At 64.1% G+C, this 55,513-nt stretch carries 55 protein-coding genes and 1 pseudogene (2 of these 56 only partly in view); 25 read left to right on the plus strand and 31 right to left on the minus strand.

The window, feature by feature from the left end; genetic code table 11:
* From BLQ85_RS24320 to BLQ85_RS15455, 10 genes are all read right to left on the minus strand, one after another.
* Window positions 1–85: the 5' portion of a hypothetical protein gene (locus BLQ85_RS24320; RefSeq protein ID WP_139201004.1), read on the minus strand. 212 nt of this gene lie to the left of the window's left edge; the window shows 85 of its 297 coding nt (coding positions 1–85); it begins with the start codon at window positions 83–85; the stop codon falls past the left edge of the window.
* Window positions 86–177: 92 nt separating this feature from the next.
* Window positions 178–678, minus strand: coding sequence for a DMP19 family protein (locus BLQ85_RS15420; protein ID WP_074578107.1), 501 nt, complete (start codon window positions 676–678; stop codon window positions 178–180).
* Between the two features lie 29 nt (window positions 679–707).
* Window positions 708–989: a hypothetical protein gene (locus BLQ85_RS15425; RefSeq protein ID WP_074578108.1), complete on the minus strand. Its 282-nt coding sequence runs from the start codon at window positions 987–989 to the stop codon at window positions 708–710.
* Window positions 990–1,060: 71 nt separating this feature from the next.
* Window positions 1,061–1,360, minus strand: coding sequence for a hypothetical protein (locus tag BLQ85_RS15430; protein ID WP_074578109.1), 300 nt, complete (start codon window positions 1,358–1,360; stop codon window positions 1,061–1,063).
* An 86-nt stretch (window positions 1,361–1,446) separates the two neighbouring features.
* Window positions 1,447–1,902: a GNAT family N-acetyltransferase gene (locus tag BLQ85_RS15435; protein WP_074578110.1), complete on the minus strand. Its 456-nt coding sequence runs from the start codon at window positions 1,900–1,902 to the stop codon at window positions 1,447–1,449.
* 9 nt (window positions 1,903–1,911) lie between these two features.
* Window positions 1,912–2,271, minus strand: coding sequence for a VOC family protein (locus tag BLQ85_RS15440; RefSeq protein ID WP_074578111.1), 360 nt, complete (start codon window positions 2,269–2,271; stop codon window positions 1,912–1,914).
* A 78-nt stretch (window positions 2,272–2,349) separates the two neighbouring features.
* On the minus strand, window positions 2,350–3,363 hold the full coding sequence (locus BLQ85_RS15445; protein WP_074578112.1) for a SecDF P1 head subdomain-containing protein: 1,014 nt from the start codon (window positions 3,361–3,363) through the stop codon (window positions 2,350–2,352).
* Between the two features lie 197 nt (window positions 3,364–3,560).
* Window positions 3,561–4,325: a hypothetical protein gene (locus tag BLQ85_RS15450; protein ID WP_139201005.1), complete on the minus strand. Its 765-nt coding sequence runs from the start codon at window positions 4,323–4,325 to the stop codon at window positions 3,561–3,563.
* Between the two features lie 28 nt (window positions 4,326–4,353).
* Window positions 4,354–4,581, minus strand: a complete 228-nt coding sequence (locus tag BLQ85_RS24325; RefSeq protein ID WP_139201006.1) for a hypothetical protein — start codon at window positions 4,579–4,581, stop codon at window positions 4,354–4,356.
* A gap of 335 nt (window positions 4,582–4,916) precedes the next feature.
* Entirely contained in the window at window positions 4,917–7,835 is a 2,919-nt protein-coding gene (locus tag BLQ85_RS15455) for an autotransporter outer membrane beta-barrel domain-containing protein (protein WP_074578114.1), read from the minus strand.
* A gap of 492 nt (window positions 7,836–8,327) precedes the next feature.
* On the opposite strand from BLQ85_RS15455, the gene BLQ85_RS15460 reads away from it, so the two are divergent.
* Complete coding sequence (locus tag BLQ85_RS15460) at window positions 8,328–8,549, plus strand: glycine zipper 2TM domain-containing protein (RefSeq protein ID WP_074578115.1); 222 nt, start codon at window positions 8,328–8,330, stop codon at window positions 8,547–8,549.
* Between the two features lie 63 nt (window positions 8,550–8,612).
* Here BLQ85_RS15460 and BLQ85_RS15465 read toward each other — a convergent pair whose 3' ends face one another.
* From BLQ85_RS15465 to BLQ85_RS15480, 4 genes are all read right to left on the minus strand, one after another.
* On the minus strand, window positions 8,613–9,317 hold the full coding sequence (locus tag BLQ85_RS15465; protein ID WP_074578116.1) for an SDR family oxidoreductase: 705 nt from the start codon (window positions 9,315–9,317) through the stop codon (window positions 8,613–8,615).
* A gap of 80 nt (window positions 9,318–9,397) precedes the next feature.
* A complete protein-coding gene (locus BLQ85_RS15470) occupies window positions 9,398–10,399 on the minus strand; it encodes an NADP-dependent oxidoreductase (protein ID WP_074578117.1) in 1,002 nt (333 codons plus the stop codon).
* 16 nt (window positions 10,400–10,415) lie between these two features.
* Window positions 10,416–11,273: an oxidoreductase gene (locus tag BLQ85_RS15475; RefSeq protein WP_074578118.1), complete on the minus strand. Its 858-nt coding sequence runs from the start codon at window positions 11,271–11,273 to the stop codon at window positions 10,416–10,418.
* Between the two features lie 90 nt (window positions 11,274–11,363).
* Window positions 11,364–11,978 (minus strand): TetR/AcrR family transcriptional regulator, encoded by a 615-nt coding sequence (locus BLQ85_RS15480; protein ID WP_074578119.1) that lies wholly within the window; start codon window positions 11,976–11,978, stop codon window positions 11,364–11,366.
* A 226-nt stretch (window positions 11,979–12,204) separates the two neighbouring features.
* Between BLQ85_RS15480 and BLQ85_RS15485 the strand changes: the two genes are divergently transcribed.
* Window positions 12,205–13,365: a serine hydrolase domain-containing protein gene (locus tag BLQ85_RS15485; RefSeq protein ID WP_074578120.1), complete on the plus strand. Its 1,161-nt coding sequence runs from the start codon at window positions 12,205–12,207 to the stop codon at window positions 13,363–13,365.
* Between the two features lie 165 nt (window positions 13,366–13,530).
* Here BLQ85_RS15485 and BLQ85_RS24330 read toward each other — a convergent pair.
* The 10 genes and pseudogenes from BLQ85_RS24330 to BLQ85_RS15525 form a co-directional block, all read right to left on the minus strand.
* Window positions 13,531–13,617 (minus strand): annotated as a pseudogene (locus BLQ85_RS24330) (XRE family transcriptional regulator); the annotation flags it as partial.
* A gap of 120 nt (window positions 13,618–13,737) precedes the next feature.
* Window positions 13,738–15,219 (minus strand): pentapeptide repeat-containing protein, encoded by a 1,482-nt coding sequence (locus BLQ85_RS24335; RefSeq protein WP_139201008.1) that lies wholly within the window; start codon window positions 15,217–15,219, stop codon window positions 13,738–13,740.
* Between the two features lie 243 nt (window positions 15,220–15,462).
* Window positions 15,463–16,566: a VWA domain-containing protein gene (locus BLQ85_RS15490; RefSeq protein ID WP_074578121.1), complete on the minus strand. Its 1,104-nt coding sequence runs from the start codon at window positions 16,564–16,566 to the stop codon at window positions 15,463–15,465.
* A 22-nt stretch (window positions 16,567–16,588) separates the two neighbouring features.
* A complete protein-coding gene (locus BLQ85_RS15495; protein ID WP_074578122.1) occupies window positions 16,589–17,563 on the minus strand; it encodes a DUF58 domain-containing protein in 975 nt (324 codons plus the stop codon).
* The gene (locus BLQ85_RS15500; RefSeq protein ID WP_074578123.1) at window positions 17,544–18,557 is read right to left on the minus strand and encodes an AAA family ATPase; all 1,014 of its coding nucleotides are present in this window, start codon (window positions 18,555–18,557) and stop codon (window positions 17,544–17,546) included. The genes BLQ85_RS15495 and BLQ85_RS15500 overlap by 20 nt, the downstream gene beginning before the upstream one ends.
* 33 nt (window positions 18,558–18,590) lie before the next feature.
* Complete coding sequence (locus tag BLQ85_RS15505) at window positions 18,591–19,532, minus strand: S1C family serine protease (protein WP_074578124.1); 942 nt, start codon at window positions 19,530–19,532, stop codon at window positions 18,591–18,593.
* 189 nt (window positions 19,533–19,721) lie between these two features.
* Window positions 19,722–20,582: an ABC transporter permease gene (locus tag BLQ85_RS15510; protein ID WP_074578125.1), complete on the minus strand. Its 861-nt coding sequence runs from the start codon at window positions 20,580–20,582 to the stop codon at window positions 19,722–19,724.
* 16 nt (window positions 20,583–20,598) lie between these two features.
* On the minus strand, window positions 20,599–21,504 hold the full coding sequence (locus BLQ85_RS15515) for an ABC transporter permease (protein ID WP_074578126.1): 906 nt from the start codon (window positions 21,502–21,504) through the stop codon (window positions 20,599–20,601).
* Window positions 21,505–21,511: 7 nt separating this feature from the next.
* Window positions 21,512–22,612 carry an ABC transporter ATP-binding protein gene (locus BLQ85_RS15520; protein ID WP_074578127.1) on the minus strand — a complete coding sequence of 367 codons (1,101 nt, stop codon included), beginning with the start codon at window positions 22,610–22,612 and terminating at the stop codon, window positions 21,512–21,514.
* A gap of 157 nt (window positions 22,613–22,769) precedes the next feature.
* Window positions 22,770–23,846: an extracellular solute-binding protein gene (locus tag BLQ85_RS15525; RefSeq protein WP_074578128.1), complete on the minus strand. Its 1,077-nt coding sequence runs from the start codon at window positions 23,844–23,846 to the stop codon at window positions 22,770–22,772.
* Between the two features lie 221 nt (window positions 23,847–24,067).
* On the opposite strand from BLQ85_RS15525, the gene BLQ85_RS15530 reads away from it, so the two are divergent.
* From BLQ85_RS15530 to BLQ85_RS15570, 9 genes are all read left to right on the plus strand, one after another.
* Window positions 24,068–24,913, plus strand: coding sequence for a TatD family hydrolase (locus BLQ85_RS15530; RefSeq protein WP_074578129.1), 846 nt, complete (start codon window positions 24,068–24,070; stop codon window positions 24,911–24,913).
* On the plus strand, window positions 24,910–25,419 hold the full coding sequence (locus BLQ85_RS15535; RefSeq protein WP_074578130.1) for a DNA-deoxyinosine glycosylase: 510 nt from the start codon (window positions 24,910–24,912) through the stop codon (window positions 25,417–25,419). The genes BLQ85_RS15530 and BLQ85_RS15535 overlap by 4 nt, the downstream gene beginning before the upstream one ends.
* On the plus strand, window positions 25,419–26,192 hold the full coding sequence (locus tag BLQ85_RS15540) for a class I SAM-dependent methyltransferase (protein WP_074578131.1): 774 nt from the start codon (window positions 25,419–25,421) through the stop codon (window positions 26,190–26,192). The genes BLQ85_RS15535 and BLQ85_RS15540 overlap by 1 nt, the downstream gene beginning before the upstream one ends.
* A gap of 43 nt (window positions 26,193–26,235) precedes the next feature.
* A complete protein-coding gene (locus BLQ85_RS15545; protein WP_074578132.1) occupies window positions 26,236–28,038 on the plus strand; it encodes a type IV pilus assembly ATPase TfpB in 1,803 nt (600 codons plus the stop codon).
* 230 nt (window positions 28,039–28,268) lie between these two features.
* Complete coding sequence (locus BLQ85_RS15550) at window positions 28,269–28,754, plus strand: tripartite tricarboxylate transporter TctB family protein (protein WP_074578133.1); 486 nt, start codon at window positions 28,269–28,271, stop codon at window positions 28,752–28,754.
* 13 nt (window positions 28,755–28,767) lie between these two features.
* The gene (locus BLQ85_RS15555) at window positions 28,768–30,282 is read left to right on the plus strand and encodes a tripartite tricarboxylate transporter permease (RefSeq protein ID WP_007863386.1); all 1,515 of its coding nucleotides are present in this window, start codon (window positions 28,768–28,770) and stop codon (window positions 30,280–30,282) included.
* Between the two features lie 112 nt (window positions 30,283–30,394).
* Entirely contained in the window at window positions 30,395–31,375 is a 981-nt protein-coding gene (locus BLQ85_RS15560) for a Bug family tripartite tricarboxylate transporter substrate binding protein (RefSeq protein WP_074578134.1), read from the plus strand.
* Between the two features lie 126 nt (window positions 31,376–31,501).
* Window positions 31,502–33,112, plus strand: a complete 1,611-nt coding sequence (locus BLQ85_RS15565; RefSeq protein WP_074578227.1) for a gamma-glutamyltransferase family protein — start codon at window positions 31,502–31,504, stop codon at window positions 33,110–33,112.
* A 9-nt stretch (window positions 33,113–33,121) separates the two neighbouring features.
* Window positions 33,122–34,039 (plus strand): DMT family transporter, encoded by a 918-nt coding sequence (locus tag BLQ85_RS15570; RefSeq protein ID WP_074578135.1) that lies wholly within the window; start codon window positions 33,122–33,124, stop codon window positions 34,037–34,039.
* A gap of 35 nt (window positions 34,040–34,074) precedes the next feature.
* Here BLQ85_RS15570 and BLQ85_RS15575 read toward each other — a convergent pair whose 3' ends face one another.
* Window positions 34,075–34,533 carry an Lrp/AsnC family transcriptional regulator gene (locus tag BLQ85_RS15575; protein WP_074578228.1) on the minus strand — a complete coding sequence of 153 codons (459 nt, stop codon included), beginning with the start codon at window positions 34,531–34,533 and terminating at the stop codon, window positions 34,075–34,077.
* A gap of 120 nt (window positions 34,534–34,653) precedes the next feature.
* Between BLQ85_RS15575 and BLQ85_RS15580 the strand changes: the two genes are divergently transcribed.
* Window positions 34,654–35,190 carry an RBBP9/YdeN family alpha/beta hydrolase gene (locus BLQ85_RS15580; RefSeq protein WP_074578136.1) on the plus strand — a complete coding sequence of 179 codons (537 nt, stop codon included), beginning with the start codon at window positions 34,654–34,656 and terminating at the stop codon, window positions 35,188–35,190.
* Window positions 35,191–35,256: 66 nt separating this feature from the next.
* Here the strand turns inward: BLQ85_RS15580 and BLQ85_RS15585 are convergent, their stop codons facing one another.
* Both BLQ85_RS15585 and BLQ85_RS15590 read right to left on the minus strand, forming a co-directional pair.
* A complete protein-coding gene (locus BLQ85_RS15585) occupies window positions 35,257–36,303 on the minus strand; it encodes a M48 family metalloprotease (protein WP_074578137.1) in 1,047 nt (348 codons plus the stop codon).
* Window positions 36,304–36,337: 34 nt separating this feature from the next.
* Window positions 36,338–36,919, minus strand: coding sequence for an SH3 domain-containing protein (locus BLQ85_RS15590; RefSeq protein WP_175456130.1), 582 nt, complete (start codon window positions 36,917–36,919; stop codon window positions 36,338–36,340).
* A gap of 70 nt (window positions 36,920–36,989) precedes the next feature.
* Here BLQ85_RS15590 and BLQ85_RS15595 point away from each other — a divergent pair, with 70 nt between their 5' ends.
* From BLQ85_RS15595 to BLQ85_RS15635, 9 genes are all read left to right on the plus strand, one after another.
* The gene (locus BLQ85_RS15595) at window positions 36,990–37,784 is read left to right on the plus strand and encodes an SDR family oxidoreductase (protein ID WP_074578139.1); all 795 of its coding nucleotides are present in this window, start codon (window positions 36,990–36,992) and stop codon (window positions 37,782–37,784) included.
* Between the two features lie 17 nt (window positions 37,785–37,801).
* Window positions 37,802–38,170 carry a hypothetical protein gene (locus tag BLQ85_RS15600; RefSeq protein ID WP_074578140.1) on the plus strand — a complete coding sequence of 123 codons (369 nt, stop codon included), beginning with the start codon at window positions 37,802–37,804 and terminating at the stop codon, window positions 38,168–38,170.
* Window positions 38,171–38,206: 36 nt separating this feature from the next.
* Complete coding sequence (locus BLQ85_RS15605) at window positions 38,207–39,250, plus strand: LacI family DNA-binding transcriptional regulator (protein WP_074578141.1); 1,044 nt, start codon at window positions 38,207–38,209, stop codon at window positions 39,248–39,250.
* A 127-nt stretch (window positions 39,251–39,377) separates the two neighbouring features.
* A complete protein-coding gene (locus BLQ85_RS15610) occupies window positions 39,378–40,391 on the plus strand; it encodes a Bug family tripartite tricarboxylate transporter substrate binding protein (protein WP_074578142.1) in 1,014 nt (337 codons plus the stop codon).
* Window positions 40,392–40,394: 3 nt separating this feature from the next.
* A complete protein-coding gene (locus BLQ85_RS15615; protein ID WP_074578143.1) occupies window positions 40,395–41,675 on the plus strand; it encodes a glucarate dehydratase family protein in 1,281 nt (426 codons plus the stop codon).
* A 78-nt stretch (window positions 41,676–41,753) separates the two neighbouring features.
* Window positions 41,754–42,905: an ABC transporter substrate-binding protein gene (locus tag BLQ85_RS15620; RefSeq protein ID WP_074578229.1), complete on the plus strand. Its 1,152-nt coding sequence runs from the start codon at window positions 41,754–41,756 to the stop codon at window positions 42,903–42,905.
* A gap of 155 nt (window positions 42,906–43,060) precedes the next feature.
* On the plus strand, window positions 43,061–44,158 hold the full coding sequence (locus BLQ85_RS15625) for an ABC transporter ATP-binding protein (RefSeq protein WP_083336874.1): 1,098 nt from the start codon (window positions 43,061–43,063) through the stop codon (window positions 44,156–44,158).
* Window position 44,159: 1 nt separating this feature from the next.
* Window positions 44,160–45,050, plus strand: coding sequence for an ABC transporter permease (locus BLQ85_RS15630; protein WP_074578144.1), 891 nt, complete (start codon window positions 44,160–44,162; stop codon window positions 45,048–45,050).
* On the plus strand, window positions 45,047–45,907 hold the full coding sequence (locus BLQ85_RS15635) for an ABC transporter permease (RefSeq protein WP_074578145.1): 861 nt from the start codon (window positions 45,047–45,049) through the stop codon (window positions 45,905–45,907). The genes BLQ85_RS15630 and BLQ85_RS15635 overlap by 4 nt, the downstream gene beginning before the upstream one ends.
* 87 nt (window positions 45,908–45,994) lie before the next feature.
* Here the strand turns inward: BLQ85_RS15635 and BLQ85_RS15640 are convergent, their stop codons facing one another.
* Window positions 45,995–46,894 (minus strand): DMT family transporter, encoded by a 900-nt coding sequence (locus BLQ85_RS15640; protein ID WP_074578146.1) that lies wholly within the window; start codon window positions 46,892–46,894, stop codon window positions 45,995–45,997.
* Between the two features lie 131 nt (window positions 46,895–47,025).
* Between BLQ85_RS15640 and BLQ85_RS15645 the strand changes: the two genes are divergently transcribed.
* The 4 genes from BLQ85_RS15645 to BLQ85_RS15660 all read left to right on the plus strand — a co-directional run bounded on the left by BLQ85_RS15645 (window position 47,026) and on the right by BLQ85_RS15660 (window position 52,434).
* Window positions 47,026–48,021, plus strand: a complete 996-nt coding sequence (locus tag BLQ85_RS15645; RefSeq protein WP_074578147.1) for a quinone oxidoreductase family protein — start codon at window positions 47,026–47,028, stop codon at window positions 48,019–48,021.
* 106 nt (window positions 48,022–48,127) lie between these two features.
* Window positions 48,128–49,570 carry a DUF1800 domain-containing protein gene (locus tag BLQ85_RS15650; RefSeq protein ID WP_074578148.1) on the plus strand — a complete coding sequence of 481 codons (1,443 nt, stop codon included), beginning with the start codon at window positions 48,128–48,130 and terminating at the stop codon, window positions 49,568–49,570.
* 19 nt (window positions 49,571–49,589) lie between these two features.
* Window positions 49,590–50,948, plus strand: a complete 1,359-nt coding sequence (locus BLQ85_RS15655) for a DUF1501 domain-containing protein (RefSeq protein WP_083336875.1) — start codon at window positions 49,590–49,592, stop codon at window positions 50,946–50,948.
* Window positions 50,949–51,615: 667 nt separating this feature from the next.
* On the plus strand, window positions 51,616–52,434 hold the full coding sequence (locus tag BLQ85_RS15660; RefSeq protein ID WP_074578149.1) for an NUDIX hydrolase: 819 nt from the start codon (window positions 51,616–51,618) through the stop codon (window positions 52,432–52,434).
* A gap of 16 nt (window positions 52,435–52,450) precedes the next feature.
* Here BLQ85_RS15660 and BLQ85_RS15665 read toward each other — a convergent pair whose 3' ends face one another.
* The 3 genes from BLQ85_RS15665 to lspA form a co-directional block, all read right to left on the minus strand.
* Window positions 52,451–54,109 (minus strand): Na/Pi cotransporter family protein, encoded by a 1,659-nt coding sequence (locus tag BLQ85_RS15665; RefSeq protein ID WP_074578150.1) that lies wholly within the window; start codon window positions 54,107–54,109, stop codon window positions 52,451–52,453.
* Window positions 54,106–55,314 carry an AGE family epimerase/isomerase gene (locus BLQ85_RS15670; RefSeq protein ID WP_074578151.1) on the minus strand — a complete coding sequence of 403 codons (1,209 nt, stop codon included), beginning with the start codon at window positions 55,312–55,314 and terminating at the stop codon, window positions 54,106–54,108. The genes BLQ85_RS15665 and BLQ85_RS15670 overlap by 4 nt, the downstream gene beginning before the upstream one ends.
* Window positions 55,315–55,471: 157 nt before the next feature.
* Window positions 55,472–55,513: the 3' portion of a signal peptidase II gene (lspA, locus tag BLQ85_RS15675; RefSeq protein ID WP_074578152.1), read on the minus strand. The gene runs 459 nt beyond the window's last position; only the last 42 of its 501 coding nucleotides appear in the window; its start codon lies beyond the right edge, outside the window; the stop codon is at window positions 55,472–55,474.

The following is a 55,513-nucleotide window of genomic DNA, read 5'->3' on the forward strand; positions in this document are numbered from 1 at the left end:
CAAGGTAGCAGGCAAGCAGCCTGGCACGCAATTTCTGAAAGCGGATGGCCCGCTTTTTGACGTAGTCGTTGCGTGAACGTGCCATAAGGTTTGATGCCGGGGGGTGTGTGAGTTTTCGAAAGGTTCGCTCAATGGAGGGGCTGGTATGAGGGGACTGTTCGTGACTCGAGCCTACAGTCAATCCTCAACATAAAAATACCGGTCCGCGTTCTCGCAAAGATGCCTGACCAATTTCGGAATCCGTTCCCAGTCATCCTGGTAGGGATTGTCCGCCGCCTCATACGCCGCCTCGATGCTGTCATAGTCCAGCGGTGTTTGAACATACTGCGCCAGCATGCGCTCCAGCGCCGCGGTTTCTTCCGGCATGCCCGCTTCGGCATAGGCTTTTGCCGCGGCCTGCACCAGTGCCGGCCCCGAGTTGTCGGTGCCCGTCTTGAATCCCTCGCCGGCGCGGCTGGCTTCCCACAGAAAAATTGAATACACCATCCTGTAGCCGGTTGGGAGCTGGGCCAGCAACTGGTCGGCGTTCTCGACGTCCAGTTCAGACGCCAGCTGGTACATGCCTTCTTCCGGCGTGCCCTCGTTGTCGGATTGCCAGAAGGGGGAAACGTCGGAGCCGGCGGAGCTTGAGGCTTCCTCGACCATCTCGAGGACCAGCGGGGGAATGATGCGTGCCATGTGTGGAGTCCCTTCGGGTGCAGCGCAGCTTATGCGCCGAGCATTCTGCTCACCGAGCCATAGCGGTAAAACGCAAAGCCGGCCATCAACAGCAGGAACAGCACAAAGACAATAAAGGTTTTCCGGTTCTCGCGGCGCGCATAGCGCAAGGCGTCGGCATTCGATGCCTGCAACTCGCTGGCCTGGTCCATGGCCAGCAGGGTCCGGCCCGCGTCTTCGGCGTTCATGGCCTTGATGTCCGCGATCAGCGTGTTCTGCTCTTTCAGCAGGTCACGGATCTCCGATAGCAGCGCTGTCTGGTTGTTGTCCATTTTGTTCTTCTCCTCTTTTTCGGTTTTTGTTGGCTAAGTAACGCGGCGGCAAGCGCGGATCCCATTGCGGCTTACCCAAAATACCGCCGCCATATCCCGATCAAAACAAAGCAGAGAACCGCCAGGCCAATGAGTTGAAGGATTCCTTTCGCGCTCACGGACATAGCGCTGGGCCTCTTTGCCGCGGCTTCTTTCTTGAAGTCCGTGAACGAAGCAATGAAATCTTCTTCAAACCTGATCTGGCTGCTGAACTGCTCGTATGCATCCGGCTGGCTTGCGGCATCCACCAAGGCCCGCTCCTGCAAGAGCCGGTCTTTGCGCTTGCGCGCATCCGATAGAGGGTCGGCCAACAACGAACGGAGCTTAGCCATGCACTGTCCTTTTAATTCGAGATGTCCCGCTAGTTGAGGAACGGCGCGGTGATCGAACACTGTAAAGGGTTCTGATGAGCATAAGCCTAGCCCTCGATGGACTTCTGCATAAACACACTGAGCGGATCGTCCGTGTAGTCCCCAAAAGGCCCCCGGCGCTCATAGCCGCAGCTCGCGTAGAGGCGCAGCGCTTCGGGCTGGCTGGGCCCGGTTTCGAGTTTGACCAGTTCGCAGCCGCGCGACTTTGCCGTGGATTCGAGCAAGGCCAGAATTTTCCGGGCGGCGCCGGCGCCCCGGCTTCGCGGGTCTACATACATGCGCTTGAGTTCGCCGTACGCCGGATAGATGACGATGGCGCCGCAGCCAATGGCCTGGCCCTCGGCATTTCGGGCGACGGCGAACACCACATGGGGCTGTTTCAGCGATGCCAGGTCCAGCGAGTGCCGGCTCTCGGGCGGGTACAGCGTGTCCTGGTAGGCGTCCAGCTCGGCAATCAGGCGGATGATTTCCGGCTGGTCTGGTGATTCGAGGGCGATGTGCATGGGATGGCCTTAGCGATACGCCCGGCTCGAAATACTCACTGAATTTTTATCCGGGTCCTTGGCATTGGCGAATGAATATCCATTGGCTTCATGGATGGCGCCGAACTTGAGGCCCCGCTCTGCTGCTTCAGCCACAAAGGCCGCAACGTCCTTTACATGAAACACCAGCTTCACGCCCACCTGCCCGAGCTTCACGGACTTTGCGGCCTGGTGGATCAGTATTCCGGCGCCGTTGTTCAGGGCGCGTAACTCGATAAGCCCTTCGCTCACTTCGCCGGTGGTATTGAAACCAAAATACCGGGCGTAGAACTCCGCGGACTTCCTCATGTCCCTTGTGTAGAGGATGATGTTGCCTAGCGGTGATTCCATATGCCGTGCGACTCCCAAAGCTGAAATACTCGGCTCACCAAACGCCTGCTTGTCATTGCGGTGGTTTGGCAGAATGCGTTACTTCCGCCATCCCATCAAGTTCTCAGATAGCGCGACAGCCTCTTCAAGAGTAGATTTTTCAAGGCACAACATCAACTGCTTTCCAAGGATGCCTTTGACAGTCGCGACGACCAATGCGTCGCCGTTGACGGCAACGGCCAGAACTTTCCCCATATTTTCCGACGACCATTGCTTCAATTGCTCAGCACCAGCGTCGGTGAAAAAGATATGGACCCCAGGCTGTTCAGGCTCCATCGCGGAGAAGTCGCATGAATAGCCTGCTTTTGCCCCATCGATATCTGCTTCCGTGAGGATGGGCGATTTTGCCAACCAAACCGTGCCGGAAGGGCCCGCAATACCGGGCCGCCTGGCTTGTACCATGTCTGGTCGCTCAACAAAACTCGCTGGTACAACCTGCAGAGAGGCTGTAGGCGGGCCCTTTCGGGTGAGGGGCATATCTGTTCGCGTGGCCTTAAGCGCCGTGCCGACTTCGTCCAGCCGAACCCATGCTTCAAGCGGCATGTCCACCCACCAGCAGTCGCCTTCTTTTCGTGTCGAAAGTATGCGTTGTTGCCGGCCGCGGGCCGCTCCAGCCTTTACTGTGTATCCCACAACAAGCTCGTCACCCCCCAAACTAGGGGAGGCATGGCTCAAGACTTGGACGTCGGATACAGAGCCACGAGAATCACCGGCTGCCATATAGCTTGCGACAAACTCGGAGTCGGTCATGAGACGCATTTTTTCGTTGGAGAAAGAGCTTCCCAATACTTTTTCGCGTCGAGCCTGTGACGCCGGAGCGTAGCGATCCTCCAGCATCCGCTGAGCGCGCAGGCGAAAGCTGTTCAGCGACCTCCGGGTTAAAAGGGATACGGCCTGGCTTGGTTTGGCGGCGGCAAGGATCACGAAGCGCCGGGCGGCCTCTTCCGCGCTTTTCATGCATATGGGAGCGCTCCCTTGGGCGTGAGCCATGCCCGCCATGAAGAGTGAGGCCAGGGCGCAGTTGACCAGGATTGGGAAGCGTCTGAAGTTCATGTGAATATCGTTTTTATGACGGGTGCCTGGCGATGGTTCCACATCCGATGTCGGCTCCCAATGCCTGGAGCTTAGCCATATGTTGCCTTTTTTTCGAGATACCTCAGACGGAGGAATGACGCGGTGGCCGGAAGCTGGAAAGGTTTTTTATGGGTGAAAGTTGGACGAGTGTGCAGGCATGGACGCCCTGGATCACATCAGGCGCAGTCATTTTTTTGCCCCTGATTTTCGTTCAAATCGCGAAATGCCCGTAGCCATCTCGAGGTGATCTCTTGTACCCTAAGCCCGGAATCCGCGCTGGTAGATTGATCCACCACGTTGAGCGTTAACAACTTCCCCGACAGGAAGATGATTGAAGCGGCGTTCACCTCCCAGAGATCTTTTTTCATGCCAGCTTCAACCACAGTGACGTTTCGCGTCGTGACATATGAGAAGCTGAAAGTTTCACCGGCAGGCTGAAAGAACCCTTGAAAGCTTTGATGGTAGTTTTTCCTCTCAATGGCCACGCCTCCACTCGCAAGCTTGCGGTCCTGTTCAGCGATTTGCCGTTGTATGTCCTGAGTATTGGTCAGAAGGTCGCCAAGCTGTTTGTGCGCAGCAGCGCGTACTTTCTCAAACTCTTGAGTTGTGTAATCTCCCCCGGGCGGTGTCACCTGAACCGCAATCGCGATAAACGGATACATGTCGCTGGGTTTGCCATCCTGGAAGGCGTGCCACTTTTTTGACTCGACAGAACAGGCGACGAAGACCGCAGTTTTGGGTGTCAGGCCTGCGGCGCGTTGTGCGATTTGCTTGTTCTCGTCGCAGGCGGGTGAAAAGTCGGCAAGCTTTGGGAGCTTGACGGTCGTTGTTCCCAGCGATTTCTCGACGTAGGGGGTGTCGTTACCGGCCTGCGAGATCCAGGGCATTGCGAGTAAAACCAATGCGACGGCTAGCCGTTTCGGGAGGACAAGATTGTTCATAAGGTGGGTGCGATGCAGGCCTCGTACGTCACTTTTCATTGTCTTTTTGTTGTTGTTTGTCTCGCGTACCCACCAGATAGAACCCTACGATGAGAAAGAGGGGGCCAACAACACCGAATACAAAGTTAACAGCTGCCGTTGCCAGGCTATTGCCGCGAGCAATCTGCAGTGCGGGCTGTGTTGCAAGTATCAGGAACGCGCCCGCAACAAGGTATTTCGCACCGCGGATGCCTCTTTCGGGCCAAGGTCGCTTCATCTCATCTCCCTGACGAACAGGTAATCGGTTGGGGCCGTGTGCGGGAAGCACTTCGAAACTGCATCCAAACCCCGTTACTTTGATTGTGAGTATGGGGTGACAGCGTTCGATCAAATCCTCCAGTCGATTTTAGGTGTGCCGTGCGGCGGTCGCCTTCTCAGAATAGACTAGCGAAAGCAAAACGACGGATCCGTTGTACTTAAGCGTCGCTACAGCTGACCCTGCCTGGCCTCACCCCTTGTTGCCGTTTCCTGGCTTGCGTGCAGGCTGTACCACCTCTGCCCACGATTGACAGTCAAAGCTGCCTCCTGAAGCCTGGGCCGTTTACCGGTCCCCTACCAGCGCGCAACCACCCCCAAAGACGCACTCACATCACTGCGCACCGCCACGTCCCCCCCGCCGTTGAACAGCCGGCCGACTTCGCCGTACACGCTCCAGGTTTTGTCGATGGCCAGGGTTGCGCCCACGGCTGTTTCGGCCCAGCTGCCGCCGCTGCGGGTGCTGACGTCCGTGGTCGCGGCGCCGCTGCCGAAGCGCGCGGTGTCCAGCCCGCTGGAGGCGCGGTAGAAGTTCAGCCGGCCATAAGGCTTGAGAACGCCCACGTCGGTGCTTGTTTCGGTCTTCACGCGCACGCCGATGCGTGTGGTCAGGCTGTCGGGGCTGTCCTGCTGCACACCCGCGTTGGAGAGGGCCAGGTCGTCCAGCTTGATGTGCTGGTGGACCAGCTGCAGCTGCGGCTCCACACTCCAGCCATTGCCCATGGCAAAGGACTGGCCGATTTCTATCGAGGCCAGCAGACTGCTGCTTCGGGCTGAAGACCAGGCGCTGCCCGTGGGCCGCAGCGTGTAGTCCTGGTAGCCGGCCTGCAGCACCGCGTCGGCGTAAAAGCCGCTGCCGTTTTCCCAGCTTGCGTAGCCGCCCAGGTAGCGGGCGCGCAGCTTGTTGTTGCCCACGGGGCCTTGCACGCCGCGGGCAAAACCGCTGACCTGCACGCTGCCGTCCAGCGCGCCCACATACACACCGGCGCGCCAGCGGGTGTTGGCAACAAGGTCGGTTCCGCTCTGGAAGCCGTTAAGCCGGCCCGCGCTGTTGGGGTTGGCAAAACCCGGCTGCGTCACGTCGATGTCGGTGGACACCAGGCGGCCCCAGGCATTGCGGCCTATGGCCGGTGTGTCGGTGGCGCCCACGGAGGCATCCCCGCCGCGCAGGTTGCGGTTGCCCAGCATCGCGGTATCGGCCAGGCGCACATGGGTGGGCAGGGCCGACACCAGCGGCACTTCGGCGCGGTAGGTGGGCACGGCGCCTTGGGCCGAGCGCAAATACCAGTTCTGGTCGGCAGTGCCCCGGTAAATGTTGTATTCATAAATGCCGGCGTCCACATGGCCGTTGCTCAGCGCAAAAGCGGTGGCCGTGGTGGTCGCGCCGCCCTGCGCGGTCACCACTTCAATGCCGTTGCCGCTGGTTTGCGCGCCCAGGCCGCCGAGGTTGACGACCTGGATCAAGGTGTTGCCGCTGGCGCTCGCGCCCGCGCCGTTCAAAACCAGCCGGTCGGTCAGGCTGTTGCTGGCGCCCAGCGCGGTGCCCAGGCGCAGGGTGCCGCCATTGCCCACATAGGCGCCGGTCACGGTCAGGTTGGTGCCGGGGGCTGCGCCGACGGTGGACACGGTGCCGCTGTTGTTCAGTGATGGCAGCGTGTGGCCAAAGCCGGCCAGGTCCAGCGTGCCGCCCGCACCCACGGTATAGGCCGAAGCCGCGGCCAGGCGGTTCAGGCCGCTGGCGCGCAAGGTGCCGGCGTTGATGGTGGTGCTGCCGGTATAGGTGTTGGCGCCGCCCAGGACGGTGGTACCAGGGCCGTTGTGCACCACCGAGCCGTTGCCGGCGATCACCGGGTTGAAGGTATAGCTCGCGTCGGTGTGGTTGAAGTTCACGATGCCGGTGCCCGCACCGAACTGCACCGTCGCCACGTTCAGCGTGCCCGCCGCCGTGGCGGCCTGGCCGCTGGCGCCGCCAATGTTGAGTGTGCCCCTGCCGGCCGCATTCAGCGCGACATTGAGTATGCCGGCGCCGCCGTTGCTGGTGACCTGGCCGCCGTTGGCAATCGTCAGCGTGCCGGTGCCGGAGCTTCCCAGCCCAATGTTGTTGGTGGAGACCAGTTGGGAGCCCGCGTCCGACACCAGCGTGCTGGAGGCGGATGTGGCCGCCGTCGCGATATTCAGGGTGCTGACGCTGACAACCCCGCCATCCAGAATGGACAAGCTACCGCCGTGCAAGACGAAGAGGCCTATGCTGTCCCAGCGCGAACCCGCACCCGAGACCAGTACCGTGGCTGTGCCACCCTGCGAAACCACCGGGGTACCGCCCAGGGTCGCGCTATCGCTTTGTATCCTGCCGCCGTTGGTGACGTTGATAAAGGCGGTCCCCCTGGCGACGTTGATGGGATTGCTGATGGCCAGCCGTGAATTGGCGCCCGTCACGTTGAGTGTGCCTGTGGTGCCTGCCACCCCCGCCATGACGAAGGTGCCGACGCTGTTGAAAAAGCCGCCGTTCTCGATGTTCAGGGTGCTGCCCGCCGTTGAACCAATCGTGGTCTGGCCTGCGACGACGTTCATCCGGGAGCCGGCGCCGGTGATGGTCGCACTGGTGTTGTTGCCGCTCAGGGTCAGCCCGCCGCTGCCGGCGCTGCCAAAGGCGATCTGGCCGCCGCCTTCCACACGCAAGGCCCCCGCCGTGACGTTGATGTTGTTGACGACCGTGCTGCCGGTGCCCGTCAGCACGGTGGTGCCCGCGCCGTCCTTGGTCAAGGCTCCGGTGCTGGTCACCCGGCCGCTGATCGTCAGCGGCGCCGAGGCATTGAAGTTGCCGGTGCCGGTGGTCGACAGCGTAAAAGCGCCGGGCGCAATGGTCAGCGCCTTGGTCACGGCCGGGATCAGCGCGGGCGTGGTGATCGTGAGGTTGGCCGTGAGGTTGATGGTGGATGAAGGATCACTATCCGCATTGGCCTGGTTGATGGCCGTGATCAGTTCGGCCTGCGTAGCGGCGGTGTAAGTGGCCGCTCGCGCTTCCTGCAGCGCGCCGCCGGCAAAAACAAACAACAGCGCCGCGGCCAGGGGTGAGAGCTGGGCTGCCAGGAATGAAGAGGGTGCTTGCTTGCCGGGACGCTTGACCGAGGTCTTGCCTTTGCCTGTCGCCGTTTCCGGCACCGCCACCCATGATTGATGTGCCAGGCTCCAGACCACCCGGTAAGAATTGTTCATGTTCACCCCCTGTGTTGTTGAAACCCGACGTCAACAACTACGTCAACATATGATTCACGGTTTTCAGCGCGCGGATCATCGCATGGGAGGCGAGGATTTATAAGAACAAAGTTCGGCCAGTCGGCAATTTCCAACACTGCAAAAACCATCAAAAAAGCGGCTTGCCTTCATGCCAAGGTGGCGCTAGGAATGTGGATATGAATGCGTCCGCAGATGACGCCGACGCACGCAGGTGAAAAGCATGGCACCAGTTGTGCGCGAAATCCCCCAGGCGGATCGGACTCGGTCCGCAGCGATACGGCATTTCGTCCTACACCCCTGAAAAGCCAGCGTCCTAGCATGAATAAACCAGCAATGAAAAGTTCATCGCCCTGGCTTGTTTGCAGGCACGAACGATGAATCGTTCATTCAGGTGAAGGCGGATTGATGGCGTAACCAGTCAAGCGGCATTTATCGCTCTTCAAATTTTCATCCACTTCAAGGAGATAAAAAATGATCAGCATCAAACACAGCGCAATTTGCGCGGCTGCGATTTCACTGGCCGCCCTGACGGGCTGCAGCGGCATGTCGACCCAGGACCGCAACACCATGATCGGCGCCGGTGTCGGCGGTGTGGCCGGCTCGGCCCTGACAGGCGGCAGCGCCTTGGGTACCGTGGGCGGCGCCGCCGTCGGCGGTGTGATCGGCCACGAAGTCAGCAAGCCGAAACGCTAAGCCGCGGCCGGCAAGCCGGGGCTGGCCGGTCCAGCCCCTCCCCATTTTTTTCACGCTCGGCGTTCAGCCCAGCTGCGGTAAATAGCTGGGCCGGGGCGCCGTCAGCCCGCGCTTGACCTGCTGGGTCATCTCATCGCCCAGCACTTCATCGGCGCCGGCCTCCAGGCCGTCCAGCGCGCGTTTGACGATGTCCTCGGGGCTGCTCTTGGGCACGTCGAAATCACGAATCAGATCGGTATCCACATAACCCATGTGCAAGCCCAGCACCTGGGTCTTTTGCGCGGCGAGTTCATGGCGCAGCGAATTGGTCAGCGACCAGGCCGCGGACTTGCTGGCCGCATAGGCCGCGAGTTCACCGCCGTTCACCCACGAGACGATGGACAGCACATTGAGCAAACCGCCGCCGCCATTGGCCTTGAGCACGGGCGCAAAAGCCTTGCTCATGCGCAGCACGCCAAAGAAGTTGGTCTCCAGCATGCGGTGCGAGGTCTCTTCGCTGTCGGCCGCGAGGAAACCGCCCGGCTTGCCCACGCCGGCATTGTTGATCACCAGCGTGACGTCCGAGGCCAGCGCCGCGGCGGCCGCCACCTCTTCAGGTTTGGTCACGTCAAGCTTCAGGGCCTGCACGCCGGGCAGGGTGATGGTGGCCGGGTCGCGCGCCGCCGCATACACCTTGCGCGCGCCGCGCGCCAGCAGCTCGCGCGCAAAAGCCAGGCCTATGCCGCGGTTGGCACCGGTGACGAGGACGACGGAATCTTTGATCTTCATAAACTTCTCCAGAAAAATAATAAGTGGGAAACACACAAATCCGGCTGCCGGCTTCCACCCGAACCGGCACGAACAAAAACTCAGCGAAGCTTGATGACCACCTTGCCCTTGGCGCGGCCCTGGGCCAGGTAGGCCAGGGCTTCCTTGGCCTGCTCGAAGGGAAACACCGTGTCGATCACCGGCCGGATGCGCTCCGTCTTGAGGAGTTCGCCGATCTGGGCAAGCTGGCCGCCATCGGGGTGCGCGAAGAGGAATGAATAGGTGACGTCCTGCTTTTTCGCAAGGCGCTTGATCTTGCGGCTCATCATCCCGAACACAAAGGCCAGGACAAAGTTCAGCCCCCGGGCGCGGGCAAATGCCGCGTCCAGCGGCCCGACCAGGGAGACCATGGTGCCCCGCGGCTTGAGGATGCCGACGGCTTTCTCCAGCGCATCACCCCTGACGGTGCCCAGCACCGCGTCGTAGCCGCGCAGCACGTTCTCGAATTCTTCTTTCTTGTAGTCGACCACCTCGTCCGCGCCCAGGCTGCGCACCAGGTCGACATTGCCCGTGCTGGTGGTCGTGCCCACCTTGGCGCCCATCTGCTTGGCCAGCTGGATCGCAAACGTGCCTATGCCGCCGGAGCCCGCGGGGATGAAGACTTTCTGGCCGGCGCGGAGATTCACGCGTTCCTTCAGCGCCTGCCACGAGGTGAGCCCGACCATCGGGATAGCCGCCGCCTGCACAAAGTCCAGGTTGTCCGGTTTCAGCGCGGCCGCGCTTTCCGGCACCACCGCGAACTCGGCAATCGCGCCTGTGCCCGTGTCGAAGATGCTCGCGAAAACGGCATCACCCGGCTTGAAGCGGGTCACGCGGCTGCCGACCTCCGTCACCACACCGGCCAGGTCGCTGCCCAGCGTGGCGGGCAGCTCAAACTTCACCACAGCTTTGAAGAGCCCGGTCGGGATCATGTTGTCGATCGGGTTGACGCCCGCGGCGTGGACCTGAACCAGCAGTTCGTCGGGTTTCAGCGTCGGGCGGGGAACTTCGGCGAAGCCGATATCGGGCGATTTGCCGTAGCGTTGGAAGGTCAGTGCTTTCATTTTTTTTCCTTGGTGATTACTTTTCAAGCACGGTGGTGCGAGACGGTGGCAGCGCCCGCGCATCCAGCTGCAGGTTTTTGCGTATGCCGGCATCGACCAGCCCGGCCGGCGCGAAGCGGCGCAGCCATTGCAGGCCGCCCGCGCGCGGGCCGGCGGTGTAGCGCAGCCTGGGTTTGGCCGCAAGGGCGGCTTTGAGCACGGTGTCGGCCACCACGGCGGGGCTGTCGCCTTGCTCGACAAATTCGCTCATCTTCTGCGTCACGGCCGCGCGGGCCTCGCGGTAGGCCTCGAGCTTCTCGTCGGGCTCCAGCAGGTTGGCGTCGAACTGCGTGTTGGTGTTCGCCGGCTCTATGACCGACACGCGTATGCCGCGTGTGCGCAGCTCATGGTCCAGCGACTCGGAATAGCCTTCCACCGCATGTTTGGTCGCGGCATACAGCGCCATATAGGGCATGGGCAAAAAGCCGAACACCGAGCCCATGTTGAGAATGCGCCCGCTGCCCTGGCGCCGCATATGCGGCAGCACAGCCCGCGTCATGCGCACCAGCCCGAAAAAATTGGTGTCAAAAATCGCCTGGGCCTGCGCGATGGAGCTTTCTTCTGCGCCGGCCGGCGCGACCCCAAACCCCGCGTTGTTGACCAGCAGGTCTATGCGGCCTTCGCGCGCGATCAGTGTCCGCACCGCGGCCTCAGCCGATTCATCCTGGGTCACGTCCAGGGCCAGCATCTCAAACGGTTTGGCCTGGCCTGCCTGCGCGCCGCGCCGGCTGGTGCCGTAGACCTTGTAGCCGGCTTGCACCAGCCGCAGCGCGGTCGCTTCGCCTATGCCCGAGGAGGCGCCCGTCACCAGGGCAATCTTGTTGTGCGTGTTCATGGGGTTCCTTGAGGGTCGTGAAGCGTGTTTGACATGATGTTCGTCATATATAAGGGTGAAGAAAAAAAGTGGGCCTACTTCAGGGGGAGATCAAACGGGGGCGGGTGTCAGCTGCTTGATCGCAGCCTCGCACAGGCTGCCCGCCAGCGCGGGTTCGTCGACCGCGCGCGCCAGCAGCAGGGTGCCGACCATGGTGGCCACTGTCACCAGTGCGCGTTCATGGGCGCCGGGCTGGCCCCAGTCGGGCGACTGGCGCGCGACCAGGTCAATCATTTCCTTGATGTGGCGTGTGGTGGCGCGGCGCACCTCGGGCGCCTGGCGCGGCGTCTCAGAGCCTAAGGCCGCCAGCGGGCAGCCCATTTCCACCTGGGCCACATGCTCCGGCGAAAGGTAAGCACTCACCATGGTCGCCAAAGCCTCATCAGGCGGCGTGGCGGCCACCACACCCGCCACCAGGGCGGCCGACTCGGCACAGGCCCGGGTCGCGGCTTCGGCCAGCATGGCCTCGCGCGAGGCGAAATGCGCATAAAACCCGCCATGGGTCAGGCCGGCTTCTTTCATGATGTCGGCCACGCCCGTGCCGCCATAACCGCTGCGGCGTATCGCCCGCGCGGCCACGGAGACGATGCGTTCGTGCGAGGCCTCCTTGGCGGCGGTCCTGGCATTGATTTTGGGGTGTTTTGCGTTTCGCATGATGCGCATCATACATTAATTCGAGTTAATCCGCAGATGACGCAGATTTCCGCAGATTGAAGAGAAGCAATTGGTATTTGGGACATCGTCCCGCCTCCATGCCAGACATGTTCGCCATGCCCAAGTCCAGCAGGGTAGGCTAGACTTCCCTCGCGGTAAGCAGCCGTACAGGGGGCCGGCCCAAGAGTCTGCGGCCATGGGCTGCGGTCAAGGCCGTTGCTCTGCAGGAGTCATTTGCATGCGCCACCTCGCTACCGCCGTCGTTTTGACCCTCCATGCGCTTGCCGCGTCCGCCGCGCAGGCGGGTGTACTTCCACCTCTGGACGAAGCAGCCGAGCGCCTGCAACGCCAAACACCGGCGCTGATGGCCAGCGCCGGGGTGCCGGGGCTATCCATGGCACTCGTCACCGACAAAGGATTAGCCTGGCACGGTACCTTCGGCCTGGCCAATGCGCGCACGCGGGAACCGGTGGTGGAAGACACCGTGTTCGAGGCCGCTTCACTGAGTAAAACGGTTTTCACCTATGCGGTGTTGCAACTCGTGGACGCCGGCCTGCTTGAGCTGGACGCTCCGCTCGTGCGCTACCTCCCGGGTGGCTATGAAGTGGGAGAAGATCCGCGCCTTGCGCAGATGACGGCGCGCCATGTGCTGAGCCATCGCACGGGCTTTCCGAATTGGAGGCCGGCGGGCGCACCTTTGACGATTCATTTCACGCCGGGTGATCGCTTCAGCTATTCAGGGGAAGGCTTTGTCTACCTTGCCCGTGTGGTGGAACGCATCACCGGGGAAAGCACCGAGCGCACGGTCAAGCGGCTGGTTTTTGAACCCCTGGGCATGCTGCACAGCAGCTTCCTCTGGCAAGACAGCCATGCGCAACACAAGGTTTTCGGCCATGACACTCGCGGCGAGCCGCAAGGGCAGCGGCGCTGGACGTCCGCGAACCCGGCCTCCAGCCTGAGCACCACGGCAGCTGATTTCGGGCGCTTCTTGGTCGCGGTTTTAAACGGTGAACGATTGAAACCGGACACCGCCGCGGAGATGCTGCGCAGCCAGGTTCGCGTGGGGCCATTTACCAGCAGCATCGGCCGGCCGGCAACACCGCTTTCGGACGAAGTCAGCTGGGGCCTCGGTTGGGGGCTGCAACAACGAAACGGGGACGAAGCGTTTTGGCACTGGGGCGACAACGGAAACACCAAGGCCTTCGCAGTGGTATCGCGCACGCATAGCCGTGGCCTCGTGTTCTTTGCAAACAGCGTGAACGGCCTGTCAATTGCAGCAGACCTCGTGGCCTTGGCCATGGGGGAGGGAGGGCAGCCGGGTCTGGAATGGCTAGCCTACCGGCGCTGGCAGAACCTGCCGCCCGGCAGTCGCCGCGATGCAGGTGTTGCGGGGCCTTGAGTGCTTTAGCAGGGGCGCGCTGCAATCTGCCAGTGATGCGGGATTGCTGCTGATGGTAGCTGGATAGTGCCAGGAGTCTGCCGAGGAGACTGCTGAGGCGAGAGCGATTGCTAACAGGACGACTAGCTTTGCGATTTGCAGCAGGATATCCATCGGGAATTCGGTTCCTGTACGCTTTGAAATTTCGCGAATGGACATCTGATTCCGCCACACCCAACGCCTGATGGAACTCAATGTCGCCACATCTATCACTCTCAATTTTTCCTGCTTTGACAGCCAGCAGGGTAGGGCTTATGTGGGCGACAAAGCGGCCAATCAATGATTGCCAAATATGCAGGCCGTGATCTTTACGAACATCTTGTGAGTTTTCGGCTAGCTCTCTGAGGAGGAGCCCTTTCTGAACTTGCCACGAATAGTCAGAATGATCAAAGCAACGATGCCAATTGATCCGAGTGCTTGGATCAACGATGCCGAATACATCCATAGGGAATGCAGCTCAACCAAACCCTTGTCGGAAAAAAGTGCAAGAGGATTAAATGCATTTTGCAAAGAAAGTGCCACACCAGGATAGTCTGCAATAGAACCTTGCGACTTGACGGATAAGAACGCGTTAGGAAGCATTTGAAATACGGCACCAAAAACTGCATTCCAAAGAATAAACACGAGTATCGCTCTAGATAACGTTTGTCCATATCCACAAACCGCGTCTTGAAACCACGACAAGGCGGTTTCTACTGGGTCACCCGTTGCGACAGATCGCTCTGATCTTTGCTCTAGCGCATAAAACACAATCTCTTGACGCGAGTCTTTCTGCTGACCGAAATGCGCCTTGAGTACTCGATAGGACGCCACATCTGCGGGCGTGCAACTGGATTTGAACAGAGACCCTGCCGCTGTAAAACGACAGGCCCTAAATCTTGTGTTTGGATGAAACTTAACGCCATGGAAATCAGGCGCTTTCTCGAAATTCGAGCTGGAAAAAATTAGGGGCTTTGAAAACGTTGAATTCAGAAAACGTATTGGCTCTTCTATGAACTCGCAATTTCCAAATGTCGCTAAGCCTTGAAAATGACAAGAGAGCAGATCGATACGGCGAAATTTCGTCTCAATCGCCCGAAATGCTCCCTCAAAAGTTCGCCGATCAAATGTCATTCTCTCAATCACGCAACCTGCAATACTGACATCTGCTGCGATACTTGAGGGGGTGCTAGCAGTCCAATCCAGGATGCATTTGTGCGACTCAGCTCGAGAATTTACCTGGATCCTAGAACCGTCAACTACTATTTCTTCTTGGTAGCTGTTTAAATGATCTGATAGGGTGAGCTTTCCGGCGTTCATCCAAGTAATAGTCAGTCCTCGCCGAAATTGCGTATTGCTGAATCTGATATTCGCATCGCTGTAAATCTCAACGCGCAAAGGCGACAAAAATTCCGTTAGGGTCGTGACAAGATAGTTGTCTTTGAGTCGGACAGTTACGGGACCGTCTACATGCACAGCGGTTAAATCAATAAAAATATTGGGCCGCTCTATCTTGTCCCAATCAAATTGGGTAACACCCTCCTTGAGTTCCCTCAAGAAATTAAGAAACTCTTGAACATACTCTGATTTGACGCTGATGATCTTGCTATTCCCAAAATCATCGCTGCGAAGACTAGGTACATTAGCGCTGGCAGAAATTTGATATGCGCAGTCTTCTAGACTTTGATGAGATTTCTTGAGTAAATGTGTGAAGGCTTCAGACAACTGCTTAAGCTGTTCCTCACTATGCCTCTGATCTCTTAGCAGTTGATCAAGACTCCGGAAAAGCCATTTCCACTGCGCTTGTCGGGCAATCTCTGCTTCGTCCTCCTTCATCCTAGCCTCCCGTTTCTTCTAAGTACGCGTGACCTCTCGTTCACGTTCTGGTACGTGTGACCTTAGCTCCTCTGAGCAGTTGGATTCGACCGAACACCGGTAGCGGCGCTTGGCTCCATTACTCAGTAACCAGAAACCCTGCCAGGCGTACAGCGTGCTTATAGGGATTTTTAGGTACGGTAAGGCCTGATCGAATAGGCTATATCTCCGCGATTCTGTCCCTCTATTCGGGGACATTCGCCATCAAAGAATCCGGTTAAACCAAAGCAACGACAAACTAGCCGACACCAAGGCCAGCGCAGCCGCCAGCAGCGCCAGCAGCCCGGAAATCTCGGTTTCTTTTTTCTCAATCGCGAGGCGCGAACTCAGCGTTTCATAGACCTTCTTCAAGTCCGCCGCGGTGCCCGCATAAAAGTACTCGGCCTGCGTGGTGCGGGCAATGCCTTTCAAGGTTTCTTCGTCGAGCTTGACGCGCATGGACCAGCCTTCAAACCCAATCGTTTCCCCATCCACCGTGCCCACGCCCACGGTGTAGACACGCACGCCGCGGTCGGCGGCGGCTTTGGCGGCGTCCAGCGAGTCCACGCCTGTGGTGCGCTGGCCGTCGGTCAGCAGGATGATGGCGCCCGAGGTGTAGGAGCCGGGGGCGACGGGGACAAACTCTTTTTTGGCGGCGGCGTTTTTGTCGGGGTTGAGGGCCTGGTCTATGGAGGTGCCGCGCGGTTTGTCGCGGCCATATTGCATGGAGGCCAAATCAATGCCGGCATCGGGGAACAGTTCGGCCAGCGAGACGACGATGCCGTTGCCGATGGCGGTGCCGCGCTGTAATTGGAATTTGTCGATGGCGACGACCAGGTCTTCGCGGCTCAGCGTGGGTTGCTGCACGACGGAGGCCGTGCCGGCGAATGCGACTATGCCCACGCGCACATTGCGCGGCAAATCGGCGAGGAAAGCCTTGGCGGCGTTTTGTGCGGCGACCAGGCGGTTCGGCAACACGTCGGCGGCGCGCATGCTGCCCGAGACGTCCATGGCCAGGATGATGGTTTCGCGCTGTGAGGGCAGGCTGATGACGGCAAAGGGCCGCGAGGCCGCGACCAGCATGGCGGCGATGGACAGCAAAAACAGCAGCGGCGGCACATGGCGCCTGAAGCCCTGGCCGCGGCCCATGGCTTCGCGCACGATGGAGAGGCTGGCATAGCGCAATGCCATCTTTTTCTTGCGGCGCAGCAGCCAGATATAGACCAGCACCAGCAGAGGAATGACAAGCAGCAGCCACAGAAATTCCGGCCACAAAAAGTTCGGCCAAGGCAGTTTGGCGATGAAGGAGGTGAACCCGCTGAAGTTCATGATGGGAGGTCCTTGGGTCGGCTCAGGCAGCGCGCTTGAGGTGGGCCGGCAATGCGGCGCCGCTGGCGCCGGTGCTGCGGCTGCGGCGCTTGCGCAGTTCGGTGAAGCGCATGATGGCGTCGACGAGATCGTCGTCGGTGGACAGCTCCAGCGCGTCGACGCCGGCGCGCGCCAGGGCTTGCCTTAACTCGGCCTCGCGCTGGGCCGCGATGCGCGCAAAGCGTTTTCGGAAACCCGCGTCATGGGTGTCGACCAGCAACTGCTCGCCGGTTTCGGCATCGCGTATCGGGATCAGGCCCAGGTCGGGCAGGTCCAGCTCCAGCGGGTCCAGCAGGCGCACGGCCACAACCTCGTGGCGGCGGGCCAGCTGGCCCAAAGGTTTTTCCCAGCCGGGTTCGCTGATGAAGTCGGACACCACAAACACGGTGGAGCGCCGGCGCAGCAGGTTGGCGGCGGATTCGAGCAGCTCGTGCAGGCGGGTGCTGCCCAGCTCGGTGATTTCAGGGCGGGTTTGCAGGGTGTGCAGCAAATGCAGCACATGGTGGCGGCCGCCGCGCGCGGGGAGCACGGCGTCGACGCCGGAGCCATAGAGCATGGCGCCCACGCGGTTGCCGTGGCGGGTCAGCATGCGGGCCAGCACGGCAACAAACTCGGCAGACACATTGCGCTTGCGCTGCTCGCTGGAGCCGAAGTCCATGGAGGGGCTCAAGTCCAGCAAAAACCAGGCGCTCATCTCGCGGTCTTCGGTGAAGACGCGCACATGGGGTTGCTCCAGCCGCGCGGTGACGTTCCAGTCGATATGGCGCACGTCGTCATGGTGCTGGTATTCACGCAGGTCGGCCAAATCCATGCCGGTGCCGCGCAGCAGGGTGCGGTAGTCGCCCTGCAGCAGGCCGTCGAGGCGGCGCAGCACCGTCCACTCGAGCCGGCGCAGCAGCTGGTCGGCTGTGGCGGCGGCTCTGGCGGGTTGGGCGGGTTCAGGCGGCGAGTTTTTCATGCTCGAGTGGTTTGGCTGGGGGCGGAATCTTTGCCATGATTTTTGCGATCAGGCCGTCTGCCGAGAGACCTTCAGAGAGCGCCTCATAAGACAGCACCAGCCGGTGCCTGAACACATCGGGCACCAGGTCCGTCATGTCCTCGGGCAGGGCATAGCTGCGGCCGCGCAGCAGGGCCAGGGCGCGTGCGCCTTCGGTCAGGTTGATGGTGGCGCGCGGGCTGGCGCCGAAGGTGATAAAGCGCTGCAAGTCTTTGAGCCCATGCTTGACGGGCGTGCGTGTGGCCGAGACCAGGCGCACCGCGTACTGCACCAGCGAAGGGTCGACATAAATGCGCCGGCATTCAGCCTGCAGGGCGGCGAGCTGCTCGGTGGTGGCGACGGCGCTCACGGCCACGGCCGGGCCGGTGACGCGCTGGACGATGACAAACTCTTCCTCGTCGGTCGGGTAGTCGATCAGCACCTTCATCATGAAGCGGTCCACCTGCGCCTCGGGCAGCGGGTAGGTGCCTTCGGTTTCTATCGGGTTTTGCGTGGCCATGACCAGGAAGGGCTCGGGCACCTTGTGGGTGGTGCCGGCTATCGTGACCTGGCGCTCCTGCATGACTTCCAGCAGCGCGCTTTGCACCTTGGCGGGCGCGCGGTTGATTTCATCGGCCAGCAGCAGGTTGGTGAAGACCGGGCCCAGCGAGGTGCTGAACTCGCCGGTTTTCTGGTTGTAGATGCGGGTGCCCACCAGGTCGGCCGGCACCAGGTCGGGCGTGAACTGGATGCGCTTGAACTGGCCCTGCACGGTGTTGGCCAGGGTCTTGATGGTCAGGGTCTTGGCCAGGCCCGGCACGCCTTCGACCAGCAGATGGCCCTGGGCCAGGATGGCGACCATGACACGCTCAAGGAAGCGGTCCTGGCCGACGACCACACGCTTGACCTCGTAAAGAATCTGCTCCATGAGCTGGGCGGTGTCGTGGTTGGCGTTTTCTGGGGTCGTGTGGTCCATGCGTCAGTCCTTGATGGGTGAGGTCGGGGATGTTCAGAACGGCGGCATGCCGGCCGCCGAGGCGGCGTTTTCAATCGGCACCGCAAAGCCTATGCCGACAAAGGTGCGCTGCTGGTTGGGATTGAAGATGGCGGTGACGATGCCGACCACCTCGCCGTCCATGGTGACCAGCGGGCCGCCGGAGTTGCCGGGGTTGGCCGCGGCATCGAACTGGATCAGGTTGCTCATCATCTGCTTGCCTTCGGGCGAGCGGAAGTTGCGCTTGAGGCCGGAAATGACGCCCTGCGAGGCCGAGGGGCCTATGCCGAAGGGGTAGCCCACGGCCATGACCTGGTCGCCGGGGGCCAGGTCGGCGGTGGAGCGCATGGTGGCGGCGATCAGGTCGTCGGGGATTTTGTGCGCCTGCAGCACGGCCAGGTCGTTCTCGGGCTGCACGCCGGTGATGCTGGCGGTGGACTCCAGCCCGTCGGCAAAGGTGACCTTGATGATCTGGGCGTTCTGCACCACATGCAGGTTGGTCAGGATGATGCCCTTGTCGACAATCACCACGCCGGTGCCCACGCTGCGCTGCTCGGTATCTTCCTTGCCGTCCTTGTCCTTGCCCAGGCCGGTGATGCGCACCACCGAGGGGATGATGGTGTCGTACGCCTTGGTGCCGGGCGAGGGCAGCACCGTGGTCTCCAGGGTCTTGAGCACGGCCGCGTTGATGTCTTCCTGGGTCAGCTTGCGGGCCGGGTGGCGCAGCGGCGAGGAAAAGCTGATCGCCAGCAGCAGGGCCAGCAGGCCGACCACGGACCACAGCAGGTAGAGCTGGTGGCGCGCCAGGTAGCCGGCCAGGCGGGCGGCGCGGGGGAAGCGGGAAGGTGGGGTGGGGGGGATGGCCTCGGCGCTGGTTTCGTCGGGTGCTTGCGCGCCCTCATCACCCGCGCCCTTGGCCGGACGGTTTGAACTGCTGTAAAGGGCTGGCCTGCGCATCCGTTCACCTCTGGGGTCAAAGTGTCAAAACCGGGCTGGTACGGGAGCGAGCGCCCCCCTGTTCACAGATGCACCGTATCACGATTTTCGCAACCATGCACGGGATTTGGCTATCCGCAGAAAGGGCTTTGTAAAGTGGCCACTTCTGCCCCTGCAAGAGGGGGGACCTGGAGGTTTTGTGAGCGGCTGTTAGCGCCCGGGGGAGTCCGGGGGACTGCGCAGCAGCGTCAGGGCCAGCGCGGCCGAGGCCAGCATCAGGAACAGGCTGACCGCATTGAGCGCCGGCGTCGCGCCTTCGCGCATGCGGCCGTACATCATGACGGTCAGGGGAGAGTCGGAGCCGACCAGCATCAGCGTGGTGTTGAAGTTCTCAAACGACATCAGGAAAGAGATAGCCGCAGCGCCGACCAGCGCGGGTTTCAGGTAGGGCAGGGTGATGGTGGTGAAGACGGCGGCGCGCGAGGCGCCCAGGTTGTAGGCGGCTTCTTCCAGGGTGATGTCAAAACGTTTCAGGCGCGCGGTGATGATGAGCGTGGCGATGGAGACGATGTAGGAAAACTGGCCTATCACCACCAGCGGCAGGCCGGGGCGCAAAAAGTCCAGTTCCAGGCCCCACCAGCTGTCGGCCAGCTGCGCCAGGCGGCTGGCAAAGGCCAGGATGGAGATGCCCAAAATCACGCCCGGGATCACCAGCGGCGCCAGCATCAGGAAGGACAAGGCCTGCTTGCCCGGGAAGCGGGCGCGTTCGATCAAAAAGGCATTGGTGGTGCCGACCAGCACGGCCAGCACGGTGACCCAGGCGGCCACCACCACGCTGGTCCAGAGGCTGGCCAGCAGCGGGCCGTCGGCAAACAGGCCGGTGCGGCCGGGCTTGCCGCCGAAAAACCAGTCCAGCGTGAAACCGCGCCAGGGCGGTGCCGGGTAGGGCGCGTCGTTAAAGGCGAATACCGCCACCACCCCCAGCGGCAAAAACAAAAAGGCAAAAAACGCCAGGGCATAAGCCACCGTGCCGGCGCGCAGCCAGGCGGGGCGGGGTAGGGAGGCGATCATGCGGTGTGCTCCATGGTCATGAACGCCGCATGACTTCGCCGAACTTCTGGCCCGTCAGTTTCAGGCCCAGCCAGACGATGGCGGTCGATAGCCCCAGCAGCAAAAAGCCAAAGGCCGCGCCCTGTTCCCAGTTAAAGCGCGTGATGAACTGGGTGTAGATCTGTTCGGTGAACCACAGCGAGTTTTTGCCGCCCAGCAGGGTGGGCGTGAGGTAGTTGCCCAGGGTCAGCATAAAGACCACGATGCAGCCGGCCAGTATGCCGGGTGCGGCATGCGGGATGACGATTTGCCACAGGATGGAAGGGCCGTTGCCGCCCAGGTCGTAGGCGGCTTCCACCAGCGAGTCGTCCAGGCTTTCGAGCGCGCTGATCAGCGGCACCACCATGAACAGCATGGAGGTGTAGACCAGGCCGACCAGGATGGTGGCGTCGCGGTAGAGCAGCTCCACCGGCGCATCGGTGATACCCAGTTGCACCAGCACGGCCGGCAGCACGCCGGATTCGCGCAGCAAAATCATCCAGCCCAGGGTGCGCACGGTTTCGCTGACCCAGAAGGGAATCAAACACATCACCAGCAGCAGCGACTTGGCGCGCCCGCGCACCAGCTTGGCAATGGTCCAGGCGATGGGGAAGGCCAGCAGCAGCGTGATGGCTGTGGCCAGGATGGACATCAGCGCCGTGCGCACAAAGGTGTGCCAGTACAGCGGCTCCTCGACAAAGGTGCGGTACTGCGCCAGGCTGGGCGCGTATTCGCGCGGGGCCACGCGCACGCGCAGCGAAAGCACGGCCAGGTCGATGTGCGGCAGCACGATCAGGCCCAGCAGCCAGACCAGGGCCGGCGCCAGCAGCAGGAACAGCACCAGCCTGGCCTGGGCCCGGCCGCCTGAACCAGGCGCTGAGGGCAGGACGGCCGCGGCTTGCATGGCGGCCTCAGGCGTTGCCGAAGCAGACGGCCTGCTCGGGGTCGAAGCTGAAGGCCACGGTCTCGCCTATGCGCAGGTCGGCGAAGCGCCCGGTCTGCGGCAGGGCGATGCGGAACTCGGTGCGGCTGGCGGTTTCGCGCAGCAGCACGGCCGAGTTGGCGCCGTCGAACAGCAGGCTTTCCACCTGGCCGGCGTACACCGTGTGGTTGGACGGCAGCTCGGTCGCGTCGCGCGCCAGGCTGATGGCCTCGGGCCGCACAAAGGCCTGCACTGCCTGGCCCGGCTGCAGCCGGCCGGCGGCGCGCGCGCGCAGGGCCAGGCCCTCGCCGCTGGTGAGCTTGACCACGCTGCCGGCTTCCGCGCCCGCGGCGCCGGTGCTGCCCGTGAGCTTGTTGTTGGCGCCCACAAAACCCGCCACAAACGGGGTTTGCGGCTGGTAATACAGCTGCTGCGGCGTGCCGAGTTGCTCAAAGCTGCCGGCGTTCATCACGGCCACGTGGTCGGACAGCACCAGGGCCTCGGACTGGTCGTGGGTGATGTAGACAAAGGTGGTGCCGAAGGCCGCCTGCAGCTGCTTGAGCTCGACCTTCATGTGCTCGCGCAGCTTCAGGTCCAGCGCGCCCAGCGGTTCGTCGAGCAGCAGCAGCGTGGGCTCCAGCACCAGGCTGCGCGCGATGGCCACGCGCTGTCGCTGCCCGCCCGAGAGCTGGTCCACACGCTTGTCCTGCATGCCGGGCAGGCTCACGCGCTCCAGCATGGCACCCACCTTGGCCGCGATGTCGATGCGCGACAGGCCGCGCCGCGCCAGGCCGTAGCCGACGTTCTCGCCGACCGACATCATGGGAAACAGCGCCAGGTGCTGGAACACCATGTTGACCGGCCGCTGGTTGGGCGGCACGCCGTTCATGGGCTTGCCGCCTATGTGGATCTGGCCCGCGTCGGGCGACAGAAAGCCCGCGATCATGCGCAGCAGCGTGGTCTTGCCGCAGCCCGAGGGGCCGAGGATGGAGAAAAAGCTGCCGCGCTCCACCGTGAAGGACAAATCCTTCACGGCGGGCTGGCCGGCGTAGGTTTTACCGACGTGCTCGGCTTGCAAATCCGCGTGCATGGGTGGACGTGCCTGCTTTAGTTATCTACCGCGCGCGCCAGCGGACGGGTGCTTGCACACAAAGAGCGAAAGGCCAGTGAAAGCGCGGAACCGGCTTTGCCGGGCCGCAGCTTTCGTCCCCCTGGGGGGAAGGCGCGAAGCGACTCAGGGGGGCTACTCAATTAGCTGCCTTGATGCGGTCCAGCACGCGGCCTTCGATGTCTTCGATGCCGGCTGGGACAGCGGGATACCACTTGACGTTTTTCAGCGCGGCTTCGGGGAAGCTGGCGGCGAACTGGGCCTTGAGCTTGGGGTCGGCCAGCTGGTCGGCACCCTTGGAGGCGGTGAAGTTGCCGGCCGAGCCCGCGACCTTGGCGGCGATTTCAGGGCGCATGTTGAAGTTGATCCAGGCGTAGGCGGCGGCATCGTTGCGGCCCTTGGCGGGGATGGCGAAGGTGTCTATCCAGCCCAGCGCGCCGGACTTGGGCGCGATGTACTGGATCTCGGGTTTCTCGGCGTTGAGCTTCCAGCCGCCGGTGTCCCACATCATGGCGCCCACGACCTCGCCGGCGCGCATGCCGTTGAGCAGCTGGTCCTTGTTGTCCCAGTAGAACTTGATGTTGCTCTTGCAGGCGACCATGGTCTTGCCGACTTCGTCCATCAGCGCACCGTAGGCTTTCGGGTCCTTGTAGAGCGCAAACGGGTCCTTGCCGGAAGCGAAGGCAAAGGCCAGCAGGGTGGGGCGTTTGAGGCGCATGGCGGTCTTGCCCTTGACGTCGGCCTTGCAGAGGTCGGGGTAGTCCGTCATCTTGGCCAGCTTGGTGTTGACGACCAGGCCGTCGGTGCCCCAGATGTGCGGCAGGCCGTAGACCTTGCCGTCCAGCGTGGTGTTCTTTTTGGTGGCCTCCAGCATGGAGGGGATAAAGAGCTCGGACTTGATCTTGCTGAGGTCCATGGGCTTGTAGATGCCGAATTCCTGCTGCGGGCCGGTGATGCGGTCCTGCGAGGGCTGGGCCAGGTCAAAGCCGGCGCCGCCGGTGGCGCGCAGCTTGGAGATCATCTCTTCGTTGTTCGAGAGGGTCAGCTCGACGTCGATGCCGGTTTCCTTCTTGAACTGCGCCACGACGTCGGCCGGCACATAGTCGGCCCAGGTGATCAAGCGCAGCTTCTGGTCTTGCGCCCAGGCGGCGCCACTGAGGCTGGAGGCGAGCAGGCCGGCGCCGAAAATCTGGCTCATCAGGCGGGATAATTTCATTTGGCTTTCCTTTGTTATGTCGAGTGGGACGGGTTGACGAAAGGGGATCAGCTGAAAAGAAACCGGGGCGAAAACCGGGGGCCCGTGAGGGGCTGTTCCGCCTGAAAAAAAGCATAGGGTGTCCCGATTTCATTTCTGTGTCAACATCTTCATCAGGGGCTTGGCTCTTTTTCCCCTGGCTTCCCTCTCTTGACCGCACCCCCTTTGCACCCCTTTAGCGCATGACTTTCTGGATAGACACGCATTGCCACCTGGACGCCGGGGAACTGGCTGCCGACGTGGACGCGGTGCGCGCGCGCGCCGCCGCGAACGGGGTGGCGCACTGCGTGATCCCGGCCGTCGGGGTGTTTAACTTCGAGGCGGTGCGGCTGCTGGCGCACCGGTTTGCGGACAGCTATGCGCTGGGCATACACCCGCTGTGCGTGCCGCAGGCGCGCGATGAAGACCTGCAGGCGCTGGACGCGGAGCTGGCCCTCAGGCGCGGCGACCCGCGGCTGGTGGCGGTCGGGGAAATCGGCCTCGATTATTTTGTGCCGGCGCTCACTGAAAGCCCTATGCGCGAGCGCCAGGAGTTTTTCTACCGCGAGCAGCTCAAGCTGGCGCGCAAGCACGGCCTGCCGGTGATCCTGCATGTGCGGCGCTCGGCCGACAAGCTGCTCAAGCATTTGCGCGAGCTGGCGCCCGAGGGCGGCTGGCAGGGCATAGGCCATGCCTTTAACGGCAGCGACCAGCAGGCGGGCGAGTTCCTCAAGCTGGGCTTCAAGCTGGGCTTTGGCGGCGCGGTGACCTTTGAGCCGGCGCGCCAGTTGAGGCGCCTGGCGGTGGAGTTGCCGCTGCAGGCACTGGTGATGGAAACCGATTCGCCCGACATCCCGCCGCACTGGGTGTACACCACGGCGGCCGAGCGCGAGGCCGGCAAGCCGCAGGGCCGCAACGAGCCGGGCGAGCTGCCGCGCATCGCGCAGCAGGTAGCCGGGCTGCGTGGCATCAGCGAGGAAGCGTTGGCGGCCGCCACCACGGCCAATGCCCTGCAGGCCTTGCCGGGCCTCAAGGCGCTGCTCGCATGAAGGCTGTGCCACTGACCGGCCTGGCGCCGCTGGTGTCGGACCGCACCCGGCTGCTGGTGCTGGGCAGCTTTCCGGGCGCGGCCTCGCTGGCGGCGCAGCAGTATTACGGCCACCCGCAAAACCATTTCTGGAAAATCCTCAAGGCGCTGTGGCCGCCCGGCCCGGTGGACACCGGCCCGGATGCGTACCGGGCGCGCGGCGAGTGGCTGCTGTCCAAGGGCTTGGGCCTGTGGGATGTGTACGCGGCCTGCGAGCGCGAAGGCAGCCTGGACAGCGCGATCCGCAATGCCGAGGTCAACGACCTGGCAGGCCTGCGCCGGCTGTGCCCGGCGCTGGAAGCGATTGCCCACAACGGCGGGGAAAGCTTCAAGCATTCCAGGCACACCTTGGCGCTGGGCCTGCCGGTTTATAAATTGCCCTCGACCAGCCCGGCGAATGCCTCCTGGAGTTTTGAGCGCAAACTCGCGGCTTGGCGGGAAGTTTTTGAAAAACACGGACTGGTTTGATGCAAAGAAAAGAAGCGGCCAAAGAGAACACGGAACTTGAGTTACCCGAGGTCAATTTCTCGGATTACGGCGATGTGCGCTTTCTGCACCTGGGCACTGAATGGGTGCAGGGCTCCATGCTGCGCGACGCGCCCTATGACATCGAGCTGGAGTATGTGCAGCGCATGATGGCGGGCCTGCTGTTCATGGACGCCGCGGCCGTGCCCAAAAAGCACGCCATGCAGCTGGGCCTGGGCTCGGCCGCGCTGACCAAGTTCTGCTACAAAAAGCTGCGCATGAAGACCACGGCGATTGAAATCAACCCGCAGGTGGTCACGGCCTGCCGGGTCTGGTTCAAGCTGCCGCGCGACGACCTGCGGCTGCACGTGATCGAGGCCGATGCCGCGGCCGAGATCAAAAAGCCGGCACACCAGGGCACGGTGGACTTGCTGCATGTGGACCTCTACGACCATGAGGCGGCCGCGCCGGTGCTGGACAGCGCCGATTTTTATGAAGACTGCCGCGGCCTGCTGGCCGAGAACGGCGTGATGACGGTGAACCTGTTCGGCCGCGATTCCAGCTATGTGCAGTCGCTGAGCAAGATCGCCGAGGCCTTCGGCCCCGAGGCGGTCTGGGCCTTCACGCCGACGCGCGAAGGCAACACCGTGGTGCTGGCCCAACAGGAGCCCACGCGGCCCGAGCGCGCCGCGCTCTTGCTGCAGGCCGGCGTGATCGAATCGCGCTGGGACCTGCCGGCCAAAAAGTGGCTGCGGCTGTTCAAGCCGGTGGCTTGAGGCGGGTAACAAAAGCCCGGATGGATGGGGTACAGTGCCACCCATGAGCGCCGTGACCCATCCCAAGCCCCATCGTGATGCGCATGCTAAAAAAGGCCACGCCGGCCCGCTGGACTGGCGCATCCTGGTGGAGTGGCTGGGCGAGGACGGCGTGATCAGCGCCACCGAGGCGCAGCGCACCATCGCGCGCTGCTCGCAGGTGCAGAGCGCGCAGCCGCCGCTGATGCGGCTGGCCAGCGTGGGCATGACGCGGCTGGCCGACGGCAAGCCGCTGGACATCGAAACCATGTCGCAGTGGCTGGCCGGCCGGGCGGGCCTTGGCTACCTGCGCATAGACCCGCTCAAGGTCGACGTGGGCAAGGTGGCGGACACCATGTCGGCCATGTATGCCGAGCGCCACAAGGTGCTGCCGGTGCAGGTCACGCCCAGCGAGGTGGTGATCGCCACCTCCGAGCCCTTCATCACCGACTGGGTGCAGGAAGTCGAGCGCCAGGCCAAGCGCAGCGTGCGCCTGGTGGTTTCCAGCCCGCTGGACATCACCAAGTTCACGGCCGAGTTTTTCGCGCTGGCCAAATCGGTCAAGGCCGCGGTCAAGTCGGGCAGCGCCTCGGGCTCGGCGAGTTTTGAGCAGCTGGTGGAGCTCAACAAGAGCAACAAGCAGTTGGACGCCAACGACCAGGGCGTGGTGCAGGTGGTGGACTGGCTCTGGCAATACGCTTTCGACCAGCGCGCCAGCGACATCCACCTGGAGCCGCGCCGCGAGCAGGGCGTGATCCGTTTCCGCATCGACGGTGTGCTGCACCCGGTGTACCAGCTGCCCATGGGCGTGCACAACGCGATGACGGCGCGCATCAAGCTGCTGGGCCGCATGGACGTGGTGGAAAAGCGCCGCCCGCAGGACGGCCGCATCAAGACACGCAACCCGCGCGGCGACGAGATCGAAATGCGGCTGTCGACGCTGCCCACGGCCTTCGGCGAAAAAATGGTGATGCGGATTTTCGACCCGGACACCACGGTCAAGAACCTGGACGCGCTGGGCTTTTCGCAGCATGACGGCGACCGCTGGGAGGCGCTGGTCAAGCGGCCCCACGGCATCATCCTGGTCACCGGGCCGACCGGATCCGGCAAGACCACCACCTTGTATTCCACGCTCAAGCGGTTGGCCACCGAGGAGGTCAACGTCAGCACGATCGAAGACCCGATCGAAATGATTGAGGCCTCCTTCAACCAGACGCAGGTGCAGGCGCACCTGGACTTTGATTTTCCTGAAGGCCTGCGCGCGCTGATGCGGCAGGACCCGGACATCATCATGGTGGGCGAAATCCGCGACCTGCAGACCGCCGAGATGGCGGTGCAGGCGGCGCTCACGGGCCACCTGGTGTTCAGCACGCTGCACACCAACGACGCGCCCTCGGCGGTCTCGCGCATGATGGAGCTGGGCGTGCCGTCCTACCTGATTAACGCCACCATGCTGGGCGTGCTGGCCCAGCGGCTGGTGCGCACCCTGTGCCCCAGCTGCCGCGAGCCCGACGAGGACGCCGCGCGCGAAACCCTGGCCGAGCTGGTCAAGCCCTGGCAGATCAGCGGCGGCTACCGGCCCTACAAACCGGTGGGCTGTGTGGATTGCCGCATGACGGGTTTCCGCGGGCGCATGGGGCTGTATGAATTACTCACGGTCACCGAGGGCTTCAAGGAAAAGGTCTCCAAGGAGCCGAATATCGACGCGCTGCGGCGCCAGGCGGTCAGCGAAGGTATGCGCCCGCTTCGGCTGGCCGGCGCGCTGAAAGTGGCCGAGGGCCTGACCACCATCGAGGAAATCCTGGCCTCCACGCCGCCCTTGTCTTGAGGGCGAACCCGCGGCCTTAACAAGGCCCGTGTTTCGGCCGTAAACCCATGTTGGAGAGGGCGATACCGAGGGTTTTCACGGCTTTTCACGGCGCCCGGCCTTCCTGTAAGTGAGGGGTAAGCCAAAGATAAACGAAAGGTAAGTGAAAGCCACATGTCGGGGCAGGGGGATTGAATGCACAATCCAGCGATTCTTTCTTTTACTTTTATGTATGTATTGAGGAGACAGCCGTGAATATCAAGAGTCAAAAAGACTTTTTCTCCGGCCTCATGTTCATGGGCGTCGGCGTGGCGTTCGCATGGGGGGCTACGACCTATAACGTGGGCGAAGGCGCCCGCATGGGCCCCGGCTACTTCCCGCTGATGCTGGGCGTGCTGATGGCCATCCTGGGCGCGGCCATCACCTTCAAGGCGCTGGTGGTGGAAGCCGTCGGCGGCGACAAGATCGGCAAGTGGGCCTGGAAGCCGCTGGCCTACATCATCCTGGCCAACCTGATCTTCGGCGTGCTGCTGGGCGGCCTGCCCAGCATCAAGCTGCCCCCCATGGGCATGATCGTGGCCATCTACGCGCTGACCTTTATTTCCAGCATGGCCGAAGACGGCTGGAAAGTGAAAAACACCTTCATCCTTGCGACCGTGTTGGCCATCGGCAGCTACCTCGCCTTTGTCGTCCTGCTCAAGCTGCAGTTCCCGGTGTGGCCTTTCTTCATCGGCTAAGGAGATATCAAAAATGGATCTGATTACCAATCTCTCGCTGGGTTTTGGCGTGGCGTTCACGCCCATCAACCTGGTGTATGCCTTTATCGGCTGCCTGCTGGGTACCCTGATCGGCGTGCTGCCCGGCATCGGCCCCGTGGCCACCATCGCCATGCTGCTGCCGGCCACCTACGCCCTGCCGCCCGTTTCGGCGCTGATCATGCTGGCCGGTATTTACTACGGCGCCCAGTACGGCGGCTCGACCACCGCCATCCTGGTGAACCTGCCGGGCGAGTCTTCGTCCGTGGTGACCTGTATCGACGGCTACCAAATGGCCCGAAAAGGGCGGGCCGGGCCCGCGCTGGCCGCGGCCGGCCTGGGGTCCTTTTTCGCAGGCTGCGTGGGCACGCTGATCCTGGCGGCTTTCGCGCCGCCGCTGACCGAGCTGGCCTTCAAGTTCGGCCCCGCCGAATACTTCGCGCTGATGGTGCTGGGCCTGATCGGCGCCGTGGTGCTGGCCTCGGGCTCGCTGCTCAAGGCGATCGCGATGATCGTGATGGGCCTGCTGCTGGGCCTGGTGGGCACCGACGTGAACTCCGGCGTCGCGCGTTTCAGCTTCGACGTTCCCGAACTGACCGACGGCATCGGCTTTGTGACCATCGCCATGGGCGTGTTCGGCTACGGTGAAATCATCAGCAACCTGGCGCAGCCCGAGCATGAGCGCGAGGTGTTCACCGCCAAGGTGTCGGGCCTGTTCCCCACCAAGCAGGACTTCAAGGACATGCTGCCCGCCGTGCTGCGCGGCACCACCCTGGGTTCGGCGCTCGGCATTCTGCCCGGCGGCGGCGCCCTGCTGGCGGCTTTCGCGGCCTACGCGCTGGAAAAGAAGATCAAGATGAAGAAGGGCGAAGTGCCTTTCGGCCAGGGCAATATCCGCGGCGTGGCCGCGCCCGAGTCGGCCAACAACGCCGGCGCGCAGACTTCCTTCATCCCGCTGCTGACGCTGGGCATTCCGCCCAACGCCGTGATGGCCCTGATGGTGGGCGCGATGACGATCCACAACATCCAGCCCGGCCCGCAGGTCATGACCAGCAACCCCGAACTGTTCTGGGGCCTGATCGCCTCGATGTGGATCGGCAATGCGATGCTGATCATCCTGAACCTGCCGCTGATCGGCATGTGGATCAAGCTGCTGACCGTGCCTTACCGCTACCTGTTCCCGGCCATCGTGCTGTTCTGCGCGATCGGCGTGTACTCGACCAACAACAACACCTTCGACATCTGGATGGTCGGCATCTTCGGTGTGATCGGCTACCTCTTCGTCAAGCTGGGCTGCGAACCCGCGCCGCTGCTGCTGGGCTTCATCCTGGGCCCCATGATGGAAGAAAACCTGCGCCGTGCCTTGCTGCTGTCGCGCGGCGACTGGAGCGTGTTCGTCACGCGTCCGCTGTCGGCCGGCCTGCTGGGCGCCGCCCTGCTGCTGCTGATCATCGTGCTGCTGCCCTCGGTCAAGAACAAGCGCGAAGAGGCCTTCGTCGAGGCCGACTGATCGCGCAAGCCCCGGGGCCTTGGCCCCATTCGCTACAAAAGGCACCTTGAGTGCCTTTTGTTTTGCCCTTTTGCAACGTAGTCGACCCAAAAAATCGTTGCACAATGGTGAAATGAAACGTAAACATATCATTCACCTGGCGGCGGTTTTTTCGGCAGCTTTTTCAGTGGTTTTTACGGGCCCCGCCCTGGCCCAGAGCTACCCCTCCAAGCCGATCCGCATGATCGTGCCTTTCCCGGCGGGCGGCGCGACCGACATCCTGGCGCGCGCGCTGTCGCAAAAACTCGGCGAAAAGATAGGCCAGACGGTGGTCGTCGACAACCGGCCGGGCGCGGGCGGCACCATAGGCGCGGACACCGCCTCGAAGTCGCCGGCGGACGGCTACACCCTGCTGCTGGCCACCTCGAGCACGCACAGCATAGGCCCGGCCATCAACCCGAAAATTCCCTACAACGCCGAGACTGATTTCACGCCCATCGCCTATGTGGCGAGCTCGCCCAACGTGGTGCTGGTGCCCAATTCCTCGCCGTCGAAAAACATGCGGGAGTTCATAGACCACGCGCGCAAGAACCCGGGGCGGCTGAACTATGCCTCCAGCGGCAACGGCACCATCATTCACCTGACCAGCGAGTACTTCAAGGCGCAGTCGGGCACCTTCATCCTGCACATTCCCTACCGCGGCACGGCGCTGGCCATGCCGGACCTGATCAGCGGCAAGGTCGACGTGCTCTTCGACTCCTTTGTGACCGGCATGCCCCATGTGCGGGACGGCAAGCTGCGCGTGCTCGCGGTCACCACGCTCAAGCGCACTTCACTCGCGCCCGAGCTGCCGACGGTGGCGGAAACCCTGCCGGGCTTCGAGTCGGTCACCTGGTTTGGCGTGTACGGCCCCAAGGGCATGCCAGCAGACCTGGTGGGCAAGGTCAACCAGGCCGTCAACGCCGCGCTGGCCGATGCCGACGTGAAGGACCGTTTCGCCCGGCTGGGTGCGGAGCCCACGGGCGGCAGCCCGGCGGCTTTCGCGGCCATGGTCAAGGCCGATACCGCAAAGTGGAAGAAAATCATTGCCGAGCGGAAAATCACGGCTGATTGATGCTGTCCCCATGACCCGGCCCGGCAGGCTGTTGCCCCGGACGGGTTTGCCGCCGTGATGTTCGCTGCCCGCGCCGGCAACGCCGGCCCTTTCTTTTTTGTCTTGCCCTCAACAGCTGAGCCCGCCATGAACTTCAATTTCAGCAACCCCTATACCTCCACCCGCCTGCCGCTGTTCGCGCGCAACGTTGTTTCGACCTCGCACCCGCTGGGCGCGCAGGCCGGCCTGCGCATGATGCTCAAGGGCGGCAACGCGGTGGATGCCGCCATCGCGGCCGCGGCCGCCATGACCATCGTCGAGCCCGTGAGCAACGGCCTGGGCAGCGATGCCTTCTGCATCCTGTGGGACGGCAAGGAACTGCACGGCCTCAACGGCTCGGGCCGCGCGCCGAAGAGCTGGACGCCGGACTACTTCAAGCGCAAATACGGCGCGGACGCGGCCACGCCGCCCAAGCGCGGCCTGGATTCCGTCACTGTGCCGGGCGCGGTCGCCAGTTGGGTGGCGATGAGCGAGCGTTTCGGCAAGCTGCCTTTCGCCGACCTGATGGAGCCGGCCATCGAGATCGCCGAACGCGGCTACCTGCTGCCCACTGTGGTGCAGCAGAAGTGGGCGGCCGCGACCGCCGAGCTGAAGTCGCAGCCCGGTTTTGCGCAGTCCTTCCTGCCCTGGGGGCGGGCGCCGAATGTCGGCGAGCTGTTCCAGTTCAAGGCCGCGGCCAGGGCCTTGCGCGCCATTGCCGAGACCCAGGGCGCGGCCTACTACGGCGGCACCATTGCCAGCGCGATTGAAAAGTTCTCCGCGCAAAACGGCGGCAGCATCACGGCGAAAGATTTTGAGAGCTACCAGCCCGAATGGGTCAAGCCCATCGCCAGGGACTACCGGGGCTACACCCTGCACGAGATCCCGCCCAACGGCCAGGGCATTGCCGCGTTGATCGCGCTGGGCATCCTGGACAAGTTCGACGTGGCCGGCCTGCCGGTCGACGGCGTGGATTCCCAGCATTTGCAGATCGAGGCCATGAAGCTGGCCTTTGCCGACACTTACAAGTACGTGGCCGAGCCTTCGTCAATGGCGGTGACGGCCGAGCAAATGCTCGATGACGCCTACCTCACATCCCGTGCCAAACTCATCGACATGAAAAAGGCACAGGACTTTGGCGCGGGCAACCCCGTCAAGGGCGGCACGATTTACCTCACGGCGGCCGACGAGGACGGCATGATGGTGAGCTTCATCCAGAGCAACTACATGGGCTTCGGCTCGGGCTGCGTGGAGCCGGAGTTCGGCATCAGCCTGCAAAACCGCGGCCACGGCTTCAGCCTGCAGCCGGGCGCCAACCAGGTCGCGCCGGGCAAGCGGCCCTTCCACACCATCATCCCGGCCTTCCTGAGCAAGGACGGCCAGCCGGTGATGAGCTACGGCGTGATGGGCGCCAACATGCAGCCCCAGGGCCATATGCAGACACTGGTGCGCATGCTGGACTACGGCCAGAACCCGCAGGCCGCCTGCGACGCGCCGCGCTGGCGCTACAACGCGGGCATGGAGATCAACGTCGAGGCGGCGATGGACGCGCGCACCGTGCAGGGCCTGACCGAACGCGGCCACCGCGTGGAAGTCATCAACGACTCCTACCAGGACTTCGGCGCCGGCCAGTTCATCTGGCGCGCCGGCAACCCCAAGACCGAAGGGTATGTGGCGGCCAGCGATGCGCGGCGCGACGGCCAGGCCGTGGGTTTTTAAGCAGCGATTTTGAGCAGCCCCTCCGACACCGCCCCGACATCAGCGGCCCCCAAAAGCCTCGCGCCCGGCCTGCTGCTGGCCACCCTGGGCGCCATCGCCTTCAGCGGCAAGGCCATCATCGTCAAGCTGGCCTACCGCTACGGCGTGGACGCGGTCACGCTGATCATGTACCGCATGCTGTTTGCGCTGCCCATCTTCGCGCTGATGGCCTGGTGGGCCAGCCGCGGCAAGGCGCCGCTGACGCGCAAGGACTGGCTGGGCGTGCTGTGGCTGGGCTTCACCGGCTACTACCTCGCGAGCTTCCTGGATTTCGCCGGGCTGGCCTATATCAGTGCCTCGCTGGAGCGGCTGATCCTGTACCTCAACCCGACGCTGGTGCTGCTGCTGGGCCTGCTGATGTACAAGCGCCGCGTCAGCGCGCCGCAGCTCATAGGCATGGCCATCAGCTACTGCGGCGTGGTGCTGGTGTTCGGCCACGAGATCACGCTGCAGGGCGCGGACGCGGCCTGGGGCGCGCTGCTGGTGTTCCTGAGCGCGGTCAGTTATGCGCTTTACCTGGTCTACAGCGGCGAGATGGTCAGGCGCCTGGGCTCGCTGCGCCTGGTGGGGCTGGCCACGACGGTGGCCTGCCTGTGCTGCCTGCTGCAGTTCGTGCTGCTGCGGCCCCTGAGCGCCGCCGCCGTGGCGCCCGAGGTGATCTGGCTGTCGGTGCTCAATGCCACGCTGTGCACCGCCGCGCCCGTGCTCATGGTGATGATGGCGATTGAGCGCATAGGCGCGGGCATGGCCGCGCAGACCGGCATGGTGGGGCCCATGTCCACCATCCTGATGGGGGTGCTGATCCTGGGCGAGCCGTTTACCGCCTGGGTGGCGGCGGGAACGGTGCTGGTGATCGCCGGCATCTTTGTCTTCACAAGAGGACGTTAGCCGCGCCGTCTTGCCTTCAATCCGTGTGAATCCGATCAAGTTTTAGGCGCACGGACTATCTTCGCCGGGTAGCTCGCCAGCACAACGGCCGTCGACACAGCGCCAAGCTTCGCGAGCGCGTCAATCGTATGCTCCAGCTCCGGCATTTCCGAGGCCACTACGCGCACGACGAAGCAGTCTTCCCCAGTGATCCGGTGTGCGTCAATGACCTCCGGCATGGCCGAAAAAGCTTGCAGGCAGAGTGGAATTTGAGCGTGCGTGGTGCGTATGCGGATGACGGCCGAGGTCGGGTAGCCTGCCTGGCGAAGGTTGATCTTCGCCGCATACCCTTCGATCACGCCCGCTTCTTCAAGGCGCCGAATGCGTGCGGTGACGGCCGGCTGTGACAACCCGACCTGCATTCCGAGATCGGTGTTCGTGATGCGCGCATTGAGCTGCAATGCCTCGAGAATTTTCCAGTCGAGCTTGTCAAGATCGGCCTGCTTTGATTTCATTTGCATGGGATTGAAAATTCAAATGATTTAAAGAATGGAGGCACCCAATTCCTCGAACTCTCCATGGTGCGGATTCTCATTCATTTTTAGACTGGACCTTTTTTTATAGGTGGTCAAGAAATGACGTCTCCCGTTCTGATCGTTCCCGGCATTGGGAATTCCGGTCCTTCACACTGGCAGAGCCTCTGGCAGGCGCGGGGTCCCGAGTGGCATCGACTGCAAGTCAAGAATTGGGATGACGTTGTTTGCGATGACTGGGTATCGGCCATCGGCCGGCATATCGCGTCGCTTGGGCCTGACACCCTCATAGTGGCACACAGCCTGGGTTGTCTGGCGGTCATTCACTGGGCGGCCCGAGAAGGAAAGAAAATCAGGGGCGCCATGTTGGTCGCCGTACCCGACCCTGCCTCGTCGGCGTTTCCAGCTTCTTCAGCGATCGCCTTCTCACCCGTGCCATTAAAAAAACTGGAGTTCCCCAGCACGGTCGTCGCCAGCACGGACGATCCCTACGGGAGTGCGTCGTATGCCCGCTCCTGTTCGACGGCTTGGGGAAGCCGCTATGTCGAGGTCGGCCCGCGCGGGCACCTGAATTCGGAAAGCGGTCTTGGAAACTGGCCCTTCGGGATCGAGCTGCTCGAACAATTTTCAGCGACCTGATCCCTGCCCTGGCCGCCGTGCCAACCTCAGGCAGGTTCTCTGCCCAAGGCGGGCTTGCCGGTATTCTCAGTTCGTCTTTTTGGCCGGTGGACGTGCCGGCACCTGCGCGGTCGGCCGGCGATTCGTGCCACTGATGCGCTGCGCCACCGTGACGGCCGGCTGGCCGGCATAGGCGTCGAGGCGGGTGCCCATGGCCAGCTCGAGCTGGTTCAAGCGGGTTTGTGCCGGTGGGTGGGTGCTCAGCGACAGCGCGAACAGCGCGTCGTCGGGCGCGGCGGTGCGCAATTGCTGCAGCACCGCGACCAGGCCGTAGGGATCGAAACCGGCGCGTGTGGCCAGGGCCACGCCGCTGCGGTCGGCGTCGAATTCGTCCTGCTGGTCCAGGCCCTTGGTGTACATGTTTTTGCCCAGCGCCAGCAGCTGCGAGGACACCATGCCACCCAGGTCATTTTTCAGCTGCGAGCTGATCACCTGGGTCAGCACGCCGGCGCGCGCGGTCTTGTTCATCGCGATCAGGTGGTGTTTGGCGGTGACGTGGGTGATCTCGTGGGCCAGGATGCCGGCCAGCTCGCCCTCATCGGCCACGCGGTCTATCAGTCCCTTGGTGACGAAGACATAACCGCCCGGCGTGGCGAAGGCGTTGAAGCCGGGATCGTCGAGGATGGCGAAAGTCCAGGGCAGGTCGGGGCGCGAGGACTGCAGGCTGATCCAGCGGCCCAGCTGGTTGACATAGCGCTGCAGGGCCACGTCGGGATAAAGCGGCTTGCTGCCCAGCAGCACGGCGGCCAGCTGCTGGCCGATCTGGATTTCGCGCGGCTCGTCGATCTGGTCCAGCGACTGCGACAGCAGCTTGAACAGGTCGCCGCCCTGGGCAGCCTGCTGGCCGCCCGGCGTGAGGCTGGCGCCCAGCAGCGCGCCGGCCAGGCCCGAGGCGGTGTTGGGTTGCGCGGGCGCCGGCTGCGCGGGCTGGTTGGGGCGAATCAGCGACTGGAACAGGCCGCCCAGTGCCTTGCCGGCGTCCTGGGCCTGGGCGCTGAAGGGCAGCAGGCCGGCCAGCAGGGCCAGTGCAAAGGCCGCCTGGCGCGCCGGTTTGGGAAGGTGGTGAAGATTCATGGCGATGCCTCTTGTCTCTTGAGTGTTTTGTGTCTCAGCGGCTGTACGTTTCGGGTGCGGCGCCGCTGGGCGAGGCGGCCGGCGCCGGTGGGGCCGGCGTGGGCAGCGGATCAACCTGGCGGCTGCTGAGCGAGGCACTGCCGGCGAACTGCCGGGCCTGCGCGGCATTCACGCGGTTGGCGTCGGCCTGCGCCACGGCCGCGAGGTTGGGCTGCGCATTGGCCAGGTCTTCGGCGCCCAGGCCGCGTATGCCCACAGTGGAGGTGGACACCGTGCTGGAAGGCGCTTGCGCGCTGCCCTTGTTGAAAAAGCTCGATAGGCTGCGCAGCGCGCCGCCGGCAGCGCCGCCCGAGGGGGCGCTGGCCGAGGTGATGTCGAACATATGGACCCAGCCGCTGGTGCCGTCGGCCATGCGCACCTTGATCCAGGCACCCTGGCGCTCGCTGAGCCGCGTGACCGAGGTCTGGACGGGAAGCGGCGCCAGGCTGCGGGCCGAGTCGCCGGGCGCGTCGCGCAGCTGTGATTCGCGCTTGATCAGTACCGCCTCGCCTTGCGGCTGGGCCTGCGCCGGGGCACTGAAGGCCAGCAGCAATGTGAGCAGGGGAGCGATAACCATCCCCGCCTGTGTTTTGTATTTACTCAGTATCATGAGCCGCTCTCCCCCGTGGTTGTAATGAGGAATTATTATGGATTTGGGTATTGCAGGCAAATGGGCGCTGGTCTGCGGCGCCAGCAAAGGTTTGGGCCTGGGCTGCGCGCAGGCGCTGGTGCGCGAAGGCGTGAATGTGCTGATCGTGGCGCGCGGCGAGGACACGCTGAAGGCCGCCGCTGAAAAACTCACGGCGGACAAGGCCAAACCGGCCGGCACCAGCGTTCAATATGTTGCCGCCGACATCACCACCGTGCAAGGCCGTGCCGCCGTGTTTGCCGTGCGCAAGGACTTCGACATCGTGGTGACCAATGCCGGCGGCCCGCCGCCCGGCGACTTCCGCGACTGGGACCGCGATGCCTGGATCAAGGCGGTGGATGCCAACATGCTGACCCCCATCGAGCTGATCAAGGCCACGGTCGACGGCATGGCGGCGCGCGGTTTCGGCCGCATCATCAATATCACCTCCAGCTCGGTCAAGTCGCCCATCGATGTGCTGGGCCTGTCCAACGGCGCGCGCAGCGGCCTGACCGGCTTTGTGGCCGGCGTGGCGCGCAGCAAGCTGGCGGCCCAGGGCGTGACCATCAACAACCTGCTGCCCGGCGCTTTCGACACCGACCGCCTGCGCGGCACCATGAGCGGCGCCGCGCAAAAGAGCGGCCAGCCGCTGGAAGCCATCATGGACGCGCGCCGCAAGAACATCCCGGCCCAGCGCTTCGGCACGCCCGAGGAGTTCGGCGGCATCTGCGCCTTCCTGTGCAGCACGCATGCCGCCTATATGACGGGGCAGAACGTGCTGGCCGATGGCGGGGCCTATCCGGGTACCTACTGAGCACAGAGCGTGCGCCCTTGAGCCTGGACTACCTCCACTTCGACTACGCGGAAGGCGATGACGGCGCAGGCACGCTGGAGGCCATGGCCTCCACCTGGCCCGAGCAGGTGCCCGCCGTGCATGCCGAAGTCGTGCGGGTGCTGGCCTGGGCCCATGCGGAATTCCCGGGCCGGCGCGGCCCGCTGGAGGAAGGCTTTGACTGGGACTACAACCTGCACGGCATGCGCGAGATGACGGCGCCCGAGGCGCTGCTGTACGACGAGGCGGCGGGGCGCCTGGCGGTGCAGCCCGGTGCGCCCGGCAAAGCCCGGCACACGCTGACCCTGACGCTGAGCGGCAACGCCGGCTTTTGCGAGGCCTTCCGGCAACAGTTCGGCCTGGACTGAGCGCGATTCCTTTCAAGTTAGCGTTAACATCCGGGCATGAAATCCCCCTCTGAGACGCTGCGCAAGGCCAAGCGCGCCCCGCGCCCCGGAACCGGCGGCATCACCCTGAGCGATGTGGCCAGCCTGGCCGGCGTGTCGGCCATCACGGTGTCGCGTGCGCTCAACACGCCGGCGGCGGTCTCGCCCGAAACCCTGGAGCGCGTGCGCAGCGCGATTTCGCGCAGCGGCTATGTGCCCAACCTGGTGGCCGGCGGCCTGGCCTCCAACCGCAGCCGGCTGGTCGCGGCCCTGGTGCCCACCATTGCCGGCCCGGTGTTCCTGGAAACCATACAGGCGCTGACCGATGCGCTGGCCGAGGCCGGCTGCCAGCTCATCCTGGGGCAAAGCGGCTACAGCGGCGCGCGAGAGGACGCACTGATAGACGCCATCGTGGGCCGGCGGCCCGACGGCATCGTGCTGACCGGCATCATGCATTCACCCGAAGGCCGGCGCCGCCTGCTGGCCTCGGGCATTCCCATCGTCGAGACCTGGGACATCACACCCACGCCCATCGATATGATCGTGGGGTTTTCGCAAGAAAAAGCCGGTGCCGAGGTGGCCGACTACCTGTACCGCAAGGGCTACCGCAGGCCGGCGCTGATCACCGCCGACGACCAGCGCGCCATGCTGCGGCGCTCGGGTTTCGAGCAACGCTTCGCGGCGCTGGGTGTGGCCGCGATTCCGGCCTGCATGGTGCCCGCGCCTTCCTCGCTGGCCAACGGCCGCTCCGGCTTCGCGCAGCTGTGGGCGCAGCATCCCGAAACCGACGTGGTGTTTTGCGGCTCGGACGTGATCGCGCAGGGCGTGATCACCGAAATGCAGGCCATGGGCATGCATGTTCCGGGCGACGTGGCGGTTATGGGTTTTGGCGACATGCCTTTCGCGGCCCACACGCACCCGGCCCTCAGCACGGTGCGCATAGACGGCACCTCCATAGGCCGGCAGGCCGCGCGTTTTATCCTGGACCGCGTCGAGGGCCTGGACCCGGGCCCCAAGGTCAGGGACCTCGGGTTTTCCATAGTCGAAAGAGCCAGCGCCTGACTTGACGGGCCTGGTTTTGCTCTTTAACATCCTGATTTGTTAGCGCTAACATAAGCGCAGGAATCACAACCTCGCAACCAGCCGGAGGGCTGGGCGCGGTCAACGACCCCCATCAGGAGACATCAGGATGAGCACTCACTTCACGCGCCGCAAGGCGCTGGGCAGCCTTGGCGGCCTGGGCCTTACGGCACTTGCCGCGTCGCCGCTGCGCGCGCTGGCCGCCGACATCGCCACGCCGGGCTGGCCCACCAAGCCGATTTCGTATGTCGTGCCCTTCACGCCGGGCGGCTCCACCGACGTCATAGGCCGCACCCTGTCGCAAAAACTCTCGGACACCCTGGGCCAGCCGGTGGTAGTCGACAACAAACCCGGCGCGGCCGGCGCCGTGGGCGCGGGTTATGTCGCCAAGGCCAAGGCCGACGGCTACACGCTGCTGGGCGGCACCATCAGCACCCACGCCATCAATGCCAGCCTCTATAAAAACCTGCCCTACGACCCGGTGAAGGATTTCGAGCCGGTCTCGCTGGTGGCCATGCTGCCCAATGTGCTCATCGTCAACCCGGCGCTGGGCCTCAATTCGGTGGCCGACCTGGTGGCGCTGCTCAAGCGCGACCCGTCCAAGCGTTATTTCGCCTCTTCGGGCGCGGGCACCTCCACGCACCTGGCGGGTGAGATGTTCGCCGAGCTGATAGGTGTGCCGCTCTCGCACGTGGCCTACAAGGGCACGCCGCCCGCCATGATGGACGTGGTGGCCGGCCAGGTGCCTTTTATGTTCGACCAGATGACGGCCGCCGTCTCGCTGGTGCAGGCCGGCAAGCTCAAGCTGCTGGCCGTCACCACGGCCAAGCGCATCGCGTTGGCGCCAGAGCTGCCGACCATGATGGAGTCGGGCATCGCGAAATTCGAGATGTCCTCCTGGCAGGCGGTGTACGCGCCCAAGGGCACGCCGCGGCCCATCGTGCAGCGCCTCAATGCCGAGATCACCAAGATCCTGAAGACGCCCGACGTGGTCGCCAAGCTGCACGACCAGCTGGGCATGGAAATCGTCGCGAGCTCGCCCGACGAACTCGCCGCCCACATGAAAAGCGAAATCGCGCGCTGGGCCGAACTGGTCAAAAAATCCGGAGCCACGGCAAGCTGACCCATGAGAAACAAAGACATCCGCATCACGCACGCCCGCATCACGCCCATCGCCTTTCGCGACGGGCCGCTGCTCAACGCCAGCGGCATCCACGAGCCCTGGGCCCTGCGCAGCATCATCGAACTTGAGACCTCCGACGGCCGCCTCGGCATTGCCGAAACCTATGGCGACGCACCCATGCTGCTGGCGCTGGAGCAGGCGCGCGCGCTGGCCGTGGGCCTGTCGCCCTTTGACCTTAACGTGATGGAGCAGCGCGTGCGCGCCAGCATCAAGCCGGGGCAGGGCGGCGGCGTGCAGTTTGAGCTCGCCCCGGGCTCGCACACCGCCAAGAATGCCGAGAAGGTGATCAGCGCGCTCGAAGTCGCGATGCTGGACCTGCAGGGCCAGCTGCTGAACCTGCCGATCTGCGACCTGCTGGGCGGCGCGGTGCGCGACACCGTGCCCTACAGCGCCTACCTGTTCTACAAATACGCCGAACACGTGGACAAACCCTATGCCCCCGACGCCTGGGGCGAGGCCGTGACGCCCGAGCAACTCGTCAGGCAGGCCCAGGCCATGGTGGGCCAGTACGGTTTTAAAAGCATCAAGCTCAAGGGCGGTGTGTTCACGCCCGCGGAAGAAATCGCCGGCATCAAGGCCTTGCGCAAGGCCTTCCCCACGCACCCGCTGCGCCTGGACCCGAATGCCAACTGGTCGCTGCAGACCAGCATAGACGCCGCGCCCGAGCTGGACGAGCTGCTCGAGTATTACGAAGACCCGACGCCCGGCCTGGAAGGCATGGCTGAACTCGGCAAACACTGCCGCAGCCCGCTGGCCACCAATATGGTGGTCACCACCATGGACGAGTTCCGCCGCAATGCTTCGCTGGGCGCGGTGAAGATCCTGCTGTCGGACCACCACTACTGGGGCGGCCTGCGCGCCACGGCCTCGCTGGCGCGCATGTGCGAGGTCTTCGGCATGGGCATGTCCATGCACTCGAACTCGCACCTGGGCATCAGCCTGATGGCCATGACGCATGCGGCGGCGGCCATTCCCAACCTCACCTATGCCTGCGATACGCACTACCCCTGGCAGGAGGAAGAAGTCATCAAGGGCGGCCGCATCAAATTTGAGCAGGGCGCTGTCAGGGTGCCGACAGCAGCAGGCCTGGGCGTGGAACTCGACCCGGCCAAACTGGTCGAACTGCACCAGCAGTATCTGGCTTGCGGCATACGCAATCGCAACGACCTGGCGCAGATGCGCAAGTACCAGCCGGGGTTTTCCGGCACCAGCCCGCGTTTTTAAGAGGCCGCCACGAGCCTCGTATTTTCAGTCCACAGCAACAACGAAGGAGACAAGACCATGACGAAGTTCAAACATTTGATGTCCCGCCTGGGAGGGGGCCTGCGGGCCGCCGGTATGCTGGCCGCGCTCGCGGGCGCGGCCCATGCGGAGCCCGTGACGCTCAACGTCGTTGACGTGGCCGGCAACCTGGCGCTCACGCAGGAGGCGCTGGAAAGTTTCGCGGCGAAAAACCCCAGCCTGGTCTCGCGCATCACCTTCACCAAGGCGCCCGCGCCCGAGCTGCCCGGAAAAATCCGCGCCATGCAGGCGGCAGGCCGCACCGACATCGACCTGGTGCTGACCGGCACCGACGCGCTGGCCGCCGGCATGGCGCTCAACCTCTGGGAGCCCATGCTGCCGGCGCATGCCGCCAAGTTTCCCAACCTGATGGACAACTACCTGCCCAGCGCCCGCAAGATGCAGGACCTGGCCAACGGCCAGGCCGTCATGGTGACTTATATGCCCGCGGGCCCGCTGCTTGAATACAACCCCGACAAGGTCAAGGCACCGCCCAAGACGCCGGCCGAGCTGCTGGCCTGGTGCAAGGCCAACCCCAACAAGCTGATTTACGCGCGTCCCGCCAACTCGGGCCCGGGCCGCACCTTTTTGATGGGCCTGCCCTACCTGCTGGGCGACAAGGACCCCAAGGAACCGCTGGCCGGCTGGGACAAGACCTGGGCTTACCTCAAGGAGCTCAACAGCTGCATCGAGTACTACCCCACGGGCACCGGCGCCGTGATGAAGGAGCTCGGCGAAGGCTCGCGCGACATGACGGTCACCGTGACCGGCTGGGACATCAACCCACGCGCGCTGGGTGTGGTGCCCAAGCAGTTCAAGGTGGCGGCGCTCAATGGCTTCACCTGGGTCAACGACGCCCACTACATGGCCGTGCCCAAGGGCTTGCCGCCGGCGCGCCAGGCGGCCGTGATGGAACTGATGGCCTATCTGCTCAAGCCCGAGCAGCAGGCCCTGACTTATGACTCCGGCTACTTCTACCCCGGCCCGGCTGTGAAAAACGTGCCGCTGAGCGCGGCGCCACAAAAGAGCCAGGACATCATCAAGGAATACGGCCGCCCCGAGTACGCCGACTGGATCGCCAAGCAGCCGCATACCCAGCCGCTGGATGACAAGGCCATGGTTGCCGCTTTCAAGAAGTGGGATCAGGAAATCGGCTCCGGTAAGGGCAAGTAAGAGTCGCTCAAAAACCCTCCTGGCGTTGTTGCGCCGCCTTGCCGTGCTGGTGCACTGTCTGCGGCGGCGCGCCTAGCCAGGACCGCTTCGCTGGGTTTGTGAGCAACTCTCAATAACAAGAGCGCCCGCGCCGCGGGCCAAAAAAGGTTTTTGACATGGTGATGCCAAACACCGCGGGACGGCCCGTGGAAAAAAACGAGTTCAAGCAGCTGCGCCTGGAGGGGGTGAGCCGCCAGTTCGGCGGGGCCAATGCGCTGGACCAGCTGTCCTTGACCATAGAGCGCGGTGAATTCATCGCGCTGCTGGGGCCCTCGGGCTGCGGCAAGTCCACCGCGCTCAACTGCATGGCGGGCCTGCTGCCGCTGTCGGGCGGCAGCATCTGGCTGGACCAGCAGCGCATAGATACGCTGCCGCCGGAAAAACGCGGCTTCGGCATGGTGTTCCAGAACTACGCGCTGTTCCCCCACCTCACGGTCAGCCGCAATGTGGGCTTCGGCCTGAAGATGCGCGGCGTGCCGGCGGCCGAGATCGACAAACGTGTGGCCGCGGCGCTGGACACGGTGCAGCTGCAAGGCCATGCGGACAAGCTGCCCGGCCAGCTTTCGGGCGGCCAGCAGCAGCGCGTGGCGATTGCGCGCGCCATCGTCATCGAGCCGCCGCTGATCCTGATGGACGAGCCGCTGTCCAACCTGGACGCCAAGCTGCGCATTGAAATGCGTTCGGAGATACGCCGCATACACCGCGCCCAGGGCTGCTCCACCGTCTATGTGACACACGACCAGGACGAGGCGCTGGCCATGGCCGACCGCGTGGTGGTGATGAAGCTCGGTGTGGTGCAGCAGGTCGGAACGCCGCAGGAAGTGTTCGCGCGGCCGGCCACGCTGGACGTGGCGCGTTTTATGGGCTACCGCAATGTGCTGCCGGCCCGGGTGCTGCGTTCCGATGGCGCCAGCGTCACGGTCGAAGGCGCGGGCGGTGTGCGCCTGGCGGGCACGGCCATGCAAGCCCTGGCCGCGGGCGTCAGCGTGATGGTGGCCGTGCGGCCCGACGAGATCGCGATTGCCGAAGGCGAACATGCTTTCCCCGGCACGGTGGAAACCGCGGAATACGGCGGCCGCGAATGGCTGCTGCAGGTCAGGACGGCTTTTGAGGACCTGCTCTATGTGCGCTCTTCGCGCGCCGTCACGCCGGGTGACAGCGTGATGCTGGCCGCGGCGCCGGATCGGGTGCTGGTCTATGCGGGGGAGTCCTGAGATGGCCGGGCTCGCCACGCCGGCATCTGCCGCCCCTCATGCGCGGCCGCCGCTGGACCCGGCCGTGATGCTGGTCGCGCCTGCGGCTGCGGTGATGGTCATGTTTTTTGTCTACCCCTTTGCCTACGGCCTGCTGCTGTCCTTCCAGCCGGCGCAGGGCGGGGTGCTGCAGAACTACATCCACTTTTTCCAGACACGCGACCTGTGGCAGACCATTGGTAACACCCTGCAGCTGGCGCTGCCGGCCACGCTCATCAACGTCGGCTTCGCGCTGGCGATTGCCTATGCCACGCGCGTCAAAAGCCCTTACCAGCGCCTGCTGTCCACCTTGCTGGTGGTGCCGCTGACCCTGGGCACGGTGCTGATTGCCGAAGGCATGCTGACCTACTTCGGCCCGCGCGGCTGGCTGGCGCAGGCGCTGCACTGGCTGAACCTGTATGAAGGCTCGATACGCCTGACGCACAACTACTGGGGTGTGCTGATCTCGCTGGTCATCACCGGTTTCCCGTTTGCCTACCTGCTGATCCTGTCTTACATCACCGGCATAGACCCGGCGCTGCCGCGCGCCGCGGCCACGCTGGGTGCCGACGGCTGGAACCGCTTTCGCTACATCTATTTGCCGCTGCTCACGCCGGGCCTGGTCATGGCCTTCTGCCTGAGTTTTGTGCAGGCCTTTTCGGTCTTCCCGTCGGCGGTGCTGCTGGGCTCACCGGCCGGCACCACGCGCGTGATTGCGATTGCGGCCTATGAAGCGGCTTTTGAGCAGTACGACTACTCGCTGGCCTCGGCCGTCGCCATGATCATGGGCCTGGCCCAGCTGGCCATCGTCGCCGCCGCGCTGGGCCTGCGCCGGCTGTTCTACCGCGGCCCGGTCACCGGAGGCAAGGGATGAGCGCCGCGGCACAACACCATGCCCATCCGCTGCGCGACCGTGCCTGGCGCGCGCTGGTCTGGGGCGTCATTGCTTTTTTCCTGGTCAATGTCGGCCTGCTGATTCTCGCGGTCGCGACCAACTCGGTGGCTACGCGCTGGCTGGGCACCTGGCTGCCCGAGGCCTACACCACGGCCTGGTATGTGTCGGCCTGGAAGGAGTTTCAGCTCAGCCATGTGCTGGTGGTCACCGTGGTGGTGGTGTTCTCGGTGGTCTTTTTATCGCTGCTGATCGGCGTGCCCGCCGCCTACACGCTGGCGCGCAAGGACTTTCGCGGCAAGAAGCTGCTCACGCTGCTGTTTTTGCTGCCGCTCATGGTGCCGCCCATCACCTACGGCATTCCGCTGGCCACGGTGATGTACCAGCTGCACCTGGCCGGTACCTTGCCGGGCGTGATCATCGCCAACATGATCCCGGCCCTGCCGTTCGTGATCCTGGTGATGACGCCCTTCGTCGAGCAGGTGGACACCAACATCGAATCGGCCGCCCGCGTCTTCGGCGCCAACACGCGGCAGATGTTTCTTTACACCCTGGTGCCGCTGCTGGCGCCCGGCGTGCTGGCAGCCGGCCTGCTGGTGCTGGTGCGCACGGTGGCCATGTTTGAGCTGACCTTTCTGGTGGCCGGCCCCGACACCCAGACCCTGGTGGTCGCGCTGTATTACGCGGTCTTCGCCGCGGGCGTGCGCGCCGGCCAGTCGGTGGATGCCATGGCCATGATTTACATGGCGATCACGGTGCTGTGGCTGCTGATCGCGCTGCGTTTTGTCAACCCGACGCAGCTGGTCAGCCGCGTCAAGGAGCATCCGGTCAAGGGCTGAGCACGGCAGTCAAAAGTTTCCGTTGGTGGAAATTGGGCACGGAGAGCCGCACGGGCGGCTCCCCGTGCTTTTTTTTGCCACAACTGCTCAGCGCCGCGACGACACCACAATGCCGCCCACGATCAGCACAAAGGCCAGCGCGTGGTAAAGGTGCGGCAGCTCGCCGAGGAAGGCGGCCGAGAGCAGGGCGGCGAACAGCGGCGTGAGGTTGGAAAAGAATCCCGCGATGGCCGGCCCCACGCGCTGCACGCCCATGCCCCAGCAGCGGTAGGCGATCACCGCGGGCCCGACGGCCACATACAGCAGGGCCGCGGCCAGCGGCCAGCCCCAGGCGATGTGGGCGTCGGTCAGCGCCCATTCGCCGGCGGCGAAAGCGCCCGACCAGCCCAGGCCGAACACAATTTGCGCCATCAGGAAGGCCGCCCAGTCGCCGCGAATCTCTTTGGGCTCCCTGGGTTGTGACAGCAGCCAGCTGTAAAACGCCCAGGCCAGCGTGGCCAGCAGCACATAGAGGTCGCCGGGCACCAGCTGCACCTGCATCAACAATTCCCATTGGCCGCGCGAGAGCACCACCAGCACGCCGGCAATCGACAGCACGGCGCCCAGCACCTGCCGCCGCGACACGGCCTGGCCGAAGCACAGCGCGCCCACCACCAGCATCCAGATGGGCACGCTGGAGGCCACCAGCGTGACGTTGAGCGGCGTCGAGGTCTTGAGCGCCAGGTATTGCAGCGCGTTGTAGCAGCCCACGCCCAGCAGGCCCAGCACGGCGAAGCGTTTCCAGTGGGGCCACAGGCGGCTGCCGGGTTTGAGCAGGCGCCAGGCCAGCGGCAGCAGGATCACAAAGGCCAGGGCCCAGCGCAGGAAGTTGAGCGTCATGGGCGGCACCAGGCCGGTGACCAGGCGGCCCACCACGGCATTGCCGGCCCAGAGCATGGGGGGAAGCACCAGCAGCGAAGCGGTGGCGGGAGTCAGGCGCTGGGTCATGCGGGGACTTTAGCAAGCGCCGGTGTTTTTCGCCGGAGGGGCGTGAATAGGCTCCGGCGCCTGCGGCCCATTTCGATTCGTGGCACCATGGCAGCCACGTTTTTATTTCCCCTCTCTGCAAGGAACACCCCATGGCCTCATACCCCTCCAAAGCCGTCCACATCAACCAGCACGGCGGCCCTGAAGAACTCAGGCTGGTGGACGTCACGGTGGGCGAGCCCGGCCCGGGCGAGATACGCATACGCCACAAGGCCGTGGGCCTCAATTACATCGACGTCTACCAGCGCAGCGGCGTCTACCCCTTTGCCATGCCGCTGCAGCTGGGCATGGAAGCCTCGGGTGTCATCGAGGCCGTGGGCGAGGGCGTCACCCACCTCAAGACCGGCGACCGCGCGGCCTATGCCAGCCAGCCGCCCGGCAGTTATTGCGAGCTGCGCGTGATGCCGGCCAAGTGCGTGTGCAAGCTGCCCGACGCGATCTCCTTCGAGACCGGCGCGGCCATGATGCTCAAGGGCCTGACCACGCAGTACCTGTTGCGCCGTACCCAGCCGCAGGGCGGCCTGCAGGCCGGCGACTACGTGCTGTTCCACGCGGCGGCCGGCGGTGTCGGCCTGATTGCCTGCCAGTGGGCCAGGGCCATGGGCCTGCAGCTCATAGGCACGGCGGGCTCCGATGAAAAATGCGCGCTGGCCCTGTCGCAGGGCGCGGCCTTCGCGATCAACTACACGAAAGAAGACTTCGTGGCCCGCGTCAAGGAGATCACCGGCGGCAAGGGCGTGAAGGTGGTGTATGACTCGGTGGGCAAGGACACCTTCATGAAGTCGCTGGACTGCCTGCGCCCCTTCGGCCTGCTGGCCAACTTCGGCAATGCCTCGGGCAAGACGCCGCCGCTGGATATAGGCGTGCTGGCGGCCAAGGGCTCGCTCTATGTGTCAAGGCCCACGCTGTTCACCCACATCGCCACACGTGAAGTCACGCAGGAAATGGCCGACGAGCTGTTTGCCATGGTGACCAGCGGCAAGGTCGCTATCCCGATAGACCAGCGTTTTGCCCTGGCCGATGCGGCCGAGGCGCACCGCGCGCTGGAAGCCCGCAAGACCACGGGTTGCACCATACTGACTTTGTAAACCGGGGCAAAATGCCCGGCCTCTGGGCCTAATCCTGTGTAAAGCCGCGGGCTGCATTCAACGTAAAGCGGGGTACCTGCGTTACAAAGGACCGCAGGAGAAAAACATGCCCACAGCGAAGACCCTGGCCGGCGTTCTGGCGACCTTGCTGGCCGGCCTGGCCGGCCCCGCGGCGCAGGCCGAAGGACAGACCGAAGCCATACCCCCCACGGCCAATCTCTCGGCCACCTGGCGCGCGGCCTCGCGCCTGGGCTATGCGCCCACGCCGGCCTGGCCGCAGGCCGCCGCCTCGCCCCGCGCCTGGGCGCTGCAGCAGCTCGACGCGGCCTATGCCGCGAGCAAGCGCCCGCCCACTCTTCCCGCCGAGCTCGCGAGCATCAACGCGCCGCTGGGCGATATCGCACGCAGCTTCCAGGCCGAGCGCGAGACGCGCCGCAGCGCGCGCCAGACGCCCAAGCCCGGCATGGCGGCCGCCGCCGATGCGGCAGCGGGCAATGAAAAATTCAGCCGCGAGATGGCCCAGGGCGCGGCCGCCTGGCGGCTGATGTCCTGCAGCGATCCCGCGCTCGAAAACCCGCTGCTCGCGCGCATGACCGAGTTCTGGTTCAACCACCTCAATGTGTTTGTCGGCAAGGGCCCAGTGCGCCCCTTTGTCGGCCACTACGAGATCAACGTGATACGCGCCCACGCCCTGGGCCGCTTTGAAGACCTGCTGCTGGCCAGCGCCAAGCACCCGGCCATGCTGTTCTACCTGGACCAGGCGCAAAGCAACAGCCGCGGCCTCAATGAAAACTACGCGCGCGAGCTCATGGAGCTGCACACCCTGGGCGTGAACAGCGGCTACACGCAAAAAGACGTGCGCGAGCTGGCCCGCATCCTGACCGGCTGGACGGTCAACCTCAAGGACGGCGAAGGCTTTCGTTTTGCCGAGCGCCTGCATGACAAGGAAGGCAAGGTCCTGCTGGGCCGCACCTTCGGCAACGAGAGTGTGGCCGAGGGCGAGGAGGCCATACGCTACCTGGCGCGCCGGCCCGAGACGGCGCGGCGCGTCGCCACCCGGCTGGCAACTTTTTTTGTGGCCGACAAACCGCCGCCCGCGCTGGTGGCCCGGCTGGCCGCTGTGTTTACCGACACCCAGGGCGACCTGCGCGCGGTGATGCGCAGCCTGATCGAATCGCCGGAGTTCTGGGCCAAGGACAACCAGCTGTTCAAGACCCCGCTGGACTTTGCCTGCTCGGCGCTTGCCGCGGCCGGCGGTGTCAGGGACAGGCGCGACATAGGCCAGACCCTGGGCTTTCTCGCGCAGGCCGGCCAGCCCATGCACGGCTGGCAGACGCCTGACGGCTACAAGACCGATGCCAACACCTGGCTCGCGCCCGAGGCGCTGACACGCCGCGCCGACTACGCCATGGGCCTGGCCCAGCGCACGGCCGAGCCGGCCTACCTCAATGCCTTTTTCAGCGTCGCGACGCGCGAGCGCATCGCCCAGGAGCCTGCCCAGATGCGCACTGGCTTGATGCTGGCGAGTCCTGATTTCATGCGTAAATAGAAACGGCAGCGGGGATTTCATGAACTCAAATAATTCTTCATCGCCACGTTCACTGCAACGCCGAAGCCTGCTCGGTATCGGCGCCTTGTCCGCCCTGTCGCTGGCGGTGCCCGGCGTGTGGGCGCAAGCCGCGCCCGGCCTGAACAACGGGCGCCTGGTCGTGGTTTTTTTGCGCGGCGCTTATGACGGCCTGTCGGCCTTTGTGCCTTATGCCGACAAGGACTACTACGCGCTGCGCCCGAATATCGCGATCGCCGCGCCCGACGGCACGGCGCAAACCGCGATCAAGCTCGACAAGACCTTTGCCCTGCATCCGGCCCTCGCTCCGCTGCTGCCGCTGTGGCAGCAAGGCGTGCTCGGTTTTGTGCCCGCGGCCGGCCTGCCGGCGCCGAACCGTTCGCACTTTGATGCGCAGTACCAAATGGAAATCGCGCAGAGCGGCAAGACCAGCAGCGCGCCCGGCTGGCTCAACACCACGGCGGGCATAGGCAGGGCCGGGGCGGGCGGTGCGGTCGCGCTCGGCGTGGGCGAGGCCAACCCCGCCATCCTGGCCGGCCAGGCCGCCGCCGTGCGCCTGATTCCGCGCGGCCAGTCGGCCGAGCGCACCGGCGTGCTGGCCAACGACAAGACCCGCCAGGCGCTGATGGACTTGTATGGCGGCGACGACAAACTCAGCGAAGCCTTTCGCCAGGGCGCGGGCAGCCGCATGCAAAGCGCGCAGGAACTCACCGAGCAAAGAAGCGCCAGGGCCGAAAAAATGGCGCAGGACAGCAAACGCATGGCCGACAGGATGCTGGACCGCGACGGCACGCCCGCCAACCTGCAGGCCCTGAACGCACAAATGCTGGCCGCCAGCAACGGCGCGGCCGACCCGGTGGGCCTGCAGCTCGACGCCCAGCACCTGGGCACGCTGATGCGCAACGACCGCAAACTGCGCCTGGGCTTTTTATCGGCCGGCGGCTGGGACACCCACGCCAACCAGGGGGCGGCCACCGGCCAGCTGGCCAACAACTTAGGCAACCTCGCGCGCGGCATCGCGCAGCTGCGCCAGGATTTTGCGGAGCCCGGCGACGTGGTCGTGGTGATGAGCGAGTTCGGCCGCACCAGCGCGGAAAACGGCACCCGCGGGACGGACCACGGGTTTGGCAATGCCATGTGGCTCATGGGGAACCGGGTTGCCGGCGGGCGCTGGCATGGAGCGTGGACGGGGCTTGGCCAACTTAACGAAGGCCGGGACCTGCCGGCCCACCACGACTATCGTGCCGTGCTGGCGCAGGTTCTTCGTGGCGCCTTTGCGTTTGGCGATTCGCAATTGGCGGAGGTGTTGCCGGGGGCGAAGTGGGATAAGAGGTTGGATGGGGTTTTTAATAAGGCCTGATCAAAGCTTCTGTGTCGTTTCGGGCGCTGTGTTGATTTGAGTTCCGGGGCCGGGGGTAGCCCGGCAGCTACTCACTTTTCTTTTGCTTCGCCAAAAGAAAAGTAAGCAAAAGAAAAGGCGACCCGCAGTCTGGGTCCCTACGCTTCGCTTCGGGCAACCTGCGGTGCTCGAGCCAAGCGGGGTCTGGCTAAACTCGCTACGTTTCACTTCGCTCAGACAACGCCAGCCCTTATCCGCTTGTCTCTGCGCTCCTCGGCCCAGCCAGGACGGGGAAGTCCGAAATACCAAATACCGAAATCCAATACAAACAAGGACACGCCACGGCGTGTCCTTGTTTCTTCAGGTATTCGGTATTGGTTTTCGGCTGTTTGGTATTTCTGTCCCCACCCCCTTGTGGATGCGCCGAGGAGCGCAGGGCCAGACGGATAAGGGCAAAAACTTGTTTGAGCGAAGCGAGTTGTTTTTGACCCCGTCTGGACCGAGCACCGCAGGTTGCCCGAAGCGAAGCGTAGGGACGCAGGAACCAGGGTCGCCTTTCTTTTGGGTACTTTTCTTTGGCGAAGCAAAGAAAAGTGCCTCGCCCGCCGGGGCGAGACCCGGCCAGCAGCACTAAGAAAAACACACCCCAAAACCAGACCCCAGAAGTAAACTGACAACCTCAGAACCCATGACCAACCCGAACCACAATCCAGACTGGTTGCGCGAACTGCGGGCAGGCGCAATCGTCCCACCATTGCGCCCGCGCGTGCCGCTATGGGCTGGCGAATCCGTGATCGGTTCGGTGGAGCCGGGCTTCTTCCACAAGCTCGCCCTGCACACCATGACCGACGGCGACCATCCCATCCTCAAGGAAGAGCGCCCCGGAACCCTGGGCTGGCGCGTGATGGGGGACGTCACGACCAGCCTCAACAAGATCGCGCTCGCGCTGCACGAGGCGGGTCTCGCCGGCGCCTGGCGCGATGAGCAGCTTGCGGTGCCCGACCAGTTCGGCCACCGCAAGGGCACGGTGGAGCGCGCGGCGGTGCGGCCGCTGGGCATCACCACGTTGGCGGTGCACCTGGTGGGGCAGTCGCCCGACGGGCGCTTCTGGGTGCAGCAGCGCGCCTTCAACAAATCCAACGACCCGGGCCTGTGGGACACGCTGATGGGCGGCATGGTGTCGGCTGCCGACACGGTGGAAACCGCGCTCACGCGCGAGACCTGGGAAGAGGCCGGCCTGCATGTGAAGCAGTTGCTGGCCATGCGCTACGGCGGCCGGCTGATGGCGCGGCGTCCGTCCATGGATGGCAAGGGCGCCGGTTATGTGGTGGAAGACATTGACTGGTATGTCTGCACCGTGCCCGAGGGCATGGTGCCGGACAACCAGGACGGCGAGGTCGAGCAGTTCCGCCTGATGGACGCCGCGCAGCTGCTGGATGCCATGCAGCGCGGCGAGTTCACGCCTGAGGCGGCGCTGATTTTTGCCGATGTGATGGGCCTGGCCTGAGCCCGGCCTTGCCGGTTCAGCCCTGGTCGGTCAGCGCGGAGGCGCGCAAGCGGTTGGGCGCCAGCGCGCCGGCCGAATCGAGAATCGGGTACGCAATCGAGCAGATGTGCGAGTTGATGCGCTTGAGTTCGCTGATCAAATCGATGTGCAGCGAGCTGGTTTCCAGGCTTTGCACCGTGTTGGCCGAGAGCCGGCCCAGGTGGGTGGTGGCGTAGGCGCGCTCGAGGTCGCGAAAGCGCGCTTTTTCTTCCAGCAGTTTTTGCGCGTCGCGCACCGTGCCGTTGAGGAACACGCTCATGCCCAGGCGCAGGTTGTCGACCAGGCGCTCGTGCAGCTCGACGATCTCGGCCATGCCGGCTTCCGAGAAGTTGCGGCCCGGCTTGATTTTTTTGTCCTCGATGTCGATCAGCACGCGCTCGATGATGTCGCCTATCTGCTCCATGTTGATGGTGAAGCTGATGATGTCGGTCCAGCGGCGGCTTTCCTCCTCGGCCAGGGCCTCGCGCGAGATCTTGGTCAGGTAGTACTTGATCGAGGAATACAGCTCGTCGACGATATCGTCCATCTTGCGCAGGTCTTCGGCCAGCTTGAGGTCGTTGTTGCGTATGACCTGCAGCACGCCCAAAAGCATGCTCTCCACCACGTCGGCCTGGTGCAGCGCTTCGCGCGCCGCGCAGGAGATCGCCAGCGAAGGTGTGGCCAGGGCCGAAGGGTCCAGGTGGTGGGGCCGCCCGCCCGCCTTGTTTTTCTCGGGCTTGGGCAGCAGCTTTTCCACCCAGCGCGCGATCACCTGCGTCCAGCCTATGAAGACCGCGCCCACCAGCAGGTTGAAGGCCAGGTGGAACAGCACGACCACGGTGGTCGGCTCTTCCAGGTAGGGCCGCACATGGCGCAGCCACAGGCCTATGAGCGGCGCGGCGATCACGATGCCCAGCAGCTTGAACACCAGGTTGCCCAACGGCACCTGCCGCACTTGCACGGGCGAGCGCAGCGTGGTCAGCACGGCCAGCAGGCCGCTGCCCAGGTTGGCGCCCAGCACCAGGCCCAGCGCCACGTCGAGGGGGATCACGCCCGAGGCGGCCAGCGTGGCTGTGAGCAGCACGATGGCCAGGCTGGAATACGAGACCACGGCCAGGAAGGCGCCGGCGGTGATTTCGAGCAGCAGGTCGCTGCTCAGCGAGGCCAGCAAGGCCTTGACGGCCGGCGCCTGGGTCAGCACCTCGGTGGAGGCCGTGACCAGGCGCAGCGCCAGCAGCATCAGGCCCAGGCCGATGAACACGCGGCCCACGCGGCCGACATTGGTGTCCTGGCGCGAGATGAACAGCACCACGCCGGCGAAGATAAAGAGCGGCGACAGCCAGGACAGGTCGAAGGAGAAGACTACGGCCATCAGGCTGGTGCCTATGTCCGCGCCCAGCATCACGGCCAGCGCCAGCGGCAAGGTGACCAGGCCCTGGCCGACAAAGGACGAGACGATGAGCGACGTGGCGGTGCTGGACTGCACCAGCGCCGTGACGCCTATGCCCGAGACCGCGGCGGCCAGCCGGTTGCTGATGCTGACGGCCAGCACGTGGCGCAGGTTGGCGCCGAAGACGCGCAGTATGCCGGTGCGTACCAGGTGGGTACCCCAGACCAGCAGCGCGATCGCCGCCAGGAGATTCAACAAATGCTTCATGCGGTGATTGTCCGTTCAACAATGCCGGGGCGATGTGCCGCGGGCGTCAGGGGAGGAGCAAAGGCCGACAGGCCTTCGAGGCCGGTCATCAAATGGTAAAGCGAGGAGGCCGGCGAGGGCGCGGGATCAAAGCCGCCGTCCTCGCGCTGCCATTCATGCCACAAGCCGGGCACGTCAGTGGCCAGGAAACGCATCAGGCCCGAGAAACTGCCGGCCGCGGCGGCCTGGAAAGCCTGGGTGTCGGCCGCATCGCCCAGGCCTTGCGTGGCGAACAGCAGCGAGGTCCTGAGCCTTTCGGTCTGCGCCCAGAGCCGCGCCCTGCGGTCCGTGGGCGTGCCCGCTTCATCGACGGCAAACAGCGCGACCTGGCGTTCGCTGGCTATGCCGAAGCTGCGGCCGAATTTTTCGAGCGCGATGGCTTCGCTGCGTGCGTTGATGCCCAGCAGGCCCTCGGCCTGCAGCAACAGGTAAGCCCATTCAAACTGGTGGCCGGGCTCATGCAGGCGCTCCTGGGGTGCGCCCAGCGGCGCCCAGCCAGTCGTGAAGAGTTCGCCGATGGCGCCGTTGGCCGGGTTGATCAGGCGCGCGGTCGCCAGTTCGCACAGCGCCAGGGCTGCCGCGCGGAAGCGGCCCTCCACCCCCATGGCCACCCAGGCCAGCAGGGCTTCGAGCAAATGCATGAGCGGGTTGGACTTGAGGATGGGCTGCCGCGGCAGGCCGTCGTAATAGCCGCCCTCGCTGAGCGCCAGCGCGGCCTCGATTTGCCGCAGCAGGGCCTGGGCGGTGTCCAGCAGTTCGCGCGGCCGGCCCTCGGCCTCATAGGCATGGGCCAGCGCGAACAGCACAAAGGCCTGGTCGTAGAGGTCTATGCTTTCGTCGCTGGTGTCCAGGGTGCTGCGGAACAGGCCGTCGGGCCGTGGGTAGCGCGAAAGCATGAAGGACAGGCCATGCCGCATGGCCGCCTGCCAGGGGCCGCTCCAGCCCAGGGCGCCGGCCCGGGCATACACATAGGTCTGCCTGGCCTGGACCCGCACGCGCACCGGCTTGCCGATGGGCTTGCCGTCCTGGCCGAGTTTTTCATGGAAACCGCCGCCCTCGTGGTCCGCGCCGCGCTCCCACCACAGCGGCAGGGCGGACTCGAACAGCCAGTGCCTGGCGTGCCGGCCCGTGTCGGCGAGAAAAGAGGGGAAGGACTCTGGGGGCATCAAGCGTGGCAAAAAACGGGTTGGGCGCGAGTTGTTGTTCGTCAGGTGGCCGCGGCGCGGCCAGAACCTGATTTTGCACCCCAAATCGGTGTTTTTTGCGGAATCGGGAGTCGCCTTGCCCAAAGCTGTGGAAACCCCGGCACAGGCCGCTGAGGACCTAACTGGCTTTGCGCACCCGCAGCAGCTCGTCCAGGATCAG

The sequence above is a fragment of the Polaromonas sp. JS666 genome (assembly GCF_900103405.1).
Lineage (GTDB): Bacteria > Pseudomonadota > Gammaproteobacteria > Burkholderiales > Burkholderiaceae_C > Polaromonas.

Coding starts and splice junctions, on each gene's coding strand:
- BLQ85_RS15620 (WP_074578229.1), top strand. CDS start 41,754: ATGTCCCGCCTGGGAGGGGGCCTGCGGGCCGCCGGTATGCTGGCCGCG.
- BLQ85_RS15655 (WP_083336875.1), top strand. CDS start 49,590: ATGAACTCAAATAATTCTTCATCGCCACGTTCACTGCAACGCCGAAGC.
- BLQ85_RS15520 (WP_074578127.1), bottom strand. CDS start 22,612: ATGCACGCGGATTTGCAAGCCGAGCACGTCGGTAAAACCTACGCCGGC.
- BLQ85_RS15625 (WP_083336874.1), top strand. CDS start 43,061: ATGGTGATGCCAAACACCGCGGGACGGCCCGTGGAAAAAAACGAGTTC.
- BLQ85_RS15580 (WP_074578136.1), top strand. CDS start 34,654: ATGACGTCTCCCGTTCTGATCGTTCCCGGCATTGGGAATTCCGGTCCT.
- BLQ85_RS15640 (WP_074578146.1), bottom strand. CDS start 46,894: ATGACCCAGCGCCTGACTCCCGCCACCGCTTCGCTGCTGGTGCTTCCC.
- BLQ85_RS15560 (WP_074578134.1), top strand. CDS start 30,395: ATGAAACGTAAACATATCATTCACCTGGCGGCGGTTTTTTCGGCAGCT.
- BLQ85_RS15440 (WP_074578111.1), bottom strand. CDS start 2,271: ATGGAATCACCGCTAGGCAACATCATCCTCTACACAAGGGACATGAGG.
- BLQ85_RS15505 (WP_074578124.1), bottom strand. CDS start 19,532: ATGCGCAGGCCAGCCCTTTACAGCAGTTCAAACCGTCCGGCCAAGGGC.
- BLQ85_RS15665 (WP_074578150.1), bottom strand. CDS start 54,109: ATGAAGCATTTGTTGAATCTCCTGGCGGCGATCGCGCTGCTGGTCTGG.
- BLQ85_RS15450 (WP_139201005.1), bottom strand. CDS start 4,325: ATGAACAATCTTGTCCTCCCGAAACGGCTAGCCGTCGCATTGGTTTTA.
- BLQ85_RS15430 (WP_074578109.1), bottom strand. CDS start 1,360: ATGGCTAAGCTCCGTTCGTTGTTGGCCGACCCTCTATCGGATGCGCGC.
- BLQ85_RS15630 (WP_074578144.1), top strand. CDS start 44,160: ATGGCCGGGCTCGCCACGCCGGCATCTGCCGCCCCTCATGCGCGGCCG.
- BLQ85_RS15605 (WP_074578141.1), top strand. CDS start 38,207: ATGAAATCCCCCTCTGAGACGCTGCGCAAGGCCAAGCGCGCCCCGCGC.
- BLQ85_RS15530 (WP_074578129.1), top strand. CDS start 24,068: ATGACTTTCTGGATAGACACGCATTGCCACCTGGACGCCGGGGAACTG.
- BLQ85_RS15595 (WP_074578139.1), top strand. CDS start 36,990: ATGGATTTGGGTATTGCAGGCAAATGGGCGCTGGTCTGCGGCGCCAGC.
- BLQ85_RS15445 (WP_074578112.1), bottom strand. CDS start 3,363: ATGAACTTCAGACGCTTCCCAATCCTGGTCAACTGCGCCCTGGCCTCA.
- BLQ85_RS15510 (WP_074578125.1), bottom strand. CDS start 20,582: ATGATCGCCTCCCTACCCCGCCCCGCCTGGCTGCGCGCCGGCACGGTG.
- BLQ85_RS15660 (WP_074578149.1), top strand. CDS start 51,616: ATGACCAACCCGAACCACAATCCAGACTGGTTGCGCGAACTGCGGGCA.
- BLQ85_RS15465 (WP_074578116.1), bottom strand. CDS start 9,317: ATGAAGATCAAAGATTCCGTCGTCCTCGTCACCGGTGCCAACCGCGGC.
- BLQ85_RS15610 (WP_074578142.1), top strand. CDS start 39,378: ATGAGCACTCACTTCACGCGCCGCAAGGCGCTGGGCAGCCTTGGCGGC.
- BLQ85_RS15585 (WP_074578137.1), bottom strand. CDS start 36,303: ATGAATCTTCACCACCTTCCCAAACCGGCGCGCCAGGCGGCCTTTGCA.
- BLQ85_RS24335 (WP_139201008.1), bottom strand. CDS start 15,219: ATGAAGGAGGACGAAGCAGAGATTGCCCGACAAGCGCAGTGGAAATGG.
- BLQ85_RS15500 (WP_074578123.1), bottom strand. CDS start 18,557: ATGGACCACACGACCCCAGAAAACGCCAACCACGACACCGCCCAGCTC.
- BLQ85_RS15540 (WP_074578131.1), top strand. CDS start 25,419: ATGCAAAGAAAAGAAGCGGCCAAAGAGAACACGGAACTTGAGTTACCC.
- BLQ85_RS15555 (WP_007863386.1), top strand. CDS start 28,768: ATGGATCTGATTACCAATCTCTCGCTGGGTTTTGGCGTGGCGTTCACG.
- BLQ85_RS15460 (WP_074578115.1), top strand. CDS start 8,328: ATGATCAGCATCAAACACAGCGCAATTTGCGCGGCTGCGATTTCACTG.
- BLQ85_RS15495 (WP_074578122.1), bottom strand. CDS start 17,563: ATGAAAAACTCGCCGCCTGAACCCGCCCAACCCGCCAGAGCCGCCGCC.
- BLQ85_RS15490 (WP_074578121.1), bottom strand. CDS start 16,566: ATGAACTTCAGCGGGTTCACCTCCTTCATCGCCAAACTGCCTTGGCCG.
- BLQ85_RS15470 (WP_074578117.1), bottom strand. CDS start 10,399: ATGAAAGCACTGACCTTCCAACGCTACGGCAAATCGCCCGATATCGGC.
- BLQ85_RS15670 (WP_074578151.1), bottom strand. CDS start 55,314: ATGCCCCCAGAGTCCTTCCCCTCTTTTCTCGCCGACACGGGCCGGCAC.
- BLQ85_RS15455 (WP_074578114.1), bottom strand. CDS start 7,835: ATGAACAATTCTTACCGGGTGGTCTGGAGCCTGGCACATCAATCATGG.
- BLQ85_RS15485 (WP_074578120.1), top strand. CDS start 12,205: ATGCGCCACCTCGCTACCGCCGTCGTTTTGACCCTCCATGCGCTTGCC.
- BLQ85_RS15650 (WP_074578148.1), top strand. CDS start 48,128: ATGCCCACAGCGAAGACCCTGGCCGGCGTTCTGGCGACCTTGCTGGCC.
- BLQ85_RS15515 (WP_074578126.1), bottom strand. CDS start 21,504: ATGCAAGCCGCGGCCGTCCTGCCCTCAGCGCCTGGTTCAGGCGGCCGG.
- BLQ85_RS15615 (WP_074578143.1), top strand. CDS start 40,395: ATGAGAAACAAAGACATCCGCATCACGCACGCCCGCATCACGCCCATC.
- BLQ85_RS15425 (WP_074578108.1), bottom strand. CDS start 989: ATGGACAACAACCAGACAGCGCTGCTATCGGAGATCCGTGACCTGCTG.
- BLQ85_RS15475 (WP_074578118.1), bottom strand. CDS start 11,273: ATGAACACGCACAACAAGATTGCCCTGGTGACGGGCGCCTCCTCGGGC.
- BLQ85_RS15420 (WP_074578107.1), bottom strand. CDS start 678: ATGGCACGCATCATTCCCCCGCTGGTCCTCGAGATGGTCGAGGAAGCC.
- BLQ85_RS15480 (WP_074578119.1), bottom strand. CDS start 11,978: ATGATGCGCATCATGCGAAACGCAAAACACCCCAAAATCAATGCCAGG.
- BLQ85_RS15525 (WP_074578128.1), bottom strand. CDS start 23,846: ATGAAATTATCCCGCCTGATGAGCCAGATTTTCGGCGCCGGCCTGCTC.
- BLQ85_RS15545 (WP_074578132.1), top strand. CDS start 26,236: ATGAGCGCCGTGACCCATCCCAAGCCCCATCGTGATGCGCATGCTAAA.
- BLQ85_RS15645 (WP_074578147.1), top strand. CDS start 47,026: ATGGCCTCATACCCCTCCAAAGCCGTCCACATCAACCAGCACGGCGGC.
- BLQ85_RS15535 (WP_074578130.1), top strand. CDS start 24,910: ATGAAGGCTGTGCCACTGACCGGCCTGGCGCCGCTGGTGTCGGACCGC.
- BLQ85_RS15575 (WP_074578228.1), bottom strand. CDS start 34,533: ATGAAATCAAAGCAGGCCGATCTTGACAAGCTCGACTGGAAAATTCTC.
- BLQ85_RS15435 (WP_074578110.1), bottom strand. CDS start 1,902: ATGCACATCGCCCTCGAATCACCAGACCAGCCGGAAATCATCCGCCTG.
- BLQ85_RS15635 (WP_074578145.1), top strand. CDS start 45,047: ATGAGCGCCGCGGCACAACACCATGCCCATCCGCTGCGCGACCGTGCC.
- BLQ85_RS15590 (WP_175456130.1), bottom strand. CDS start 36,919: ATGGTTATCGCTCCCCTGCTCACATTGCTGCTGGCCTTCAGTGCCCCG.
- BLQ85_RS24325 (WP_139201006.1), bottom strand. CDS start 4,581: ATGAAGCGACCTTGGCCCGAAAGAGGCATCCGCGGTGCGAAATACCTT.
- BLQ85_RS15565 (WP_074578227.1), top strand. CDS start 31,502: ATGAACTTCAATTTCAGCAACCCCTATACCTCCACCCGCCTGCCGCTG.